This window comes from Micromonospora sp. CA-269861 (genome assembly GCF_050948505.1).
GTDB lineage: Bacteria > Actinomycetota > Actinomycetes > Mycobacteriales > Micromonosporaceae > Micromonospora.
This window is the reverse complement of record NZ_CP192014.1, coordinates 796,345-853,022: the sequence shown is the minus strand read 5'-3', so window position 1 is coordinate 853,022 and position 56,678 is coordinate 796,345. Positions and strand designations below refer to the sequence as shown.

Annotated in this window: 52 protein-coding genes, 1 tRNA gene and 1 pseudogene (2 of these 54 only partly in view); 15 read left to right on the top strand and 39 right to left on the bottom strand. The window is 70.9% G+C overall.

Annotated features, from left to right (window positions below):
- Positions 1-1,737, bottom strand: a pseudogene (locus ACQP0U_RS03990) (nitrate- and nitrite sensing domain-containing protein); it reaches 1,901 nt to the left of the window's first position.
- Positions 1,738-2,239: 502 nt separating this feature from the next.
- On the opposite strand from ACQP0U_RS03990, the gene ACQP0U_RS03985 reads away from it, so the two are divergent.
- Complete coding sequence (locus ACQP0U_RS03985; protein WP_433315856.1) at positions 2,240-2,533, top strand: hypothetical protein; 294 nt, start codon at positions 2,240-2,242, stop codon at positions 2,531-2,533.
- Positions 2,534-2,535: 2 nt separating this feature from the next.
- Here the strand turns inward: ACQP0U_RS03985 and ACQP0U_RS03980 are convergent, their stop codons facing one another.
- Entirely contained in the window at positions 2,536-3,609 is a 1,074-nt protein-coding gene (locus ACQP0U_RS03980) for an adenosine deaminase (protein ID WP_433315854.1), read from the bottom strand.
- 97 nt (positions 3,610-3,706) lie between these two features.
- On the opposite strand from ACQP0U_RS03980, the gene ACQP0U_RS03975 reads away from it, so the two are divergent.
- Complete coding sequence (locus ACQP0U_RS03975) at positions 3,707-4,561, top strand: putative RNA methyltransferase (RefSeq protein ID WP_433320601.1); 855 nt, start codon at positions 3,707-3,709, stop codon at positions 4,559-4,561.
- A gap of 2 nt (positions 4,562-4,563) precedes the next feature.
- Here the strand turns inward: ACQP0U_RS03975 and ACQP0U_RS03970 are convergent, their stop codons facing one another.
- The 13 genes from ACQP0U_RS03970 to ACQP0U_RS03910 form a co-directional block, all read right to left on the bottom strand.
- Positions 4,564-5,244, bottom strand: coding sequence for a DUF4272 domain-containing protein (locus ACQP0U_RS03970; protein ID WP_433315852.1), 681 nt, complete (start codon positions 5,242-5,244; stop codon positions 4,564-4,566).
- A 110-nt stretch (positions 5,245-5,354) separates the two neighbouring features.
- A complete protein-coding gene (locus ACQP0U_RS03965) occupies positions 5,355-6,638 on the bottom strand; it encodes a thymidine phosphorylase (protein WP_433315850.1) in 1,284 nt (427 codons plus the stop codon).
- A gap of 80 nt (positions 6,639-6,718) precedes the next feature.
- Positions 6,719-7,423: a cytidine deaminase gene (locus ACQP0U_RS03960; protein WP_433315849.1), complete on the bottom strand. Its 705-nt coding sequence runs from the start codon at positions 7,421-7,423 to the stop codon at positions 6,719-6,721.
- A gap of 85 nt (positions 7,424-7,508) precedes the next feature.
- On the bottom strand, positions 7,509-8,789 hold the full coding sequence (locus tag ACQP0U_RS03955) for an ABC transporter permease (RefSeq protein ID WP_433315847.1): 1,281 nt from the start codon (positions 8,787-8,789) through the stop codon (positions 7,509-7,511).
- 3 nt (positions 8,790-8,792) lie between these two features.
- The gene (locus ACQP0U_RS03950) at positions 8,793-10,166 is read right to left on the bottom strand and encodes an ABC transporter permease (RefSeq protein ID WP_433315845.1); all 1,374 of its coding nucleotides are present in this window, start codon (positions 10,164-10,166) and stop codon (positions 8,793-8,795) included.
- 76 nt (positions 10,167-10,242) lie between these two features.
- Positions 10,243-11,307, bottom strand: a complete 1,065-nt coding sequence (locus tag ACQP0U_RS03945) for an ABC transporter ATP-binding protein (protein ID WP_433315843.1) — start codon at positions 11,305-11,307, stop codon at positions 10,243-10,245.
- Entirely contained in the window at positions 11,204-11,785 is a 582-nt protein-coding gene (locus tag ACQP0U_RS03940) for an ATP-binding cassette domain-containing protein (RefSeq protein WP_433315841.1), read from the bottom strand. The genes ACQP0U_RS03945 and ACQP0U_RS03940 overlap by 104 nt, the downstream gene beginning before the upstream one ends.
- Positions 11,786-12,047: 262 nt before the next feature.
- Positions 12,048-13,115 carry a BMP family lipoprotein gene (locus ACQP0U_RS03935; protein WP_433320598.1) on the bottom strand — a complete coding sequence of 356 codons (1,068 nt, stop codon included), beginning with the start codon at positions 13,113-13,115 and terminating at the stop codon, positions 12,048-12,050.
- Positions 13,116-13,392: 277 nt separating this feature from the next.
- Positions 13,393-13,734, bottom strand: coding sequence for a hypothetical protein (locus ACQP0U_RS03930; protein WP_433315839.1), 342 nt, complete (start codon positions 13,732-13,734; stop codon positions 13,393-13,395).
- Positions 13,735-13,833: 99 nt separating this feature from the next.
- Positions 13,834-14,556, bottom strand: coding sequence for a glycosyltransferase family 2 protein (locus ACQP0U_RS03925; protein WP_433315837.1), 723 nt, complete (start codon positions 14,554-14,556; stop codon positions 13,834-13,836).
- A gap of 171 nt (positions 14,557-14,727) precedes the next feature.
- Positions 14,728-15,603: a sugar ABC transporter permease gene (locus ACQP0U_RS03920; protein ID WP_433320595.1), complete on the bottom strand. Its 876-nt coding sequence runs from the start codon at positions 15,601-15,603 to the stop codon at positions 14,728-14,730.
- 14 nt (positions 15,604-15,617) lie between these two features.
- Entirely contained in the window at positions 15,618-17,270 is a 1,653-nt protein-coding gene (locus ACQP0U_RS03915; RefSeq protein ID WP_433315835.1) for an ABC transporter permease subunit, read from the bottom strand.
- A complete protein-coding gene (locus ACQP0U_RS03910; RefSeq protein ID WP_433315833.1) occupies positions 17,270-18,514 on the bottom strand; it encodes a sugar ABC transporter substrate-binding protein in 1,245 nt (414 codons plus the stop codon). Before ACQP0U_RS03910 ends, ACQP0U_RS03915 begins: the two co-directional genes overlap by 1 nt.
- Before the next feature lie 197 nt (positions 18,515-18,711).
- Between ACQP0U_RS03910 and ACQP0U_RS03905 the strand changes: the two genes are divergently transcribed.
- Positions 18,712-19,758: a LacI family DNA-binding transcriptional regulator gene (locus tag ACQP0U_RS03905; protein ID WP_433315831.1), complete on the top strand. Its 1,047-nt coding sequence runs from the start codon at positions 18,712-18,714 to the stop codon at positions 19,756-19,758.
- Between the two features lie 32 nt (positions 19,759-19,790).
- Complete coding sequence (locus tag ACQP0U_RS03900; RefSeq protein WP_433315829.1) at positions 19,791-21,425, top strand: glycoside hydrolase family 13 protein; 1,635 nt, start codon at positions 19,791-19,793, stop codon at positions 21,423-21,425.
- Positions 21,426-21,579: 154 nt separating this feature from the next.
- On the opposite strand, the gene ACQP0U_RS03895 is transcribed toward ACQP0U_RS03900, so the two are convergent.
- From ACQP0U_RS03895 to ACQP0U_RS03870, 6 genes are all read right to left on the bottom strand, one after another.
- On the bottom strand, positions 21,580-22,017 hold the full coding sequence (locus ACQP0U_RS03895; protein ID WP_030486628.1) for a hypothetical protein: 438 nt from the start codon (positions 22,015-22,017) through the stop codon (positions 21,580-21,582).
- A gap of 81 nt (positions 22,018-22,098) precedes the next feature.
- Positions 22,099-22,485 carry a GntR family transcriptional regulator gene (locus ACQP0U_RS03890; RefSeq protein WP_433315827.1) on the bottom strand — a complete coding sequence of 129 codons (387 nt, stop codon included), beginning with the start codon at positions 22,483-22,485 and terminating at the stop codon, positions 22,099-22,101.
- Positions 22,485-23,411, bottom strand: a complete 927-nt coding sequence (locus tag ACQP0U_RS03885; RefSeq protein ID WP_433315825.1) for a YihY/virulence factor BrkB family protein — start codon at positions 23,409-23,411, stop codon at positions 22,485-22,487. The genes ACQP0U_RS03890 and ACQP0U_RS03885 overlap by 1 nt, the downstream gene beginning before the upstream one ends.
- A gap of 108 nt (positions 23,412-23,519) precedes the next feature.
- Positions 23,520-24,101, bottom strand: a complete 582-nt coding sequence (locus ACQP0U_RS03880) for a 2'-5' RNA ligase family protein (protein WP_433315823.1) — start codon at positions 24,099-24,101, stop codon at positions 23,520-23,522.
- Positions 24,102-24,114: 13 nt separating this feature from the next.
- The gene (gene trpS, locus ACQP0U_RS03875) at positions 24,115-25,140 is read right to left on the bottom strand and encodes a tryptophan--tRNA ligase (RefSeq protein WP_433315822.1); all 1,026 of its coding nucleotides are present in this window, start codon (positions 25,138-25,140) and stop codon (positions 24,115-24,117) included.
- 33 nt (positions 25,141-25,173) lie between these two features.
- Complete coding sequence (locus tag ACQP0U_RS03870) at positions 25,174-26,346, bottom strand: hemolysin family protein (RefSeq protein ID WP_433315820.1); 1,173 nt, start codon at positions 26,344-26,346, stop codon at positions 25,174-25,176.
- A gap of 250 nt (positions 26,347-26,596) precedes the next feature.
- On the opposite strand from ACQP0U_RS03870, the gene galE reads away from it, so the two are divergent.
- Together galE and galK are read left to right on the top strand one after the other, a co-directional pair.
- The gene (gene galE / locus ACQP0U_RS03865; RefSeq protein ID WP_433320592.1) at positions 26,597-27,526 is read left to right on the top strand and encodes a UDP-glucose 4-epimerase GalE; all 930 of its coding nucleotides are present in this window, start codon (positions 26,597-26,599) and stop codon (positions 27,524-27,526) included.
- 55 nt (positions 27,527-27,581) lie between these two features.
- Entirely contained in the window at positions 27,582-28,775 is a 1,194-nt protein-coding gene (gene galK / locus ACQP0U_RS03860; protein WP_433315819.1) for a galactokinase, read from the top strand.
- A gap of 191 nt (positions 28,776-28,966) precedes the next feature.
- Here galK and ACQP0U_RS03855 read toward each other — a convergent pair whose 3' ends face one another.
- From ACQP0U_RS03855 to ACQP0U_RS03820, 8 genes are all read right to left on the bottom strand, one after another.
- Positions 28,967-30,280 (bottom strand): sulfate adenylyltransferase subunit 1, encoded by a 1,314-nt coding sequence (locus tag ACQP0U_RS03855; RefSeq protein WP_433320589.1) that lies wholly within the window; start codon positions 30,278-30,280, stop codon positions 28,967-28,969.
- 14 nt (positions 30,281-30,294) lie between these two features.
- Positions 30,295-31,206 carry a sulfate adenylyltransferase subunit CysD gene (cysD, locus tag ACQP0U_RS03850; RefSeq protein WP_396780296.1) on the bottom strand — a complete coding sequence of 304 codons (912 nt, stop codon included), beginning with the start codon at positions 31,204-31,206 and terminating at the stop codon, positions 30,295-30,297.
- A 75-nt stretch (positions 31,207-31,281) separates the two neighbouring features.
- Complete coding sequence (locus ACQP0U_RS03845) at positions 31,282-32,112, bottom strand: inositol monophosphatase family protein (RefSeq protein ID WP_433315816.1); 831 nt, start codon at positions 32,110-32,112, stop codon at positions 31,282-31,284.
- Between the two features lie 132 nt (positions 32,113-32,244).
- Entirely contained in the window at positions 32,245-32,835 is a 591-nt protein-coding gene (pth, locus tag ACQP0U_RS03840) for an aminoacyl-tRNA hydrolase (RefSeq protein ID WP_433315814.1), read from the bottom strand.
- Between the two features lie 94 nt (positions 32,836-32,929).
- Positions 32,930-33,628 (bottom strand): 50S ribosomal protein L25/general stress protein Ctc, encoded by a 699-nt coding sequence (locus ACQP0U_RS03835; RefSeq protein ID WP_433315812.1) that lies wholly within the window; start codon positions 33,626-33,628, stop codon positions 32,930-32,932.
- A 342-nt stretch (positions 33,629-33,970) separates the two neighbouring features.
- Positions 33,971-34,951 carry a ribose-phosphate diphosphokinase gene (locus ACQP0U_RS03830; RefSeq protein WP_030329105.1) on the bottom strand — a complete coding sequence of 327 codons (981 nt, stop codon included), beginning with the start codon at positions 34,949-34,951 and terminating at the stop codon, positions 33,971-33,973.
- A gap of 58 nt (positions 34,952-35,009) precedes the next feature.
- Positions 35,010-36,500, bottom strand: a complete 1,491-nt coding sequence (gene glmU, locus ACQP0U_RS03825) for a bifunctional UDP-N-acetylglucosamine diphosphorylase/glucosamine-1-phosphate N-acetyltransferase GlmU (protein ID WP_433320586.1) — start codon at positions 36,498-36,500, stop codon at positions 35,010-35,012.
- A gap of 167 nt (positions 36,501-36,667) precedes the next feature.
- A tRNA-Gln gene (locus ACQP0U_RS03820) sits at positions 36,668-36,739 on the bottom strand.
- Between the two features lie 312 nt (positions 36,740-37,051).
- Between ACQP0U_RS03820 and ACQP0U_RS03815 the strand changes: the two genes are divergently transcribed.
- Positions 37,052-38,017: an acyl-CoA desaturase gene (locus ACQP0U_RS03815; RefSeq protein WP_433315811.1), complete on the top strand. Its 966-nt coding sequence runs from the start codon at positions 37,052-37,054 to the stop codon at positions 38,015-38,017.
- Between the two features lie 223 nt (positions 38,018-38,240).
- A complete protein-coding gene (locus tag ACQP0U_RS03810; protein WP_433315810.1) occupies positions 38,241-38,939 on the top strand; it encodes a TetR family transcriptional regulator in 699 nt (232 codons plus the stop codon).
- 6 nt (positions 38,940-38,945) lie between these two features.
- Here ACQP0U_RS03810 and ACQP0U_RS03805 read toward each other — a convergent pair whose 3' ends face one another.
- The 6 genes from ACQP0U_RS03805 to ACQP0U_RS03780 all read right to left on the bottom strand — a co-directional run bounded on the left by ACQP0U_RS03805 (position 38,946) and on the right by ACQP0U_RS03780 (position 44,901).
- Positions 38,946-39,422: a DUF4383 domain-containing protein gene (locus ACQP0U_RS03805; protein WP_433315808.1), complete on the bottom strand. Its 477-nt coding sequence runs from the start codon at positions 39,420-39,422 to the stop codon at positions 38,946-38,948.
- 200 nt (positions 39,423-39,622) lie between these two features.
- Entirely contained in the window at positions 39,623-40,078 is a 456-nt protein-coding gene (locus ACQP0U_RS03800) for a DUF4383 domain-containing protein (RefSeq protein WP_433315806.1), read from the bottom strand.
- A gap of 100 nt (positions 40,079-40,178) precedes the next feature.
- The gene (locus ACQP0U_RS03795) at positions 40,179-41,984 is read right to left on the bottom strand and encodes an ABC-F family ATP-binding cassette domain-containing protein (RefSeq protein ID WP_433315804.1); all 1,806 of its coding nucleotides are present in this window, start codon (positions 41,982-41,984) and stop codon (positions 40,179-40,181) included.
- Between the two features lie 120 nt (positions 41,985-42,104).
- Positions 42,105-43,052 (bottom strand): 4-(cytidine 5'-diphospho)-2-C-methyl-D-erythritol kinase, encoded by a 948-nt coding sequence (locus ACQP0U_RS03790; RefSeq protein ID WP_433315802.1) that lies wholly within the window; start codon positions 43,050-43,052, stop codon positions 42,105-42,107.
- A gap of 86 nt (positions 43,053-43,138) precedes the next feature.
- Positions 43,139-44,008, bottom strand: coding sequence for a 16S rRNA (adenine(1518)-N(6)/adenine(1519)-N(6))-dimethyltransferase RsmA (rsmA, locus tag ACQP0U_RS03785; RefSeq protein ID WP_433315800.1), 870 nt, complete (start codon positions 44,006-44,008; stop codon positions 43,139-43,141).
- The gene (locus tag ACQP0U_RS03780; protein WP_433315799.1) at positions 44,002-44,901 is read right to left on the bottom strand and encodes a TatD family hydrolase; all 900 of its coding nucleotides are present in this window, start codon (positions 44,899-44,901) and stop codon (positions 44,002-44,004) included. The genes rsmA and ACQP0U_RS03780 overlap by 7 nt, the downstream gene beginning before the upstream one ends.
- Before the next feature lie 128 nt (positions 44,902-45,029).
- Here ACQP0U_RS03780 and ACQP0U_RS03775 point away from each other — a divergent pair, with 128 nt between their 5' ends.
- Positions 45,030-46,277, top strand: a complete 1,248-nt coding sequence (locus tag ACQP0U_RS03775; RefSeq protein ID WP_433315797.1) for a hypothetical protein — start codon at positions 45,030-45,032, stop codon at positions 46,275-46,277.
- Between the two features lie 45 nt (positions 46,278-46,322).
- On the opposite strand, the gene metG is transcribed toward ACQP0U_RS03775, so the two are convergent.
- On the bottom strand, positions 46,323-48,125 hold the full coding sequence (metG, locus tag ACQP0U_RS03770; RefSeq protein ID WP_433315795.1) for a methionine--tRNA ligase: 1,803 nt from the start codon (positions 48,123-48,125) through the stop codon (positions 46,323-46,325).
- 148 nt (positions 48,126-48,273) lie between these two features.
- On the opposite strand from metG, the gene ACQP0U_RS03765 reads away from it, so the two are divergent.
- A complete protein-coding gene (locus ACQP0U_RS03765) occupies positions 48,274-49,335 on the top strand; it encodes a hypothetical protein (RefSeq protein WP_433315793.1) in 1,062 nt (353 codons plus the stop codon).
- 31 nt (positions 49,336-49,366) lie between these two features.
- Here the strand turns inward: ACQP0U_RS03765 and rsmI are convergent, their stop codons facing one another.
- Positions 49,367-50,206 (bottom strand): 16S rRNA (cytidine(1402)-2'-O)-methyltransferase, encoded by an 840-nt coding sequence (gene rsmI, locus ACQP0U_RS03760; RefSeq protein ID WP_433315792.1) that lies wholly within the window; start codon positions 50,204-50,206, stop codon positions 49,367-49,369.
- Positions 50,207-50,347: 141 nt separating this feature from the next.
- Here rsmI and ACQP0U_RS03755 point away from each other — a divergent pair, with 141 nt between their 5' ends.
- From ACQP0U_RS03755 to ACQP0U_RS03745, 3 genes are all read left to right on the top strand, one after another.
- Positions 50,348-52,009, top strand: coding sequence for a dolichyl-phosphate-mannose--protein mannosyltransferase (locus ACQP0U_RS03755; protein WP_433320583.1), 1,662 nt, complete (start codon positions 50,348-50,350; stop codon positions 52,007-52,009).
- A gap of 364 nt (positions 52,010-52,373) precedes the next feature.
- On the top strand, positions 52,374-53,657 hold the full coding sequence (locus tag ACQP0U_RS03750) for a VWA domain-containing protein (RefSeq protein ID WP_433315790.1): 1,284 nt from the start codon (positions 52,374-52,376) through the stop codon (positions 53,655-53,657).
- Positions 53,657-54,439 carry a peptidase gene (locus ACQP0U_RS03745; RefSeq protein ID WP_433315788.1) on the top strand — a complete coding sequence of 261 codons (783 nt, stop codon included), beginning with the start codon at positions 53,657-53,659 and terminating at the stop codon, positions 54,437-54,439. Before ACQP0U_RS03750 ends, ACQP0U_RS03745 begins: the two co-directional genes overlap by 1 nt.
- Positions 54,440-54,485: 46 nt before the next feature.
- Here ACQP0U_RS03745 and ACQP0U_RS03740 read toward each other — a convergent pair whose 3' ends face one another.
- Positions 54,486-54,755 (bottom strand): hypothetical protein, encoded by a 270-nt coding sequence (locus tag ACQP0U_RS03740; RefSeq protein ID WP_355427731.1) that lies wholly within the window; start codon positions 54,753-54,755, stop codon positions 54,486-54,488.
- Positions 54,756-54,953: 198 nt separating this feature from the next.
- On the opposite strand from ACQP0U_RS03740, the gene ACQP0U_RS03735 reads away from it, so the two are divergent.
- The gene (locus ACQP0U_RS03735; protein WP_433315786.1) at positions 54,954-55,610 is read left to right on the top strand and encodes a 4'-phosphopantetheinyl transferase family protein; all 657 of its coding nucleotides are present in this window, start codon (positions 54,954-54,956) and stop codon (positions 55,608-55,610) included.
- 203 nt (positions 55,611-55,813) lie between these two features.
- On the top strand, positions 55,814-56,581 hold the full coding sequence (locus ACQP0U_RS03730; RefSeq protein ID WP_433315784.1) for a DUF4352 domain-containing protein: 768 nt from the start codon (positions 55,814-55,816) through the stop codon (positions 56,579-56,581).
- 65 nt (positions 56,582-56,646) lie between these two features.
- On the opposite strand, the gene ACQP0U_RS03725 is transcribed toward ACQP0U_RS03730, so the two are convergent.
- Positions 56,647-56,678, bottom strand: the end of a protein-coding gene (locus ACQP0U_RS03725; protein WP_433315782.1) for a hypothetical protein. Its footprint extends 985 nt past the window's final position; only the last 32 of its 1,017 coding nucleotides appear in the window; its start codon lies off the right edge, out of view — the gene reads right to left on this strand; it ends in the stop codon at positions 56,647-56,649.

Sequence of the window (56,678 nt, the reverse complement as noted above, 5' to 3'; positions counted from 1 at the left end):
AGCCTCGACCATGACCTGCGAGTCGGGCGGTGAGAACGCGGTGGCGTTGTCGAACAACTCCGCGACGAGGTGCACCAGGTCGTTGACAGCGTGTGCGGCGACCTCGATGTCGCGGTCGATGACCCCGAACTCGATGCGGGTGTAGTGCTCGACCTCGGACTGCGCGGCGCGCAGCACGTCGATGAGAGCGGCCGGCTCACGCTGCACACGGGTGGAGTCGGCACCGGCGAGCACCAGCAGGTTCTCGTCGTTACGGCGCATCCGGGTGGCCAGGTGGTCGAGCTGGAACAGCTCGGCCAGACGGTCCGGGTCCTCCTCGCCGCGCTCCAGCCGGTCGAGGTGCCCGATGAGGCGGTCGACCAGGATCTGCGAACGGCGGGCCAGGTTGACGAACATGGTCGCGACAGAGGCGCGCAGTGCGGCCTGCTCGGCGGCCGTACGGACGGCTTCCAGGTGGACGGCGTTGAACGCCTCGGTCACCTGGCCGAACTCGTCCTTGCTGCGTACCGGCAGCGGTTCGGCGATCTGGTTGGCCAACTGCACCGGGGAGAGCTGCCCGACGACCTGCGGGTCGCGCAGGCGGGCCACCGCCTGCGGCAGGCCGTACTGGGCGACGGAGAGCGCGCCCTGCCGCAGCTCACGGAGTGAGCGGGCCATCGAGCGGGCGACCAGGTAGGCGAAGAGGATGGCCAGCAGCAACATGCTGAGCAGCAGACCGGTCTCCAGGAAGACCTGACGCTGGACGTCCGAGCGCAGGGTGTCGGCCTGGTTGACCACTTCGCCGTCGAGCTTCGTCTCGACGGTGCGGATCAGCTTGGCGTTGGCCGTCATGGCGGCTTCCCACTGGTCCGGGCCGAATGGCGCACCACGCATGTCGCCTGTGGTGTTGCCGTCGATCCAGCCTGTGTAGTTCTGTGCCTGCCGGCGGTCGCCGCCCGCGACGGTCTGGTCGTGGAACTTCGCGTCGTCCGGGGTGGCGACGGCCTTGAAGCTCTGCAGAGCCTGCTGCTGGCCGGTGTCACTGGCGACGTAGTCCCTGCGCAGTGCCGGAGTCAGGCGCTTTCCGCCCTTGACGCCCAGCGCGCGGTGCACGACGACCCGCCGTACGGCGAGGAACTCCTTCTCCCGGGCGACCGCCGCGGCGGCGCGCATCCGGTCGCTCAGTTGGTTGTTACCGGCGAGCTGCGTGGACGAGTCCCGGATGGCGAGCAGGTCACTGATCAGACCCTCGTACGCCTGCACGGTCTCGGTGAGCGCGAGCTTTCCGTTGAACACCTGGCTGCGGACGCCCGACAGGTCCTGCAGGTTCTGGTCGATGCTGTCGAGCAGACTCTCCAGGCTGCCCGGCAGGTCCTCAACCTCGGCCCGCTGCTGCCGGTAGGGGACCGCATCCTGATCCACCCGGGAGTTCACCCGGTTGTAGGCCTCCTGGTACTGCGCCGTCGGCTGCGTCCCGTCCGCGCCCAGCAGCAGCACGGCGGCGGTCCGCTCGTCCTGCAGGCTGTCGACAAGGACACCCGAATAGCTCGACAGGTTCGCCAGGTCGCCAGCTCGGTTGGCATTGTTGAGCGTCTCCACGTGGTCGACAAGACCACTGGTGCCCACGACGACCGTGGCGATGGTCGGCACGATCATGATGAGACCGAGCTTGGACCAGATCGGCATGTCCCGGAGCCGGCTGGCCGGCCGGCGCAGCCGCGACAGGAAGGAGCCCGCCGTCTTTGGCCGTTTGCTCACGTCACCGCCCTCGCGATTACAGCTTCAACGCGTTGCCCCGGGCAACGCCCAGCGACCGACCCGGCGGGTCGGACCCCCGAGATTCCATCACGCCGGTCGACAAGAAGAAAGCCCAGGTTGTCCCCAACCGAAGGTGTGATGAGATGTTGATGCGATTTGATAGCAGTCTGTCTGGCCGGAGTAACTGAAGGTAATGAATCATCCGCACCGAGTTGTCCTGCTGGCCGGCCCTTCTGGGTCCGGAAAGTCGTACATAGCGCAGCAAACCGGCTTGCCGGTGCTCTGCTTGGACGACTTCTACAAAGACGGCGATGACCCTACGTTGCCGAGACGAAACGGCCAGGTGGATTGGGAATCGCCGCAGTCCTGGGACGCCCCGAGTGCGGTGGAAATCATTGCCCGACTTGCCCGCGAGGGTCGAGCCGATGTGCCGGTTTATGCAATCGGTGCCGATCGACGGGTAGCCACCCGGCCATTTGATGTCGCCGGATCGCCACTTTTCGTGGCCGAAGGGATCTTCGCCGCCGAGATCGTCGAGGAGTGCCGTCGCCGTGGCCTGCTCGCCGGGGCGTACGCGCTGCGCCGCCCGCGCGGAGCGACATTCCTGCGCCGGCTCGCCCGTGACCTGTCCGAGCAGCGCAAGGCACCCCGGGTGCTGATTCGACGCGGGGTGGCGCTCCTGCGGGCCGAGCCCGCGGTGCTGCGTCGGCAGATGGGCCTGGGCGCGGAGGCGGCCCGGGCCCGACAGGTGCTGCGCCGGGTGGCCGGCCTGCTCGCCGGCCACCCACACGGCTGAGCTCAGGCCAGCAACTTCGCGTACGCCGGCTTGATCACCTCGTCAATGATCCGCAGTCGCTCGTCGAACGGGATGAAGGCGCTCTTCATCGCGTTGATGGTGAACCACTGCAACTCTTTCCAGCCGTAGCCGAACGTCTCCACCAGCAGCGACATCTCCCGCGACATCGAGGTGCCGCTCATCAGCCGGTTGTCGGTGTTGACCGTCACCCGGAAGCGCAGGTCCCGCAGCAGGCCGATCGGGTGGTCCGCGATCGAGTCCACCGCGCCGGTCTGCACGTTCGACGAGGGGCACAGCTCCAGGGGGATCCGCTTGTCCCGGACGTACGCGGCCAGCCGGCCGAGCGAGCCGTCCGGGGCGATGTCGTCGACGATCCGCACCCCGTGGCCGAGGCGGTCCGCTCCGCACCACTGGATCGCCTGCCAGATCGACGGCAGACCGAACGCCTCGCCGGCGTGGATGGTGAAGTGGAAGTTCTCCCGCTGGAGGTACTCGAAGGCGTCCAGGTGCCGGGTGGGCGGGAAGCCCGCCTCGGCGCCGGCGATGTCGAAGCCGACCACCCCGGCGTCCCGGTGCCGCACGGCCAGCTCGGCGATCTCCTGTGAGCGGGCGGCGTGCCGCATCGCGGTGAGCAGGGTGCCCACCCGGATGGTCAGGCCCGCCTCGACCGCCTGGGCGGTGCCCTCGGCGAACCCGGCCAGCACCGCCTCGACCACCTCGTCCAGGCTCAGGTCCCGTTCCAGGTGCTGCTCCGGGGCGAAGCGCACCTCGGCGTAGACCACGCCGTCGGCGGCCAGGTCCAGGGCACACTCGCGGGCCACCCGACGCAGCGCGGGCGCGGTCTGCATGACCGCCACGGTGTGCGCGAACGTCTCGAGGTAGCGCTCCAGGGAACCGGAGTCCGCAGCGTCCGCGAACCAGCGTCCGAGCGCTTCGGGGTCGGTGGTGGGCAGTTCGTGGCCCACCTCGGCAGCCAGGTCGACGATCGTCGCCGCTCGCAGCCCGCCGTCGAGGTGGTCGTGCAGCAGCGCCTTCGGGACCTTGACGATGTCCTCGTACCGGATTGTTGCGACCATGCTCAGACCCTAGTCAGCCAGCTCAGGCCTGCCGAGCCAGGCCACTAGGCTCGACGGCATGGACGCGTTCCGGGGGTTGGACAAGCTGCTGCCTGGCATGGACCCCCGGGTCCTCGACCGGCTGCGCTGCCCGGTCTGCGGCGAGTCGCTGGCCGAGACGACCGCAGGCACCGCCCGGGCGTTGCGCTGCCCGCGCGGGCACAGCTTCGACATCGCACGGCAGGGGTACGTCAACCTGCTCGCCGGACGCGCACCGCACGTCGGCGACAGCGCCGAGATGGTGGCCGCCCGGGCGGACTTCCTCGCCGCCGGGCACTACGACCTCATCTCGGCCGCCCTCGCCGACGCCGCGACGCGGGCCTTGTCGGACGTCGAGGCGTACCCAGTGGTGGTGGATGCCGGTGCCGGCACGGGCCGGTACCTCGGCGCGGTGCTGGCGGCGCTGCCGGACGCCGTGGGTCTGGCCCTGGACGTGTCCAAGCCGGCGCTGCGGCGCGCGGCACGGGCGCATCCCCGGGCCGCCGCGGCGCTCGCCGACACCTGGCAGCGGCTGCCGCTCGCGGACGCCTCGACCGCCGTGCTGCTGAACGTCTTCGCCCCGCGAAACGGTCCGGAGTTCCACCGGGTGCTCGATCCGGCCGGAACGCTGCTGGTGGTCACGCCCGACACCGACCACCTCACCCAGTTGGTGGACGCCCTCGACCTGCTGCGGGTGGACCCGGACAAGGCCGACCGGGTAACCGGCAGCCTGGGCGGGCACTTCACGCTTGTCAGCTCGGCCGTGCACCGGGCGGAGCTGGCCCTGAGCCGGGCGGAGGTCGCCACCCTTGTCGGGATGGGCCCGAGCGCCTGGCACACCGACCCGGACGCGCTCGCCGCCCGGCTGGCCGCAGTGCCCGAGCCGGCCCGGGTCACCGTGGCGGTCCGACTCGACGTCCTGCGACCGCGCTGACCTCAGGTGGAGAGGTCGACCTCTTCCCAGCCCGGCGGCTCGTCGTGGTACGGCCCGCGCAGGATCACCGCCCACTCCAGGGCCCAGCGCCGCTGCCCGATCGCGTTCGCGTCGACCAGGCCCGGCGCCCGTCGGCCGCCGCGCTCGGTCTCCAGGTACGCCCAGTCCAGGCAGTAGTGCAGGTCGAGCAGGGCTGCCGCGTCGACCGGGTGCTGCGGCGCCGTGAGGATCCGGGAACGCCAGTGCGGGAAGGTCTCCCCCTCGGCGATGTGCGGCAGCCGCTCGACCAGCCGCTCGTCGACGGCCAGCGTGGGGTCGAGCTGCTTGCTCAGCCCGAGCACCCAGGCCAGCGCGAAGAGCGCGTCGTGATGCAGCACGAACGACCTGTGGTCGCCCTTGCCGCCCATCACGAACTGCCACTCGGGCGGGGTGACCATGTCGACCAGGTGCGAGCCGAGCAGCCAGCTCATCGCCGCCTGTGGGGGCATCCCGAAGCAGCGGGCCAGGATCAGGTGCAGCACGGCGATCCGCGCCTCGATCTCGGCGGTCGGGCGCAGGTCGATCTGGTCACCCGGCTCCCAGACGAGGGGAAACTGGGCCGGCGGCAACGGCAGGCCGAGCCGGGACAGCTCGTCCAGGCTCGCCTCGCGCACCTCACGTGGGTCGGGGGCAGCAACGGTCACGGCGGATCTTCCTGTCTGCTCGCGCCGGCGCAAGGCCGGTTGTCCCCCCTTGGCCTGCGACAATAGCGCTCCCAGGTGACCGGCACCACGCCAGGGCGACGCTGGATCGATCAGCCGATGCGCTCGATGACCAACGACGTCGCCGCCGGAGCCGTCGACGCGATCCGTACCGCGTCGGCGGCCTCGGTCAGCGCGGCCGGAATCCGCGCCGCGTCCTCGGCACGCAGCTCGTAGAGCGGGTCACCGGCCCGCACCTCGTCACCCGGCCGTTTGTGCAACACCACACCGGCCGGCACGCTGACCGGGTCCTCCTTGCGCGCCCGACCCGCGCCGAGCCGCCACGCCGCAACCCCCATGGCGTACGCGTCGATGGCCGCGACGTACCCGTCCCGCTCGGCGCGGACCACCTCCACCTCGGCGGCCGTTGGCATCGGCGCGTCCGGGTCGCCGCCCTGCGCCCGGATCATCGCCCGCCAGGAGTCCATGGCCCGGCCGTCACGCAGCGCCGCCGCCGGGTCGGCGTCCGGCAGGCCGGCGGCGTCGAGCATCTCCCGGGCCAGTGCGAGGGTCAGCTCCACCACGTCGGCGGGTCCACCACCGGCCAGCACCTCGACCGACTCGGTCACCTCGACGGCGTTGCCGATCGCCAGGCCGAGTGGGGTGGACATGTCGGTGAGCAGGGCGACCGTCCGCACACCGTGCGCACCGCCCAGCTCGACCATGGTGCGCGCCAACTCGCGGGCCTGGTCGACGGACTTCATGAAGGCGCCCGAGCCGACCTTGACGTCGAGGACCAGCGCACCGGTCCCCTCCGCGATCTTCTTGCTCATGATCGAGCTGGCGATCAGCGGGATCGCCTCCACGGTGCCCGTCACGTCGCGCAACGCGTACAGCTTGCGGTCGGCGGGGGCGAGCCCGGCACCTGCCGCGCAGATCACCGCGCCGACGTCGTCCAGTTGGGCGATGAACTCGTCGTTGCTCACCGTGGCCCGCCAGCCCGGGATGGACTCCAACTTGTCAAGCGTGCCGCCGGTGTGCCCGAGACCCCGGCCGCTCAGCTGCGGTACGGCCGCGCCACAGGCCGCCACCAGCGGAGTGAGCGGCAGAGTGATCTTGTCGCCGACACCGCCGGTGGAGTGCTTGTCGACAGTCGGTCGGCGTACCGCGGACAGGTCCAGCCGCTCACCGCTGGCGATCATCGCGGCGGTCCACCGGGCGATCTCCGGCCCGGTCATGCCGTTGAGCAGGATCGCCATCGCCAGCGCTGACATCTGCTCGTCGGCGACGACCCCCCGGGTGTACGCGTCGACCACCCAGTCGATCTGCGCGTCCGACAGCACACCCCCATCCCGCTTGAGCCGAATAACGTCAACAGCAGCGAACCCACTACTCATCAGAAGATCTTTCCTAGTCGATGGGAGAAACCGTGCCCGACGGACGGCGGGTGCCCACGGCTCTCAGCCGCAACCACACATCAAGACCAGCGCAGCGGAATCTCCGCCGGTGGCTCACCCTCGCCGGCCCAGAAGATGGTGCCGGTGGCGTCCACCACGACCACCCGGGGGGTCCGGGCCAGGCCCCAGGTGACCGCCTCGGCCGGGTCGGCCCAGCTCGGCGCCTCCTCCAACACTCCGGTCTCGGCACCGGCGTCGTCTCCGGCCGACCGCTCCCAGTACGCCGTCCAGACCTGCTGACCGGCGGACATGTCCGGGTGCACGAAGACGGTGCCGCGCCCGCGCCAGGCAGCGAGCCGCTCCGGGACCACCGGCACCGGCGTCTCCCCGGTGACGGCCTCCAGGTCCTCCACGCCGAAAGCGTGCGGCAGCAGCTCGGCCATCCGCAGTGGCCGGGTCTTGCTCTCGATCAGGCACTCCGGCCCGCCGTGCTCCCAGAGCAGTTGCCGGCAGCGGCCGCACGGCATCAACGGCTCGCCGGTGGCGTCGACGCAGGAGAGCGCGACGAGCCGACCGCCACCTGTGGCGTGCAGGCTGGACACGACACCGCACTCCGCGCAGAGCGTCACCCCGTACGCGGCGTTCTCCACGTTGCAGCCGACCACCACGCGGCCGTCGTCGACCAGCGCGGCCGCGCCGACCGGGAACGTCGAGTACGGCGCGTACGCGTGCCGCATCGCGTCGGTGGCGGCGGCGCGCAGCCGCGCCCAGTCAATGTCGGTCATGCCATCATTCTGCCGAAGGAGCCCAGGTCAGAAGCGGGCAGGGGCCGGGTCCCCGGCCCCTGCGCGCACACCGGCGGCTCCGACGTCAGCCCTTGATGTACGGCTTGCCGTCGGCGGCCGGTGCCCGGACCCGGCCGACCAGCCCGGCGACGGCCAGGATGGTCGCCAGGTAGGGCAGCATGGCCAGGAACTGGCTGGGGATCGAGCTGCTGATCGCGCCCAGGTAGGTGGCGAGCTGGTCGGCGAAACCGAAGAAGAGCGCGGCGAGCAGCGCGCCGGTCGGGTTCCACCGGCCGAAGATCAGCGCGGCCAGGGCGATGAAGCCCTTACCGCCGATCATGTTCTTGGTGAACGAGTAGAGCGCCAGCGTGTAGGACGCCCCGCCGATCCCGGCGACCACGCCGGCCAGCAGCACGTTGCGGTAGCGCACCCGCAGCACCTTGACGCCGAGTGTGTCGGCCGCGATCGGGTGCTCGCCGACCGAGCGGGTCCGCAGACCCCACCGGGTGCGGAACAGCCCGATGTGGATCACCAGCACCAGGAGCAGCCCGACGTAGAGGAAGATGTTGCCGCGGAACAACGCCGGCCCGAGCACCGGGATGTCCTTCAGCAGCGGGATCTCCCAGTTGCTGAAGCGGGGAGCGCTGTTGTACTTCGCGGCGTCGGTCTGCATCAGCCGCTCGTAGAGGAAGCCGGTGACGCCGACCGCCAGCAGGTTCAGCACGATGCCCATGACGACCTGGTCGACCAGGTAGCGGATGGCGAAGACGGCGAGCAGCAGCGAGATGAACGCGCCACCGAGAGCGGCGGCGACCAGACCCACCCAGACGCTGCCGGAGATGCTGCCGAACAGGGCGCCGCTGAACGCGCCCATCAGCAGCTGGCCCTCGATGGCGACGTTGACCACGCCGGAGCGTTCGCAGAGCACACCGGCGAGCGCGCCGAAGATCAGCGGCAGGGCCAGGATGAAGGTGCCGCGGATGATGTTGACCAGGGGCATGAAGTTCTGCCCGGTCGGCGCGGCGGAGACCTGCCAGCAGAGGAACGACAGCACGAAACCGACGAGCCCGACGCCGAGCACGGTGAGGAACCACCGCTTCGGCACCCCGGCGAGCAGCGCCGCGCCGGCGGCGATCGTGATGATCCCGAACAGGATCGCCCCGATCGTGCCGTTGATCTCCAGTGCGGCGCCGGCCGCGTCGTCGCTGAGCGTGAACCGTGCCTGCTGGTCGGTGGCGAGCGCGCCGAAGAGCACCGCGGACAGCAGGCCGAGCCCCAGCAGCGTGAGGCCGACCTTGCGGCTACGGGTCCAGAAGCCCTCGTCGACCGGGGCGACGGCGATGTCGGGGACAGCCATGGTGGACATGAGTTACCAGCCCTTCGCCAGGCTCGTCTGCAACCGGGCGGCGCGTGCGGCCCGGAGCTGGAAGATCGCCTTCACCAGGGCCGGCGCGGCGATGAAGATGACGATCAGCGCTTGGAGCACTGTCACCAGCTCCAGTGAGATCCCGGAGTACGACTGCATCCGGTTACCGCCGGCCTGAAGTGCCCCGAACAGCAGCGCGGCGAGCAGCACCCCCCAGGGCTTCACCCGCCCCAGCAGCGCCACCAGGATGCCGTCGAAGCCGATCTGCGCCACCACCAGCGGGGTCAACGCGCTGGCGGTGGAGCCGAGCACCATGTTCGAGCCGCCGAGGCCGGCCAGGATGCCGGCGAAGACCATGATCAGGATGTACGTCCGGGTGACGCTGATGCCTGCGGTTCGGGCGGCGTCCGGGTTCGCGCCGACCGCGCGCAGCTCGAAGCCGAGCGTCGAGCGGTTGAGCAGCCAGGCGACCGCCCAGGTGGCCAGCACCGCGAGCAGGATGCCGGCGTGCACCCGGAGGTTGTCGCCGAGCAGTCGGGGCAGTTGGGCGGAGCTGTCCACCGCCTTGCTGATCGCGTCGGTACGGGTCGGATCCTGCACGCCGTTCTGCACGATCAACCAGGTGAGGAAGTACGTGGCGACGTAGTTGAGCATGATCGTGTTGATCACCTCGTGCGCGCCGGCGCGGGCCTTGAGGATGCCGGGGATGAAACCCCAGATCGCACCACCCAGCGCGCCGGCCAGCACCGCCACCAACAGGTGCAGGCCGGGCGGCAGCGGCAGCAGGAAGCCGGCCAGCGCCGCCATGATCACGCCGATGGTGGCCTGGCCCTGGGCGCCGATGTTGAACAGGCCGCCCCGGAAGGCCAGCGCCACCGACAGGCCGGTGAAGACCAGCGGCGCCGCGTAGGTGAGCGTCTCCGAGATCGGCGCGAGCACGGCCTGCCAGCCGTTCGCGCCGTCCAGCCAGCCGGAGAACGCCTCGGGGTCGAAGATCGAGCCCTTGAACAGGTTCGCGTACGCCTCGCTGACGAGCGTCCAACTGGAGTTGATCGCGTCGGACGGGCGGGACGTGATGTACGAGTAGGTGGAGAGCACTGCCGGATCAGAAATGATCATCAGCACCGCGCCGACCACGATCGCCAGCACCAGAGACAGCAGGGTCACCGTGAAGGTGTTGGCCGCCCAGAGGTTGTCCAGGAACAACCGCCCCAGGCTCGGCTTCGACTCCGGCTCCGGGTCCGGCTTCGCCACCGAGCGGTCCGGCTCGGTGGCCACCTCGGCCCGTTCGGTGTTGCCGAGCGCGTTCTGCGCGGCCTGCGCCTCGCTCGCCGGCTCCTTGTCCGGCGAGCCGGACTGCGGATTGGGGTTGGTCATGCCGTCACTCCGCTTCGCTGCATGACGCCATGAGGCACCAAACCCCGACAACGATGATTCACTCGCTGGCGCTCGCTCATGCCTCGTCCTCGCTCGCGGAGCCTGCGTCGGTCGCCGGGCTCCCGTCTGCCACGCCGGGCTTTTCGGCGGCTGGTGCCTCGGCGGCGTCGGCGTCGTGGGCCGCGTCCGGGCTGATGCCGGCCATCAGCAGGCCGATCTCCTCACGCGGGGTGTCCGGGCCGACGATGCCGATGATCCGACCGCGGTACATCACCGCGATCCGGTCGGCCAACCCGATCACCTCGTCGAGTTCGCTGGAGACCACCATGACGGCGGTGCCGATGTCCCGTTCGCGGATGATCTGGCTGTGGATGAACTCGATCGACCCGACGTCGACGCCACGGGTCGGCTGGGCGGCGATGAAGAGCTTCAGCGGCCGGGACAGCTCCCGGGCCACGATCACCTTCTGCTGGTTGCCGCCGGAGAGGGTGCCCACCGCCGCGTCGGCCGATGAGGTACGGACGTCGAACTGCTCGATCCGCTCCTTCGCCGAGGCGGCGATCGCGTCCGGCTTCAGCGCGAGCCCGGCAGCGAACGGCGACCTGTCGTAGATGTCCAGCACCAGGTTCTCCGCGACGCTGAACTCCTTGACCAGGCCGTCCACGCTGCGGTCCTCGGGCACGTAGCCGACGCCCGCCCGGAGCACCTTCTTGGGCTTCCAGCCGTCGATCCGGTCGCCGGCCAGGCTGACAGTGCCGGCGAGCACCGGGCGCAGGCCCATGATCGCCTCGATCAGCTCGGTCTGACCGTTGCCCTGCACGCCCGCCACGCCGAGCACCTCGCCCGCGCGTACGGTCAGGTCGATGCCGTCGACCGCGCGGATCTGCCGGTCGTCGTCGACGACCAGCCCGGCCACCTCCAACACCGGGTCGCCCGGCGTGGCCGGGGACTTGTCCACGGTGAGCCGGACGTTGCGCCCGACCATCAGGGCGGCCAGCTCGTCCCGGCTGGCCTCCGGCGAGGCGGTGCCGACGGTCTTACCGCGTCGGATCACGGTGATCCGGTCGGCGATGGCCTTGACCTCGCCGAGCTTGTGGGTGATGAAGACGATCGACTTGCCGGCCGCCTTGAGCGACCGCATGACCGTCAGCAGTTCCTCGGTCTCCTGGGGGGGTGAGCACCGCGGTCGGCTCGTCCAGGATGAGCAGGTCGACGTCGCGGGTGAGCGCCTTGACGATCTCGACCCGCTGCTGGACGCCGACCGGCAGGTCCTCGATCACCGCGTCCGGGTCGACCCGCAGGTTGTAGCGCTCGGACACCTCGGTGACCTCGCGCCGGGCCCGACGCCGGTCGAGGAAACCGGCGATGCCGCCCCTGACCTGCTCGGCGCCGAGCATGATGTTTTCGGCGACGGTGAAGACCGGCACCAGCATGAAGTGCTGGTGCACCATGCCGATCCCGGCTCCGATCGCGTCGGACGGGCCCTTCAGCTTCAGCGGCTCCCCGTCGACCAGGATCTCGCCCTCGTCGGGCTGGTAGAGCCCGTAGAGCACGTTCATCAGGGTCGACTTGCCCGCGCCGTTCTCGCCGAGGAGGGCGTGAATCTCTCCAGGCTCCACCGTCAGGTCGATGTGATCGTTGGCGACCAGATCACCGAACCGCTTGGTGATGCCGCGCAGTTCGAGTCTCAGCGCAACCTCCTGGAGTGCGAGCGATGGTGCAGCCTAGCTGCTGTGGAACCGGCCGGACCGGACCGGCCGCCGTGGTGCGCGATCGGCCGCTCCGACCCCGCGGGGCACCCGCAGAGCCGGAGCGGCCGATCGGTCGTACCTGTCCCCCGCCGACCCTCCCGATGATCTCACCGGAGGGGCCGGCCGGTTGTCACTTGGTCGGCTGGGCCTTCGAGGTGACCGTGATGGTGCCGGCGGCGATGTCCGCCTTGATCTTGTCGACCTCGGCCTTCAGCTCGGCCGGAACCTTGCTGTCGAAGTCGTGGTACGGGGCGATCGAGACACCGGTGTTGGCCAGGGTGCCGACGAAGCCCGGCTTGGCCGGCAGCTTGTCGCCGGCGGCGGCCTTGATCACGGCCTCCTTGACGGCTTCCGGGATGTTCTTGACGACCGTGGTGATGATCGCCGAGCAGTCCGGGGTGCTCTCGCAGCCGTCGACGTCCACCCAGATGGTGCTGTACTTGCCGCCCGACGCCTTGGCGGCGGCGGTGGTGCCGAGGCCGGAGCCGCCGGCGACCGGCATGATGATGTCCGCGCCCTGGGCGACCAGCGCGTCGGAGACCTTCTTGCCCTCGTCCTGCTTGGCGAAGTCGTTGGTGAAGGAGCCCTTCTGGGTCTCCTTGTTCCAACCCAGCGCCTGGACGTTCTTCTTCTTGGTGGTGTTGTAGTACGTCACGCCGTCGACGAAGCCGTCCATGAAGATGGTCACCGGCGGGATCGGCAGGCCGCCGTAGGTGGCCACCTTGCCGCTCTTGCTCATGCCGGCGGCCAGGTAACCGGCCTGGAACGCGGCCTGGGCGGTGTCGAACTGCATCGGGTAGACGTTGGCGTCACCCGGGTTCGCGTCGACGATGCCGAACTCCTGGTTCGGGTTCGCCTTGGCGATCTTCGAGGTGGCGTTGGCCATCAGGCCACCGACCGCCAGGATGAAGTCGCACTTCTGGTTGACGTACTGCGTCAGGTTCGGCTCGTAGTCGGCCTCGGCCTTCGACGCGACGAACTTGATGTCGATGTTGTCGTTGGCGGCCTTGGCCTCCTGCAGACCCTTCCAGGCCGAGGTGTTGAACGACTTGTCGTCGATGCCGCCGACGTCGGTCACCATGCAGGCGCTGAACTTCTTGGCGCCACTGCCGGCGTTGTTGTCATCCTTGGGGGCCTCGCCACAAGCGGCGGCGGTGAGCGCGAGCCCACCCACCGCGAAGATCGAGGCGATCCGCATCCCACGCACCGAGCGCAAGACGTCTCCTTCCCATTGCACACCGCGCCTAGTGCGGTGGCAGCCCATCAGCCGACCTGCGGTATGCCGCCGGCTGTCCCACGTTACGGACGGGAGCGTACGCCCGCGCCCACCCACCGGCCGACAATCGTGCACGACTGTTGAGCGCCTGTTACCCGGGTGTAACCCTTGCGTGGGGCAAGTCACTCTTCGTGCTGGTAACCGAGCGCCAGGGCGTCCGCAAAGTCCGTTTTCTGGAGGCGCTTTCCTTCCCCGGACGTTACCGCCAAAAGACCGCTACCGCCGCGTTGACCAGGGTCAGGCCGACGATCGCGAGGAAATGACCGCGGTTGACCACGTCCCGCTTCCGGGAGAAGAAGACCATGACGAAGATCAGCAGCGCGATCACCAACTTCGTCACAAGTTTTGCCGGCGCCGGCTCGTCGCCGTCGCGCAGCGGCGCGGCCAGGCCCAGCCCGGTCAGCAACTGGATCACCGAGCCCCACAGCATCGCCGGGTTGATCCGCGGCGGGCCGCTGACGTACTGGGCGATCGAGCCGCCGAGCAGCAGGGCGAACCCGATCAGATGGACGTAGAGGAGGATGAGTCTGAGAGCTTCCACGGTCGCCATACTTCCCTATGAACGACGGATCGTAGTAGTGGGAACCACCGACGGATGTGGATCAGCCGGTTCCCGACGCTTCGTGGAGGCCAGTGGACGTCATCGGTCAGCGAGCGTCCTGACGGGGATGCCGCCGGGACGACGCCGGGCTCGTTCCCGGCCCAGGATCCACAACGCCTCCACCCCGTCCCGCCAGGTGATCTTCTTGCCCTCGGCACGGCCCCGCGCCCGGTAGGTGATCGGCACGTCGTAGGGGCGGATCCGCCGTCGCAGCAGTTTTCCCGTCACCTCGGCCTCCATGCCGAACCCGCGGGACCGGATGTCCAGCGATCGGTACAGCTCCACCGGCATCAGTTTGAAGCAGGTCTCCAGGTCGCCGATGTAGGAGTTGAACAGGACGTTCGCCGCCGTGGTGATCCCGCGGTTTCCCACCACGTACCAGAAGCTGTGGGCGCTGTGGCTACCGAAGGTGCGGTTGCCGTAGACGACTGTCGCGTGCCCCTCCAGCACCGGCGCCAACAGCTGCGGAATGTCCTGCGGGTCGTACTCCAGGTCGGCGTCGAGGATCACCATGTACTCGCCCCGGGCACTGTCCACCGCCGTCTTGATCGCCGCGCCCTTGCCCGCGTTACGCGGGTGCGTCACGACCCGCAGCCGCGCGTCGACCAGCCGACCGAGGATCTCCGCGGTCTCGTCAGTACTACCGTCATCGACCACCACGATCTCGATCTCGCACGGGTACTGCACGGCGAGGGCCTGCCGCAGAGCCTCGGCGACGCGTTCCGCTTCGTTGTAGACCGCCATCAAGATCGACAGTTGCACGAGACTCCCCCGGGACGGCACCGGACGGCGGTTGACAGGCGGCCGGCGGGCCACCAGCGGCTGGTGAAGCAGGCGCGCCACACGTTCGCTGGCCCGCTCTCGCTGAGCAGCGTCGGCGCGGTGCCGAAGCACCCTACCCCGCGCGCCGTCGAAGATCGACCGCCCCCGCTCTCAACCCTTGACGGCTCCGGAGGTCAGCCCGGAGACGATGTAGCGCTGAAGAAACTGGAAGACCAGCACCGTCGGGATCGCGGTCAGCAGGGTGCCGGCCGCGAAGATGCCGAAGTTGTTGTTGCGCTCGTTGCCCTCCAACAGGCCGTACATCCCCACCGCCAGCGTCTTGGAGTCGGTACTGGTCAGGAAGACGTTGGCCATCAGGAACTCGTTGATGGTGCCGATGAAGGCCAACAGCCCGGCGACCGCCAGGATCGGCGCCACCAGCGGCAGCATGATCCGGAAGAAGACCTGGGCGTGCGAGGCGCCGTCCATGGTGGCCGACTCGTCCAGCTCCCTGGGCAGCGTGTCGAAGAAACCCTTCATCAACCAGGTGTTCACCCCGAGCGCCCCACCGAGGTAGAGCAGCAGCAGGCCCCAGGGAGTGTTGAAGCCGATCGACGGCCACAGATCGGTGATCGTGCCGAAGATCAGGTAGATCGCCACGATCGCCAGGAACTGCGGGAACATCTGGATCAGGAGCAGCGAGAGCAGCCCCACGCGGCGGCCCCGGAACCGCATCCGGGAGAACGCGTACGCGGCGAGCGCCGAGAGGAACACCGACGCGAACGACGCCACCCCGGCGATCAGCAGCGAGTTGAGGAACCACCGCCCGAAGGCCGTTCGCTCGAACAACCCGCCGAAGTTGCCCAGGGACACCCCGCCGGTCGGCACCAGCTCGGTGGTGGACAGGGTGCCGAGCGGGTTGAGCGCGGCGGAGAGCACGAACACGATCGGGAACAGGCTGAACAGCACGCCGAGCACGGCGACCAGATGCCGCCAGCCGACCTGGGTGAACCAGCGGCCACGCCGCCTCGCGCTCACGCGATCCACCTTTCTGTTCGCGCTCACGCGTACACCTCTTCCTGTCTGCGGGTCCGCCGGAAGCTGATCGCGGAGACCACCGCGACGATGGCGAAGATGAACAGTGAGATCGCGGCGGCGAAGCCGACCTGCGCGCCCTGCCCGCCGAAGGCCAGCCGATAGGTGTACGTGATGAGCAGGTCGGTAGCACCGTTGGCCGGGTTGTCGGCGGGGAAGGGCGCACCCTCGGTGGTCAGGTAGATCGCGTTGAAGTTGTTGAAGTTGAACGCGAACGACGAGATCAGCAGCGGGGAGAGCGCGACCAGCAGCAGCGGCAGGGTGACCGCGCGGAAGGACTGCCAGGGCGAGGCCCCGTCGACCGAGGTGGCCTCGGTCAGCTCGCGTGGGATGGCCTGCAAGGCGCCGGTGGCGACCAGGAACATGTACGGGTAGCCGAGCCAGAGCTGCACCAGGATGACAGCGAAGCGGGCCGTCCACGCCTGGCCGAACCAGTCCACATTCACCCCGAGCAGGTTGTTGATCAGTCCGAAGTCGGCGTTGAACATGTCCCGCCAGGCCAGCAGCATCGCGAACGACGGCATGGCGTACGGCAGGACGAGCACCACCCGGTAGAGATTGGTGCCGCGCATCCGGGGCGAGTGCAGGACCAGTGCCATCAGCATGCCGAGCAGGAACGTTCCGCCTGTGGAGCCGATGGCGAAGGCGAAGTTCCAGATGAGACTGCCGAGGAACGGGCCGGAGATGTTCTCGTCGGTGAGCACGCGGGTGAAGTTGGCCAGCCCGACGTTGACCTTCCAGCCCTGGGCCAGCCGTTCACCGTCGGCCGCGACGAAGGCGCCCGCCTCGTCGTCGGCGGTCCAGGTCTGCCCGGTCTCGGCGTCCCGGACGCAGTCGCAGCCGGCCTCGTACGCCCGCACCGCCTTGCCCTCGTACGCGCGGGACAGACCGCTGGAGCGCAGCGCGCCCCCGGGGGTGGGCACCACCAGGTCGGTGATCTCCTTGCTGCGGGAACTGGCCTGGCCGACGTTCAGCACCGTGTACCCGTCGGCGGCGGTGACCCTGCCACCGTTGGCGACCGTGACGTCGGCGCTGTCGAGTCGGCGTAGCCCGTCGGTGTCGCCGACGGAGACCGCGCCGGTGCCCGGGTCGGTGACCAGGAAGACCAGCGCGCCGGTTGCCGGGTCGCCCTTCGTGGCGATGGACAGGGAGTACTCGGCGGACCCGGGTACCTGGGTGACCGACGAGGACCCGATGGCGACGATCGCGTCGTCCTTGCTGCCCCGGTGCCCGTCCCCGAAGTTGGTGAAGGCGGTGCTGGCGGTGTGGAGCACCGGGAAGACCTGGAAGGCGATCAGGAACAGGGTTCCCGGGACCAGGTACTTGGCCGGGATGTGCCGACGGGTGAGGTACAGGTAGAACAGCCCGGCGGTGGACGCCGCCAGCAGTGCCAGGCCGGCCCACATGCCGGCGGCGATGAGCGGGAACGCCGCCCAGACCGCGACACCGGCGGTCAGGCCGAGCAGGAGCACCTTGCCGGCGAGCCCGGTCACTGTGATCGGCGCGTCGTCGCGGGTGGCGCGCGTGCGCGACCGACGTGCGCGCGGAAGGTGGGAGCCGGCGGGCTCCCGGCCCGGAGCCTGCGTGGCAGACCCCGGGCCGGACAGCGGCGTACTCATTACTTGATCTGGCCGGAGATGGTCTTGCCGGCCGCGGTGATGGTGCTGGTCGGGTCTGCCCCACCGATGACGGCGGCCTCGGCCTTGCCGAACGGGTCCCAGATCGCGGCCATCGCCGGGATGGCCGGGAGCACCTGCCCGTTCCTGCCCGCCTCCTGGAACTTGGCCAGGTCCGGGTCGGTGCCCTTGACCTGGTCGAGGGCGGCGGTCAGCGCCGGCGGCCGGGGCTCGGCGTTGTACAGCGCGACGGCCAACTCGGGCGTGGTGGTGTAGTTGGCCACGAACTCCTGGGCCAACGCCTTGTTCTTGCCCTTCGCGGCGACGTAGAACGCCTGCACGCCGACGAACGGCTGGGCCTCCCTGCCGCCGGCGAAGCCGGGGATCGCCGAGATGTCGTACTTGATGTTCGCCTTCTTCACGTCGGCCACGGCCCACGGTCCGGAGACCAGGTACGCGCACTTCTTGCCGGTGAAGGTGGCGATCGAGTTGGTGTCCGCGATGGAGCGCTTGAGCACACCCGCGCCCTTCTCGCCCAGCGCGCCGATCTTCTTGAAGGCCTCGACCGACTCGGGCTTGCCCACGCCCAGGTCCTTCGGGTCGTAGTCCCCGTTGGCGCCGGTTCCGAAGAGGTATCCGCCGGCCGAGGTGTACAGCGGGTAGATGTGGTACGCGTCGCCGTTCTGGCCGACCTGGAGGCAGAGCGTCTCGGTGGTCTTCTTCGACGCCTTGAGCGTCCTGCCGTTGGCGACCAGGTCCTCGATGGTCTTCGGCGCCTTCGGGGCCAGGTCGGTGTTGCGGATCAGCGCCAGGTTCTCCTGCGCGTACGGCACGCCGTAGAGCTGACCGTTGAAGGTGACCGCCTTGATGGCTGTCGCGTTGAACGCGCTCTTCTGCTCGGCGGCGAGCTGCACCGGGTCGATGGCGCCGTTCTGCACCAGGTTGCCGATCCAGTCGTGTGCGCCGACTACCACGTCCGGGCCACTGCCCTGCTGCGACGCGGTGACGAAGTTGGTCTGCAGGTCCTTGCTGACGGCCTGGACCTCGACGGTGACGCCGTTCTCCTGGCCGAACTTCTCGGCGAACGGCTTGAGGGCGGCGGTCCGCTTGTCGTCCGCCCAGATCACCAGTTTGCCGGCGGCCTTGGGGGTGTCCTTCGCGGCCGGCTCGTCGCTGTCGCCACCGCAGCCCGAGGCGGCGAGCGCCAGGGTGAAGAGGGCGACCACACCCGCGGTACGGATGCGCATCGGTGCTCCTGTCGTCATGGCGGGTCCGCCGGGGGAAGGCGGCCGGCCAGTGGAAACCTCTGGAAGTTCTTGCCAACCGGCGCATGGACGTGCGCCGCTGCTCTCGTATGTTGCGGGGACGTTAGCAAGACGTTGCAGATTATGGAAGGGCTTGCAGAGCACCCCGCAAGAACTTGCCGGTGGGCTAAAGTGCCGCCATGCGCGCTCGACTGTCCGACATCGCCCAGCAGGCCGAAGTCAGCGAGGCCACGGTGTCGCGGGTGCTCAACGACCGCCCCGGCGTGGCCGCGGAGACCCGGCAGGCCGTCCTCACCGCCCTCGACGTGCTCGGGTACGAGCGCCCGGCCCGGCTGCGTAAGCGCAGCGCCGGACTGGTCGGCCTGGTGGTGCCGGAGCTGGACAACCCGATCTTCCCCGCCTTCGCCCAGGTCATCGAGTCCACCCTGGCGCAGAGCGGGTTCACTCCGGTGCTCTGCACCCAGACCGCCGGCGGCGTGACCGAGGACGAGTACGTAGAGATGCTGCTGGACCGGCAGGTCTCCGGGATCGTCTTCGTCTCCGGTCTGCACGCCGACACCGCCGCCAACCACGACCGCTACCGGGCGCTGCTCGCCCGGCCGATGCCGGTCGTGATGATCAACGGGTACGTGCCCGGCATCGGCGCGCCCTTCGTCTCCTGCGACGACCGGGAGGCGGCCGAGCTGGCCGTCGCCCACCTGGTCGCGCTCGGGCACCGGCGGATCGGCCTGATCACCGGCCCGGACCGGTTCGTACCGGTGCAGCGCAAGGTGGCCGGCTGGCGCTCCGCGATGACCCGGCTGGCCGGCGTCGCCGAAGCCGACCTGGGCCCACTGGCCGAGCTGTCACTGTTCGGAGTGGAGGGTGGTGAGGCGGCGGCCGGCCGACTGCTGGACCGAGGCGTCACCGGCGTGGTCTGCGGCTCCGACCTGATGGCGCTCGGCGCGATCCGGGCCGCCCGCCAGCGCGGCCTCAACGTGCCCGACGGCGTCTCCGTGGTCGGCTATGACGACTCTCCGCTGATGGCCTTCACCGACCCGCCACTGACCACCATGCGGCAGCCGGTCACCGCGATGGCGGTGGCCGCCGTCCGCGCCCTGGTGGACGAGATCAACGGGCACGGCGCCCCGCACTCGGAGTACCTGTTCCGCCCGGAGCTGGTGGTGCGCGGCTCCACCGCTGTCGCGCCGAGTTCCGCGCGCCTCTCTTACGCAAGATCTGCTTGACTCTTGCAACGGCGGGCCGGCATATTGCTCGAATGATCAGCTCCGCCACCCCGCCGCACGCCACCAACGACGACTGGTGGCGCTCCGCGGTCGTCTATCAGGTGTACGTCCGCAGCTTCGCCGACAGCGACGGCGACGGCACCGGCGACCTCCAGGGCATCCGGCAGCGCCTGCCGTACCTGCGCGACCTCGGGGTGGACGCTCTCTGGCTGACCCCCTTCTACACCTCGCCGATGATCGACGGCGGGTACGACGTGGCCGACTACCGGGACGTCGACCCGATGTTCGGCACCCTCGACGACTTCGACGCGATGATCACCGATGCGCACGCCCTCGGCCTGCGGATCATCGTCGACCTGGTGCCCAACCACACCTCCAGCGCCCACCACTGGTTCACCGCCGCGCTCGCCGCCGGCCCCGGCTCACCGGAACGGGCCCGCTACCTCTTCGCCGACGGCCAGGGCACCAACGGCGAGCTGCCCCCGAACGACTGGGAGAGCATCTTCGGCGGCCCCGCCTGGACCCGGATCGCGGACGGTCAGTGGTATCTGCACCTGTTCGACAGGTCGCAGCCGGACCTGAACTGGCGCCACCCGGAGGTCCGCTCCGAGTTCGAGGACGTGCTGCGGTTCTGGCTGGACCGGGGCGTGGACGGATTCCGCGTCGACGTGGCGCACGGCATGATCAAGGCGGAAGGGCTGCCGGACGTCGGCTTCAGCTCGTCGACCACGGGTCAGCGCCAGGTCGAACTGCTCGGCAAGGGCCGCCTGCCGTACTTCGACCAGGACGAGGTGCACGAGATCTACCGGGCCTGGCGGCCCATCCTGGACAGCTACCCGGGCGGTCGGATGGCGGTCGCCGAGGCGTGGGCCGAGACGCCGCAGCGCCTGGCCCGCTACATCGGCCCGGACGAGTTGCACCAGGCGTTCAGCTTCGACTTCCTCGACGCCACCTGGTCGGCCGACTCGTTCCGCAAGGTGATCGACACGGCGTTGGCCGAGGCGACGGTGGTCGGGGCCCCGACCACCTGGGTGCTGTCCAACCACGACAAGCAGCGGCACGTCACCCGGTACGGCGACGGTGTCGAAGGGCTGCGCCGAGCCCGCGCCGCCAGCCTGCTGATGCTCGCCCTCCCCGGCTGCGCCTACCTCTTCCAGGGCGAGGAACTGGGCCTGCCGGAGGTCCTCGACCTCCCCGACGAACTGCGCCAGGATCCGGCGTTCCTGCGCACCGGCGAGAGCCGCGACGGCTGCCGGGTGCCCATCCCGTGGAGCGGTGAGTCGGCCCCGTACGGGTTCGGGCCGGCCGGCAGCGAGCTGAGCTGGCTACCCGCCCCGGCGGTCTGGCGGACGCTGTCCGTCGCGGCGCAGACCGACGTGCCCGGCTCCACCCTGGAGCTGTACCGGGCCGCGCTGCGGATTCGTCACGACCATCCCGCACTCGCCTCCGACGCCGACGAGGTCACCTGGCGGGAGAGCGGGCCGGGCCTGCTGGCCTTCTCCCGCACCGCCGGCGAAACCGTGCTGACCTGCGTGGTCAACCTCAGCGGCGCACCGGTCCTGATCGACGGGTACGGTCAGCCGCTCGTCGCCAGCGACGAGCTCACCGAGCAGGGCTCCGGTCATCTGCTGCCAATTGACGCGGCAGCCTGGTTGGAACGGCGCTGAACGGGTAACTCGTTCTCGACCTGGTCGTTCGTCGTGCCCCGCGCCGACGGGCGACTGGGCTACCGGCCCCTTGTGGTGGGGGGTGAGGTGCCACCGGCGCCGCGCGGAGTCCGCTCCGCGTGGCGCCGGTGTCCGTGCCCACCCGCCCAGGTCGTCACTTCGCGGTGAGCAACGCCGCGATCCGGGTGAAGCCGGCACGCACCTCGGCCTCGTCCGGCGGTTCGACGGGCTCACCGTGGCCGGCCTCGTCGGCTGCCGCGTCCAACTCCTCGTCGATCACGTCCTCGAAGTCCCCGTACAGGTCGGCACCCTCCACCTGACGGGCCTCGTCCTCGGCGGCGACCTGAGCGGCGGCGATCTCACTGCGGATCTCGTCGGCGGACAGCGCCGGCAGCAACGGCTCCACCACCGCCATCAGCTGTTCCTCGGCCACCACCGCCTCGGCCAGGGCCAACGCGTGCGGTCGCTCGTACGGCCCGCAGACCACCGGCTCCCACTCGTCGAGATCACCGAGCGGACCGAAGGTGATGATCCACGGTAGGCCGAGGAGCGGTGAGTCCGCCGGCAGGTCCAGTGTCATGAGTGCGCCCACCGGCTCATCATGGTCCGCGAACGCGAGCGTCGACGCGGTTCTCCTCAGTTATCGCCCGTCCGACTGTCGATCGGCGACCGGTCAGCCGGGGCGGACAGCGTCCAGGGCGGCGCGGACCAGGGCGAGCGCGGTGGCCGGCGGCACGCCGAGCCGGGCCGCCTCCGCCGCGTAGCCGGCCGCCACCCGCTGCAACCGGTCGACGGCGTCGTCCCGCCCGGGGGCGACGAAGGTGCCGTTGCGCCCCCGGGTCTCCAGCAGCCCGGCCGTCTCCAGCTCCCGGTAGGCACGGGCCACCGTGTTCGCGGCCAGCCGCAGGTCAGCGGCGAGCTGCCGGACGGTGGGCAGTCGGCTGCCCACCGGCAACCGGCCGTCGCCGACCAGTTCGGCGATCTGCCCACGGACCTGCTCGTACGGGGGCACCGACGAGTCCGGGTCGACCGAGATCAGCACCTGCGCGCCTTCCGTCATCAGCCCGCACCGCCCGGTGTACCGGGATCGATGCCCTCGTCGACATCCTTCGGTGCCGCGGGCGTCTCCGCCAGGTCCACCACTCGGCCGTTGGTGCTGGTCGCGAGGAGCGCCGCGCCGAACAGCACCAACTGGTTGAGCAGGTAGAGGTAGAGCAGCAGACCGACGGCGCCGGCCACCACGGTGTACGCCGGGTTCCGCTCGGTACGCACCACGTAGTACCGCCCGACGGTGTTCAGCAGCGTGATACCGATCGCCACCAGCAGCACCACCGGGCGCAGCCGGGAGCGGCTCATCCGCAGCCGGGGCACGGCGAGCAGCAACGCGGTGGCGAGCACGGTGTTGACCAGCACGCTGAGCACCGCGCTGATCGTGGTCAGACCTACTGAGCCGGTGCTACGCAGCAGGAAGCGCAGCAGCGACTCCAGCGCGTCCACCGCCGCGACCGAGACGCCGAGCAGCACGAAGACGCCGATCATCACGCCCAGGTCGACGAGCCGCCGCATCACCAGGTTGCCCGGCTGCTGGTTGAGCGCGTACATCAGCCGCTGCGAGGACCGGATGGCCTCCACCCAGCCGATCCCGGTGAAGACCAGGATGACCAGGCCGACCACACCCACTGTGCCGCTGGAGTTGGCGATCTGCTCCGCGTCCAGGAACGGCAGGTTCTCCTTGAGGAAGTCGGCCGCCGCCGCGCTGACCTCGTCGTTGTCCTCCAGGATCGCGCCGAAGATGGAGAACGCGACCAGGGCGAGGGCGAACACCGCGAAGAAGCCGTAGTAGGCGATCGCGGCGGCCAACCGCCCGGCCAGCACCTCGCCGTACAGCACGCCGGCCCGCCACACATGATCGAAAAGCCCCGACCGGTGGCGCGCAGCGCTCACCCAGCGGTCGATACCCGCCTCGATCCGGCCGATCACGTTCACGCGATCATCCTCGCCGATCTCCCACCGCTGTAGTGGCAACCGGCTCCCGATGCTCGCCGGCCGGCGCGTCGCCGACGCTCAGTCTGCCGGCGCTCCGGTGTCGGCGCGTCAGTTGCCGAGGCAGAAGTCCCGACGCGGCTGCCACCTGGCCTGCCCGCTGTGCGAGAAGAGGGTGAACGCGTCGACCTCGAACATCGCGGAGAAGTCGGCCAGATCCTCGTACACCCTGTCCAGTGCCTCCGGCGCCACGTCCTGAGCCACTGTGACGTGCGGATGGTACGGGAAGCGGAGCTCGCGGTGCAGGCCCGGCGACGCGGCGATGGCCGCGGCCAGCAACTCGCACTCACTGATCCCGGCGGCCACCGCGACGAACACCACCTGGGTGACCGGACGGAACGTGCCGGTGCCCCGCAGGTGCAGCGTGAACGGCAGGTGCGCGGCGGCGACGCTGGCCAGGTGCCGCTCGACCGCGGGCAGGTTGGCCGTCGGAATCTCGGTGGGACCGAGCAACGTCACGTGCGCGGGCACCGCCAGCGGATCGCCGGCCTCGACCCGCCGCCGGGTGAGCTGGGCACCCCACGGTTCGGGGATGTCCACCGCGATGCCGATCTGGATGGTGTCGCCGGTCGGCGGCACCCCGCCACTGCGATCCACGCTCCGCGCCGCCCCTCCGGCCACCGACCCGTCCACCTGTACCGCGGAGCTACTCGCCGCGCACGGGCGGGAAGAACCCGACCCGCTCGTACGCGGACCGCAGGGTCGTCGCGGCCACCGCACGGGCCTTCTCCGCGCCGGCGGCGAGCAGCTTGTCCAGTTGGGCTGGATCGTCGAGGTAGGCGCGGGTGCGCTCCTGGATCGGACGGACGAAGTCCGTCACCACCTCGGCCAGCTCCTTCTTCAGATCGCCGTAGCCGCGGCCCGCGTACGCGGCCACCAGCTCGTCGATGCCGCGGCCGCTGAGCGCCGAGTGGATGGTCAACAGGTTGGACACACCCGGCTTGGTCTCGGCGTCGAAGACGATCTCCCGACCGGTGTCGGTCACCGCCGAACGGATCTTCTTCGCGGACCGGGCCGGATCTTCGAGCAGGTCGATGATGCCGGCCGGCGAGGACGACGACTTCGACATCTTCGCGGTCGGGTCCTGCAGGTCGGTGATCTTGGCAGTGTCCTTGACGATGTGCGGCGCGGGCACCGTGAACGTCGCGCCGAACAGCGAGTTGAACCGCTGGGCCAGATCCCGGGAGAGCTCCAGGTGCTGGCGCTGGTCCTCGCCGACAGGCACCGCGTTGGCCTGGTAGAGCAGGATGTCGGCGGCCTGCAGGACCGGGTAGGTGAAGAGCCCGACGCTGGCCCGCTCGTTGCCCTGCTTCTGCGACTTGTCCTTGAACTGGGTCATCCGGCTGGCCTCGCCGAAGCCGGTGATGCAGCCGAGCACCCAGGCCAACTGCGGGTGCTCGGGCACCTGCGACTGGACGAACAGGGTGCTGCGTTCCGGGTCGAGCCCGACTGCGAAGAGCTGGGCCGCTGCCACCCGGGTCCGCTGGCGCAGCAGCGCCGGGTCGTGTCCGGCGGTGATGGCGTGCAGGTCCACCACGCAGTAGAACGCGTCGTGCGTGTCCTGCAGCGCCACCCAGTGCCGCACCGCGCCCAGATAGTTGCCGAGGTGGAACGAGTCGGCTGTCGGCTGGATGCCGGAGAAGACGCGGGGCCGGGCGGGAACGTCGGACATGGCGATAATTCTGTCAGCAAGCAACCCGGTCCGTCATGACGGGCCGGCGGGTCGGCTCCGGCCCGCCGGTGCCGGGGTGCTGACCTCGCGTGGTTCGCCCGGGCCGACCCGGCGCGTCGGCCCGACCGCGACCCGGCGGTGCTGCCCCGTCACCGCCTCGCGGGCCGGTTGGGACCCGCTCGCGGAGGCCGGCCCGGCGTCGTACTCGCGGCGCTGGTCGGTGCCCTGCTCGCGGCGCTGCTCGTTGCTGCCGCGCGCCGCGGAGACGGCGAGTCGGGCCACCCGGCGGCCGTCCAGCGTGAGCACCCGCAGCAGCCAGCCGGCCGGCAGCTCGGCCGGATCGGCCGCGCCGACGTCGGCCGGTTCAGCAGGCACCGGCACCTCGTCACCGGTCACCGGGAGCCGGCCCAGCGCGGCCATGACGAACCCGCCCACCGTCTCGTACGGTCCGGCGGGAAGCGGCACCCCGGTCCGCTCGGCGAAGTCGGCGAGGTTGAGACGGCCGTCCACCACGGCGGGCAGGCCAGCGCGCACCGGGTCCGGGGCGGCGTCGTACTCGTCGTGGATCTCGCCGATCAACTCCTCGATGAGATCCTCCAGCGTGACGATCCCGGCCGTGCCGCCGTACTCGTCGACCACCACCGCGAGGTGCTGGCCCTCCCGGCGCATCTCGGTCAGCGCGGCGAGCACCCGTTTGCTGCCGGGGAGCCGCTTCACCTCCCGGGCCAACTCGCCGACGGTGACGCACGGGTCGGCGTCCGGGCGCAGCAGCACGTCGCGGAGGTGCACGAAGCCGACCACGTCGTCGTGGGTGCCGTCGGTGACCGGGTAGCGGGTGTGCGTCTCGGCGCGGACCAGTCGGGCGGCTTCGACGATGGTCAGCCCCGCCGGGAGGAAGACCACCTCGGTGCGCGGCATCATCACCTCGCGGATCAGACTGGCACCGGCCACCAGGACCTCGTCGATGATCCGCCGCTCGTCCGGGTCGAGCACCGTGTTGGCCGCGACCAGGTCCCGCAGATCGGCCTCGGAGATGCGCTCCCGGCCGGCCGCCGGACCGGTCCCGAGCAGATCGGTGACGAGTCGGGTGGCCCCGTCCGCAGCGCGGACCAGGACCCGGGCGACGGCCCGGGCGAGCGGGCCGGGGTCGCGGCGGGGGTGCACCCGCGCGCGTCGCCGGAGCCCGGTACGGGCCACTTCCCGCATGACAGAGATGGTAGACACCGTGGGCCCACCGCACCGGGGATCACGCGGAGCGGCGCACAGATGTTCGGCTCTGTTTAATCATGAGAGTTTATGATGGAATGGGGTTGCCGGTGGCAACGGCGAGGGCACCGGCCACCGCCCTAGTGTGATCACCGAAGGGCCACGTCCCGGGCGGGCCAGGCAGGGAGGCAACGACGTGAAACTGCTCGTCACCGGGGGCGCCGGCTTCATCGGGAGCGTGGTGACCCGGATGCTGCTCGACGCGGGGCACCAGGTGGTCATCCTGGACGACCTTCGCACCGGCCACCGCGAGGCCCTCGCCCCGGACGCCACCCACGTCGAGGCGTCCATCCACGACGCCGCCCGCGTCATCACCACGGACGCCGGTTTCGACGGGGTGCTGCACTTCGCCGCCCTGATCGCCGCCGGCGAGTCGATGGTCAAGCCGGAGCTGTACTGGCAGACGAACACCGTCGGCACGCTCGCCCTGATCGACGCGGTCCGGACAGCCGGGGTGCCCCGGATGGTCTTCTCCTCCACCGCCGCCGTCTACGGCAACCCCACCGAGCTGCCGATCACCGAGAACGCGGTCAAGGCGCCCACCAACACGTACGGCGCCACCAAGCTCGCCGTCGACATGGCACTCACCTCCGAGGCGATCGCGCACGGGCTGGCCGCCGTGTCGCTGCGGTACTTCAACGTGGCCGGCGCTCACCTCGACGGCGACATCACGCTCGGCGAGCGACACGACCCGGAGACGCACCTGATCCCGATCGCGCTGGACGTCGCCGCCGGCCGGCGGGAGAAACTCCAGCTCTTCGGGGACGACTACCCCACCGTGGACGGCACCTGCGTCCGCGACTACATCCACGTCGCCGACCTGGCCCGCGCGCATCTGCTGGCGCTGGGGGCGGCCACCAGCGGACAGCACCGGATCTACAACCTGGGCAACGGCAACGGCTTCACCAACCGCCAGGTCGTCGACGTGGTCCGCGAGGTCACCGGGCACCAACTGCCCGTCGAGGTCGCCCCGCGCCGCGAGGGCGACCCGGCCGAGCTGGTCGCATCGTCCGCGCTGGCCCGCGACGAGCTGGGCTGGGTGCCGCAGAAGCCGACCCTGCACGACATGGTCGGAGATGCCTGGGCGTTCTACCGCACGCACATCCTGGGGCACCTGTGAGCGCGAGGAGTGAGCCGGGTTTGCGAGCCCGCAGTCGCGAACAAAGGAGGCACCGGTGAGCGCGAGGAGTGGAGGCACCGTGACCCACCCGAGTGGTGACGTCGCCGAGCGGGCTGCGGCCGGCTTCTCCGCGCAGTTCGGCGGGCAGGCTTCCGGCCGCTGGGCGGCCCCGGGCCGGGTCAACCTGATCGGCGAGCACACCGACTACAACGAGGGCTTCGTGCTGCCGTTCGCCCTGCCGATGCGTACCGTCGTCGCGGCCGACCGGCAGGACGGGGAGCACTGGACGGTCTGGTCCGAACTCTCCGGCGAGGCGATCACCTTCGGCGCGGACGACGTCGCCGAGCCGGGTCGGGTCACCGGCTGGGGCGCGTACGTCGCGGGTGTGGTCTGGGCGCTGCGCGAGGCAGGTCACCAGGTGCCGGGGGCCCGGCTGGCGATCGCCTCCGACGTGCCGCTGGGTTCCGGGCTGTCCTCCTCGGCCGCGCTGGAGTCGGCCGTGCTGGCCGCCCTGCTCGACCTCGGCGGGTTGGCGCTTGCCCCGGCACTGCAGCCCCGGCTGGCGCAGCGGGCCGAGAACGTCTACGTGGGCGCGCCCACCGGCATCATGGACCAGTCCGCCTCGATCCGTTGCCGTGCCGGGCACGCCCTCTTTCTGGACTGCCGCGACGAGTCGGTCGAGCACATTCCGTTCGACCTGGGCGCCGCCGGGCTGGCTGTGCTGGTCATCGACAGCCGGGCGCCGCACCGACACGCCGACGGGGAGTACGCCTCCCGCCGTCGCTCCTGCGAGGCGGGGGCCAGTGCGCTCGGCGTTGCCGCACTGCGGGACGTGGGCATCGACCAGCTCGACGCCGCGTTGGCTCACCTCGACGACGAGGAGACCCGGCGACGGGTCCGGCACGTGGTGACCGAGGACCAGCGCGTCCTGGACACTGTGGCGCTGCTCCGCGCCGCCCGGGTCCGCGACATCGGCCCGCTGCTGACGGCCTCCCACGTCTCGATGCGTGACGACTTCGAGATCACTGTGCCGGAGGTCGACACCGCCGTCGAGGCGGCGTTGGCGGCCGGTGCGCTGGGCGCGCGGATGACCGGCGGCGGCTTCGGCGGGTGCGTGCTGGCGCTGGTCGAGGCCGACCGCGCCGACGCGGTAGCCGCCGCCGTGACCGACGCGTACGCGCAACGAGGTTTCACCGCCCCCGGCACGGTGACGGTCCTCCCCTCCCCCGGCGCCGCCCGCCTGCTCTAACCCCACCCCAGGCCCACCCACGGCCGGAGGATCGTGCTTGTTCATGGAAGTAGTGGCCTCACCAGACAGGTGAGGCCACTACTTCCTGGATCGAGCGCGATCTTGCTGTGGCCGGCCGCGGGGTTGACGGGCCGGCGCCAGGCGGGAGAGCAAGCCGGCGGCGAGCGGGCGAGCGGGACGGGTGGGTTGGGTTAGCTGGCTTCGACGATCATGGCGGCGCCTACCGTGCGGTTGGTCGCCTCGTCGATGATGACGAAGCCGCCGGTGGTGCGGTTGCGGCGGTACTCGTCGGCCAGCAGCGGCACCGTCGTGCGCAGTCGCACCCGGCCGATCTCGTTGAGCCGCAGTTCGTCGGCTGACTCGTCGCGGTGCAGCGAGTTGATGTCCAGCCGGTAGTGCAGCCCGCGCACGATCGCCCGAGCGGACCGGGTGGTGTGCTTGATCGCGTACCGGCCGCCGACCCGCAGGGGGGCCGTCTCGTCCATCCAGCAGACCATCGCCTCGATGTCCTGGGCCACCGCCGGCGCGTTGTTCGGCCGGCAGATCAGGTCACCCCGGGAGATGTCGATCTCGTCGGCGAGCCGTACCGTCACCGACATCGGCGGGAACGCCTCCGGAACCGGTCCGTCGGCGGTCTCCACGGCGGCGATCCGGCTGGTGAAGCCGGAGGGCAGCACCATCACCTCGTCACCAGGCTTGAGGACGCCGGAGGCGACCTGGCCGGCGTACCCGCGGTAGTCGGTGACAGTGGTGGACTGCGGACGGATCACGTACTGCACCGGGAACCGGACGTCGACCAGGTTGCGGTCGCTCGCGATGTGCACCCGCTCCAGGTGGTGCAGCAGCGACGGGCCCTCGTACCAGGGCATGTTGTCCGACCTGGTGACGATGTTGTCGCCGCGCAGCGCGGAGATCGGCACCACTGTCAGGTCCGGTGCGTCGAGCTTCGCCGCGAACGCGGTGAACTCGTCCGCGATCCGCTCGTAGACCTCCTGCGACCAGTCGACAAGGTCCATCTTGTTGACGCAGAGGACCAGGTGCGGCACCCGCAGCAGGGAGCAGAGGAACGCGTGCCGGCGGGACTGCTCGACGAGGCCCTTGCGCGCGTCCACCAGGATCAACGCCAGGTCCGCTGTCGATGCCCCGGTGACCATGTTGCGGGTGTACTGGATGTGCCCCGGGGTGTCGGCGATGATGAACTTGCGCCGGGGGGTGGCGAAGTACCGGTACGCCACGTCGATGGTGATGCCCTGCTCCCGCTCGGCACGCAGACCGTCGGTGAGCAACGCCAGGTTGGTGTATTCGTCACCGCGGGCCGCGCTGACCGCCTCCACGGCGGCCAACTGGTCGGTGAAGAGCGACTTGGTGTCGTAGAGCAGCCGCCCGATCAGCGTCGACTTTCCGTCGTCCACACTGCCGGCGGTGGCGAACCGCAGCAGGTCCATCGGCCGGGCCTCCGGCCCGGCCCCGGTAACAGCCCGCGCCTCCGCGCTCGCGGCGGCCATGATCTCGGTGCTCATCAGAAGTAGCCCTCCCGCTTGCGGTCCTCCATGGCGGCCTCACTGACCCGGTCGTCACCACGGGTGGCGCCGCGCTCGGTGATCCGGGTGGCCGCCACCTCCTCGATGACCTTCTCCACGGTGTCCGCGTCGGAACGGACCGCGGCGGTGCAGGAGGCGTCGCCGACCGTGCGGTAGCGCACCTGCGCCTTGAACCGCTCCTCGCCAGCACGGGGGCGGAAGAACTCGTTGACGGCGTAGAACATGCCGTCCCGCTCGATCACCTCGCGCTCGTGCGCGTAGTAGATCGACGGCAGCGGGATGCGTTCCCGGGCGATGTAGTGCCACACGTCCAGCTCGGTCCAGTTGGACAGCGGGAAGACCCGGATCGACTCGCCCGGGTGGTGCCGGCCGTTGTACAGCGACCACAGTTCGGGTCGCTGGTTCTTCGGGTCCCACTGACCGAACTCGTCGCGGAAGCTGAACACCCGTTCCTTGGCCCGGGCCTTCTCCTCGTCCCGGCGGGCGCCACCGAACAGCGCGTCGAAGCGGTGCTTCTCCACCGCGTCCAGCAGCACGGGTGTCTGGATCCGGTTGCGCATGCCGTCAGCGGACTCCCGGACCATGCCGCTGGCCAGGGCCTCCGGCACGCTCGCCACCACGAGCTGCAACCCCAGCTCGGCGACCCGTTGGTCGCGGTATTCCAGGACCTCGGGGAAGTTGTGCCCGGTGTCGACGTGCATGACCGGGAAGGGGATGTTGGCCGGGGCGAACGCCTTCTGCGCGAGCCGCAGCATGACGATCGAGTCCTTGCCACCGGAGAAGAGCAGCACCGGGCGTTCCATCTCGGCGACCACCTCGCGCATCACGAAGATGCTCTCGGCTTCCAGGGCGTCCAGGTGGGAGACCTGGTACGCCGCGGGGGTGGTCATGACACCGGCTCGATTCGCTCGCTCATCCGAATTCCAGACCTTTCCGGTCGGGCATGTCAAGAAAGTTCGCTCAGGTTACCCGGAATGTTTCTGCAACGCTGCAAGCAACCGGGTGGCGAGATCCTTGCGACAGACCAGTAGGTCGGGCAGGCGCGGATCCGCCTCGTTGTATTTCAGCGCAGAACCGTCGATCCGGGAAGCGTGCAGTCCGGTGGCCGTCGCCACAGCGACCGGGGCCGCCGAGTCCCACTCGTACTGCCCACCTGCGTGGATGTACGCGTCCACCTCGCCGGTGACGACTGCGGCGATTTTCGCTCCGGCCGAGCCCATCGGCACCAGGTGCGCCCCGACGTCCTCGGCGAGATCAGTCAGGAAGACCGGCGGCCGGCTCCGGCTCGCGGCCAGGCGGATCTTCCGCTCGCCGGCCGTCGCGGCCTCCACCGTCATCGGCGGGTACGCCGGCGGGTAGTCCGTGCCGAGCACCCGGTGCTGCGCCGGCAACCCCACCGCCCCGGCGACCAGACCGTGCGGACTCGGCGCGTTGCGGGCCCAGAGCGCCACGTGCACCGCCCAGTCCGAGCGGCCCTCCTCGGAGAACTCCCGGGTGCCGTCCAACGGGTCGACGATCCACACCCGGTCGGCGTTCAACCGCGACACCGCCCCGGTGTTCACCTCCGCGGCCCAGGCCAACCGCGAACCCTCGTCCTCCTCGGAGAGCACCCCGTCACCCGGACGCCACTTCGCCAACTCCGTGCGGATCAGGTCGTGCGACACCTTGTCCCCGGCCGACTTGAGCGCGCCGGCGTCGGCGAAACCCATCTCGGTGCGCAGGTCGAGGAGCGCCTGCCCGGCCCGGGACGCCAACCATCGGGCGAACGCGCCGTCGATCATCGGAGGACTGCTCATCTGCCCGCTCCCGTCGCCTCACCGCGCTGCCCGCACGGGCCGATCCGCCGCGACTCGCGTCGCCGGTCGCGGCACGCCGAAAGGCGCAGACTACCGGCCCGGCGTTTCCGATCCGGGTACGCCCCGCCCGGCTCAGCTGCCGTGGTAGAGGTTCTGCGTCGGCTCAACGCCCTTGACGATCACCGACTCCACCACGTCGGCAGCCCGGTCCACCAGGAAATCCAGCTCCTTGCGCTCGGCCGCGCCAAAATCCGACAGCACGTAATCCGCCGGATCCTGCCGCCCCGGCGGTCGGCCGACGCCGAACCGCACCCGGGCGTAGTCCTTCGTCCCCAGCGACTTCGACATCGAGCGCAGGCCGTTGTGCCCACCCTCGCCGCCGCCGAACTTAATCCGCACCTGGCCGAACTCGATGTCCAGTTCGTCGTGCACCGCGATCACCTGCGTCGTCGGCACCTTGTAGAACTGCGCCAGCGCCGCGACCGGCCCGCCGGAGAGGTTCATGTACGTCAGTGGCTTCACCAGCACCAGCTTCGGCCCACCGAACCCCAGCCGCGCCTCGGCCACCTCGGCCACCGCCCGCTTGTGCCTGCCGAAACGCGCACTCACCCGCCCGGCCAGCAGTTCGGCCACCATGAACCCGACGTTGTGCCGGTTGCCGGCGTACTCCCGGCCCGGGTTGCCCAGGCCGACCACCAGCCACGGCCCCGCCTCGTCCGTCACGACCCGTCCCTTCCGACGCCCATTCCACCGACTCCCGATATGCCGACAGGCGCCCCCGAACATCCGGGGACGCCTGTCGCACAGTACGAACCGATCAGGCCTCGGTGCGCGCCTCGGTCGTCTCGTCGCCCTCGGCGGCCGGGGCGGCGTCCGCGCCCTCGGAGCCCTCGGTGGTCTCGCCGACCTCGGCCTCGGCCTCGTCGGTGGCAACCTCGATCTCGGGCAGCGTCGCCTCGAGCTGCTCGGCGGTCGGGGCGGCCGTCACCGACGCGACGGTCAGGTCCGAGTCGGCGGCCAGCTCGACGCCGGCCGGCAGCGTGACGTCGCCGGCGGTCACCTGGGTGCCCGCCTCCAGGCCCTCGATCGACGCCTCGAGGTGGTCCGGGACCTTGGTGGCGTCCGCGGTCACCGAGAGGGTGTCGTGGTCGTGCACGATCAGGGTGTCCCGTGCGGCCTCGCCGGTCAGCTGGACCGGGACCTCGACGGTGACCTTCTCGCCCCGGCGGACCAGGATCAGGTCGACGTGCTCGAAGGTGTCGCGGATCGGGTCACGCTGGATCGCCTTCGGCAGCGCCAGCACCTGGGTGCCGTCGGTGATGTCGATCGCGAAGAGCTGGTTGGCACCGCCCTTGCGGATCGCGGCGGCGAACTCCCGCGACGGCAGCGCGATGTGCTTGGGCTTCTCGCCGTGGCCGTACAGCACGGCGGGCACCTTGCCGGCCCGGCGGGTACGGCGGGCACCACCCTTGCCGAACTCGGTACGGGGCTCGGCGCTGATCTTTACCTCGGACACGGGGAAACTCCTGATGCTTTTCGCTGCGGCGGCTTGTCGTCTAACGGTGCTGGGGCGAGGGGCTCGCTGGGGCTCATGCGTCATGAACGACTGCCCGGAGCACCGCGTCGATGACGGTGCCTCCGTGCGGCGCTTTTCAGCGGCCCGCCGGGCACCCTCGCCGTGGCAACCGCACCAGTCTACCCGAGCTGTTTCCAGGGTTTCCGGCAGTCCCCGATCACGGCTCAAGACCGGCGCGTCGGTGGTCCTCCCACCAGCGTGCCGGCCCCGTTTCCGCCAGTTTGCCAGCCCCGTCCCCACCGGCGCGCCGAGTGGCGGAAACGGGGCTCAGCTCCGCTCAGCTCAGCTCAGGCCACCGAAGAGGGTGGTCACCGAGCCGTCGTCGAAGACCTCCCGGATCGCCCGCGCCAGCAGCGGCGCGATCGACAGCACGGTGAGCTTGTCCAACTGCTTCTCCGGCGGGAGCGGCAGGGTGTTCGTCACCACGATCTCGCTGATCGAGCTGTTCTTCAGCCGCTCGGTGGCCGGGTCGGAGAGCAGCGCGTGGGTGGACGCGACGACGATCTCCGCCGCGCCCGACTCCTTGAGGATGTCGGCGGCCTTGGCGATCGTGCCCCCGGTGTCGATCATGTCGTCGACGATCAGGCAGACACGGCCCTCCACCTCGCCGACCACCCGGTTGGCCACTACCTGGTTCGGCTTCATCGGGTCACGGGTCTTGTGGATGAACGCCAGCGGGCAGCCGCCCAGCCGGTCGGTCCACCGCTCGGCCACCCGCACCCGGCCCGAGTCCGGTGCCACCACTGTCATCGGCCGGCCGGCGTACTTGTGCTCCACGTACTCGGCCAGGATGTCCATCGCGAAGAGGTGGTCCACCGGGCCGTCGAAGAAGCCCTGGATCTGCGCGGTGTGCAGGTCGACGGTGAGGATGCGGTTCGCGCCGGCGGTCTTCAGCAGGTCCGCCACCAGTCGGGCCGAGATCGGCTCCCGACCGCGGTGCTTCTTGTCCTGGCGGGCGTACGGGTAAAACGGCAGCACCACGGTGATCCGCTTGGCCGACCCCCGCTTCAGCGCGTCCACCATGATCAGGGTCTCCATGACCCAGGTGTTCACCCCGTGCGTGACGGACTGCACCACGAAGGCGTCCGAACCACGCACCGAGTCCTTGAACCGTACGAAGATCTCACCGTTGGCGAACTCGTACGCGTCGGCGGGGGTCGGCGCCACGCCGAGCACCTCGCCGATCTCCTTGGCCAACTCCGGAAAGCCACGTCCGGAAAAGAGCATCAGGCTTTTGCGGTTTTCGGCGACGATGCTGCCCATGGGCCCGTCTGCTCCCGTTTTGTCGGCGGTACCCGACCCGGTGGTGGTGGGTCAGGGACTATTCGGTTGCAGTATCTCCCGGGCCGGATGCGCCGCCCACCGTCTCGCCCGCCCCGTGGATTGCCTCACTGTGGCTTGCGGCACCAGTCGTACCGGACGCACCCTTCGCGTCGCCGGCCCCGGCGTCCCGGGCCCGCTGCGCCGCCTCCGCCGCGGCGGTGCCGGCGCGCCGCTTGACGACCCAGCCCTCGATGTTGCGCTGGCGGGCCCGAGCGACGCCCATCGCACCCGCCGGCACGTCGTCGACGATCACCGAACCAGCCGCCGTGTACGCCCCGTCCCCCACCTCGACCGGTGCCACGAACATGTTGTCCGCACCGGTCCGCGCGTGGCTGCCGATCACCGTGCGGTGCTTGTTGACGCCGTCGTAGTTCACGAAGACCGACGCGGCACCGATGTTCGTCTGCTCGCCGATCGTCGCGTCGCCGACGTACGTCAGGTGCGGCACCTTCGAGCCGGCGCCGATCTGCGAGTTCTTCACCTCGACGAACGTGCCGACCTTCGCCTTCTCGGCCAGCTGGGCGGCCGGCCGCAGGTACGCGTACGGCCCCACTGTCGCGCCCGCGCCCACCTCGGCGCCGACGGCGTGGCTGCGGATCACCGACGCGGCGGGGCCGACGAGCGTGTCGATCAGGGTGACGTCCGGCCCGATCAGCGCGCCCGCGCCGACCACCGTGCCGCCGCGAAGCTGGGTGTTCTGGTCGACCACCGCGTCCCGGTCCAGCGCGACAGTCACGTCGATCCAGGTGGTCACGGGGTCGAGCAGGCTCACCCCGGTGCGCATCCACGCCTCGTTGATCCGGTCGCGCAGCAGCCGGCGCAGCGTGGCCAGCTCCACCCGGTCGTTGCAGCCCAACGTCTCGACGTGGTCCACGGCGACGTGCACCGCCACCGGCTCACCGGCCGCGCGGAGCAGGCCGAAGACGTCGGTCAGGTACTCCTCGCCCTGGTCGTTGTCGGTGGAGAGCTTGCCCAGCGCCTCGCGCAGCCGCACCGCGTCGAAGGCGTAGATGCCGGCGTTGATCTCCCGGATCGCGCGCTGCGTCGCGTCGGCGTCGCGCTCCTCGACGATCTGCCTCAGGTGGCCGTCGGCGTCCCGGACGATCCGCCCGAGGCCGGTCGGGTCGGGCACCTCGGCGGCCAGCACGGTGGCCGCCGCGGCGGCCTCCTCGTGCGCGGTCACCAGCGCGCCCACCGTCTCGGGTCGCAGCAGGGGCACGTCCCCGTTGATCACGACGACCGTGCCGGCACCGTCGGGTACGGCGTCCAGCGCGATCCGCACGGCGTGCCCGGTGCCGAGCTGCTCGGCCTGGAGCACCGGCGTGGCGTCCGGGGCGACCTCGGACAGGTGTGCCCGGACCTGGTCGGCGCCGTGCCCCACCACGACGACGGTGCGGTCCGCGCCCAGCGGGGCGGCGGCGCTCAGCACGTGGCCGAGGAGCGTCCGACCGAGCAGGGGGTGCAGCACCTTGGGCAGCGTCGACTTCATCCGCTTGCCCTCACCGGCGGCAAGTACGACGACGGTACGGAGGTGGGGCTGGGGCACGACGTGGCTCCCGTCGGGACGGCGGACACTCTCGCGGCCATGCTAGCCGCGGGGCCCGGCACGTTCCCCTCTTACCCCCACCGGGCCCGAAAACGGACGTAGGTGGGCAGCTCGGCCGCCAGGGTTCGAACCTGAAATACGGGTACCAAAGACCCGGGTGTTGCCAATTACACCACGGCCGATCAGCGACGCGGAGACGCCGCGCGAGGGATGGAGATCCCGCCGCTACACCTTAGCGCCCCTACCGTCGGACGCCAGCGCTCATCCCGCCGCATTGCCGGCTGTCGACGCCGTCGGCACCGCTGGGTGGGCGGCCACCGCCCCGGCCGTTCGTTTCCCGGATCGGCCACGGACTCACCGCCTGGATGGCTGACCTGCGACTATGAGCGGTTACGCGAAGGCGATTCGAAACTTCCCCGTGCGATCTACGGTGCCGTAAGTTACGGTGACGTAGGCGTAGCTTCGTGATCGTTACCATCCCCCTGCGAGGTCCCATGTCCACTGCTCTGCTCGATCCCAACACCGCCGGCCCCGGCCCCAAACCACTCACCGACGGCAGCCAGTCCCCCGGCATCCTGGCCGCCCTCTGGGCATTCGTGGTGATCCCCTTCGTCGCCCTGCTGGTCGCCGTTCCGGTGGCGTGGGGCGGCTGGCTGGGCTGGACCGACGTGATCATCGGCCTGGTCTGGTACGTCGTCTCCGGGCTCGGCATCACCGTCGGCTTCCACCGCTACTTCACGCACGGCTCGTTCAAGGCCAAGCGGTGGCTGCGGGTGACTCTGGCAGTCGCGGGTTCACTGGCGGTGCAGGGCGAGATCATTCAGTGGGTTGCCGACCACCGGCGCCACCACGCCTTCTCCGACCTGGAGGGTGACCCGCACTCGCCGTGGCGCTTCGGGACCAGCTTCTGGGCGTTGACCAGGGGCCTGTTCCACGCACACGTGGGCTGGCTGTTCCGCCGGGAGCTGTCCAACCGCGAGCGGTTCGCACCGGACCTCATCGCGGACCGGGACATCAGCCGGGTCGACCGGCTCTTTCCCGCGCTGGTAGCCATCTCGCTGCTCGGCCCGGCACTGATCGGCGGCCTGGTGACCTGGTCCTGGCAGGGTGCGCTGACCGCGTTCTTCTGGGCCGGGCTGGTCCGGATCGGTCTTCTGCACCACGTCACCTGGGCGATCAACTCGGTGTGCCACGTCTACGGCGAGCGTCCGTTCGCGATGCGCCAGGGCGACCGCGCGTCGAACTTCTGGCCGCTGGCGATCCTGTCGTTCGGCGAGAGCTGGCACAACCTGCACCACGCCGACCCGACCAGCGCCCGGCACGGCGTGCTGCGCGGTCAGGTGGACATCTCCGCCCGGGTGATCTGGCTGTTCGAGAAGGCCGGAGCGGCGACGCAGGTGCGCTGGCCAAAGCCCGAGCGGCTCGCCGCCAAGCTCGTGAAGCCTGTCGCACCCCACTGAAACCGGGCGGTGCACGGGGATGCCGCCTGGCAGGATGGCCAGATGATCGAGCCATGCGGGGGGCCGGGCGGCTCGGCGGACGGGGGGCCGAGCCCGATCCGGGTACGGTCGAACGGCGCGGCAGGGTGGTCGGACCACCCGACAGTGAGGCGACGACGTGAACGGGCACAGCGGAGGAACCATTCCACGGCAGGGCGTCACCGAGCGCCAGCAAGGTGGCGACATGCCTGAGGTCAGCGACGACGCGGGGGCAGACGTCGGCCGCCGACGGGCAACGCCGACGGCGGCACCGAAAGCCAAAGCCCCCTCCCGGGTCCGCATGTCGGCGGCCCAACGCCGGGAGCAGTTGATCGCGACCGGCCGGCAACTCTTCGCCGAGCGTGGTTTCGACGCCACCTCCATCGAGGAGGTGGCGGCCCGCGCCAAGGTCTCCAAGCCGGTGGTGTACGAGCACTTCGGTGGCAAGGAAGGGCTCTACGCGGTGGTGGTGGACCGGGAGGTCCGGGCCCTGCTGGACCGGATCACCACGGCGTTGACCGCCGGGCATCCGCGGGAACTGCTGGAACAGGCGGCGCTCGCCCTGCTGACCTACATCGAGGAGGAGGCCAGCGGTTTCCGGGTGCTGGTCCGCGAGTCGCCGCTGATGTCCGGCACTGCCAACTTCAGCAGCGTCATGAACGACGTGGCGCACCAGGTCGAGCACATCCTGGGCGCCGAGTTCAAGAGCCGGGGGTACGACCCGAAGCTCGCCGAGCTGTACTCGCAGGCGCTTGTCGGCATGGTGGCGCTGACCGGCCGCTGGTGGTTGGAGGTGCGCAAGCCGCGCAAGGAGACGGTGGCGGCGCACCTCGTCAACCTGGCCTGGAACGGGCTGTCGCACCTGGAGGCCAAGCCGACGCTGATCACCGCGCGGCGGCACTGACTCCGATCAGCGGCGGTGCACGTCGGCCACCGGGTGCTTGCGGTGCTCCAACTCCGCCTCGGCGGATTCCGGTGGGCCGACCTTGTCGTAGAGGCCGGTGCCGAGCAGGATCAGGCCGAACAGCATCGACACGACAACTGTCGACATCGAGAAGTTGAGGAAGTTCGCCCCGGTCTGCAGCACCGACATCATCAGGATGCTGGTCACCAGGAACACCACGCCGGCGGTGAGGTTCATGTAGTGGCCGAGGTTGGTGCGCCGCGAGGCCCCGATGATCAGGACGACCCCGAAGACCACCGAGGCAAGCGAGAAGGCCAGGTTGGTCCGGAGCCCGAGTGCCCAGGTGCTGCTGCGGGCGAAGAGCGGATCGCCGAGCGTCTCGGCGACGCCCCAGACGCCGAAGACCAGGATGTAGACACCGATCAGCCCGGAGAGGACCCGGTAGAGCGGCCGTGCCGGATGGTTGACCGGAAAGTGCGGCATGCCCAGACCCCCTGATGTGACCGTTTCAGGGGAATTGTCGCCCAAGGCCCAGCCAACTGTCCGAAGAACCCCGAAGCCGAAAGGGTCCGCCGAGAGGCAGGACCAGGTCAGGTTTTCGCCGGAGCCCGAGCTGCGCAGGGATCAAGCCTGACCGCCCGGAGCAGCTCGGGCTCCGGCGAAAACCACACCGCAACCAAGGATCAGAGAACGAGGCGAGCCTTGTGGAACGCCTCCGCCTCGTCGTCCGTGCCGACCTTGCCGTACATGCCGACCATGAGCAGCACCAGGGCGGCGGTCATCACCACGACCACTGTGGTGATGCTGAAGTTGAAGAAGTTGGCGTCGGTCCGGATGAACGCGAGACCGGCCAGGCTGACCACCATCAGGCTGTACGCGAGCCACTGGTTGATCGCCACGTCGATGTTGCGGCCGAGCGCGGTGCCGACCAGCACGACGATCCCGAGCAGCACGCTGAGCAGCGAGAAGCCGAGGTTGGTGCCCTGACCGAGGACCCGGGTGTCGTCCTGGGCGAGGATCTCGTTGCCGGTGCTCGCGATGATGCCGAGCACACCGAAGACGACCAGGTACAGACCGGTCAGCCCGCCGATCGCCCGGTAGATCGGCCGCGCGGGGTGGTTGACGGGGGTGTGGGCCATGTCTGTGTCTCCAACGCCGTGGGGTACGTGTCGCTGACGATTGTCTCGCACGTGGTGGTGTGACGCCGCACACGGGGCCCGGGCCGGCGTGCCCGGCCGGTCAGCTCTCGGGCAGGTCCTCGGCGAGCGTCATCCAGCTCTCCTCGATCCGCTCCCGCTCGGCGCGCAGATCCTTGAGCTGGGTGTCCAACTCGGCGACCCGGGCGTAGTCGGTGGCGTCCGCCGCGAGCTGGTCGAGCAGCGTGGTCTCGCGCTGGTCGAGCTTGCCGAGTTGCCGCTCCAGCCGGCTCAGCTCCTTGCGGGCCTGGCGGACCTCGGCGGCGGACATGCCGCCTCCCGAGGGCGCAGCGGGCGCGGAGGTCGAGGTGACGCCCGCCCGAGGAGAGCCGGCCCGCTCGGCGGTCCGCGCGAGGTACTCGTCCACACCGCCCGGCAGGTGCACGAGCCGACCGTCGCCGAACATCCCGTACGCGGTGTCGGTGACCCGCTCGATCAGGTACCGGTCGTGGCTGGCCACGATGATCGTGCCGGGCCACGAGTCGAGCAGGTCCTCGAGCGAGGCGAGGGTGTCCGTGTCCAGGTCGTTGGTGGGCTCGTCGAAGAGCAGCACGTTCGGCTCACCGGCCAGCAGCCGCAGCATCTGCAACCGGCGGCGTTCCCCACCGGAGAGGTCGCTGACCGGGGTCCAGAGGCGGCGGTCGTCGAAGCCGAACACCTCGGCGAGTTGCGCGGCGGAGACCTCCCGGTCGCCGAGCTGAACGCGGCGGGCGACCTCCTCCACCGCTTCCAGCACCCGCAGGTGCCCGGGCAGTTCGGTGAGCTCCTGGGAGAGGAACGCGGGCCGCACGGTGGAGCCGGTGCCGAGGCGGCCACCGTCGGGGCGGGTGATGCCGGCGAGCATCCGCAGCAGCGTGGTCTTGCCGGCGCCGTTGGCACCGAGGATGGCGATCCGGTCGCCGGGGCCGACCAGCCAGGTGACGTCGCGCAGGATCTCCTTCGGGCCGGCGTGCAGCTCGACGTTCTCCAGGTCGTACACCTGCTTGCCCAGCCGGGAGGTGGCCATGCGCTGCAACGACATGGTGTCGCGCGCCGGCGGCACGTCGGCGATCAAGGCGTTCGCGGCGTCGATGCGGAACTGCGGCTTGGACGTCCGGGCGGGCGGGCCACGGCGCAGCCAGGCGATCTCCTTGCGGAGGAGGTTCTGCCGGCGGGCCTCGGTGGCGGCGGCGACCCGCTCGCGCTCGGCGCGGGCGAGCGTCCAGGCGGCGAAGCCACCCTCGTAGGCGCGGACGGTCTGGTCGGCGACCTCCCAGGTGGTGGTGCAGACCGCGTCCAGGAACCACCTGTCGTGGGTGACCACGACCAGGGCGCCCTTGCGGCCGACCAGGTGCCGGGCCAGCCAGTCGACACCGCCGACGTCCAGGTGGTTGGTGGGCTCGTCGAGGATGAGCAGATCGGAGTCGCGGACGAGCAGCGCGGCGAGCGCCACCCGGCGGCGTTCGCCACCGGACATCGGGCCGACCGGCTGGTCGAGGCCGAGGTGCGGCATGCCGAGGCCGTCGAGGATGCCCCGCACCCCCGCGTCGCCGGCCCACTCGTGCTCGGCACCCATGCCCTCGTCGAGCCAGGCGGTGCCGAGCACCACGTCCCGGACGGTGGCCCCGGGGTCGAGGGTGAGCTGCTGCGGCAGCCAGAGCGTGCGCAGGTCACGGCGGTGGGTCACCCGGCCGTCGTCGGGGTCCTCCTGCTTGGTGAGCAGCCGCAGCAGGGTGGACTTGCCGGCGCCGTTGAGGCCGACCACGCCGATCCGGTCGGCGTCGTCCAGGCCGAGCGAGACGTCCGTGAGCAGCCGCCCGGCAGCGCCGTACCCCTTGGACACCCGGTCCAGATTGACGATGTTCGCCACATTCCACCCTTCATGATCAAGGCGTCCCGGTGCCGGCGGGCACCTGGACGCCTGTCCCAAGGGTACGCGGACGCCCCGAACGCCCGCGCCGCGTGCCAGCTAGCCCGGTGGGACGCGTTGTCAGCCGACGCGGGCGCCGGCGACCGGACCGTGCGCGACACGCGCCTCCCGGCAGACGCCCGCGGCGGTCAGCTCGGCGGCGATCCGCTCCGCGTCAGCCCCGTCGGCGGCGAGAAACACGCAGGTCGGCCCGGAGCCGGAGACGATGCCGGTGAGCGCTCCGGCCGCCTCGCCGGCCTTGAGCGTGTCGGCCAGCGCCGGGCGCATGGCCAGCGCGGCGTCCTGGAGGTCGTTGCCGAGCGTACGGGCGAGCACCCGGGGGTCACGCTGGCGCAGCGCGCCCAGCAGGGCGTCGGTGCTGCCCAGCGGAGCGCCGGCGGCACCGGAGTCGCGGAGCCGATCCAACTCCCGGTACGCGGCCGGGGTGGAAAGGCCGACGTCGGCGATCGCCACCACCCAGTGCCAGGAGGTCGGACGGGCCAGCACAGGGCTGATCGCCTCGCCCCGGCCGGTGCCCAGCGCGGTGCCGCCATAGATCAGGAACGGCACGTCGGAGCCGAGGTCGGCGGCGATGCCTGCCAACTCGTCGCGGGACAGCCCGGTGCCCCAGAGCGCGTCGCAGGCCACCAGCGCGGCGGCCGCGTCGGCGCTGCCACCGGCCAACCCACCGGCGAGCGGGATCTGCTTACGCAGGTGCAGTCGGGCGTGCGGCAGCACCCCCGCGTACCCGGCGAGGGCGTGCGCGGCCCGGATCACCAGGTTGGTGTCGTCCAGGGCCAGCTCGCCGGTGCCCTCACCCTCCATCGTCAGCGCGAGGGTGTCGCCCCGACGGGCCGTCAGCTCGTCGTAGATCGAGATGGCGTGGTAGATCGTGTTCAGCTCGTGGTAGCCGTCCCGGCGCAACGGGCCCACCCCGAGGTGCAGGTTGACCTTCGCGGGGACCCGCACCCGCACCGGGCCGATGGCCCCACGTCGCTCGTCGTCGTCCGGTCGCCAGGCCTCGGTCACGGGGTGATGTCCCGCAGGTGCAGGCGGATGTCGAACGGCTTGGCCACGATCAGCTCCTCGGCGTCCTGGGCGGGCACGGCGTCAGCCTACTTCGCGGCCGGCGTACCGACCGGAGCCGACGCGGCGATGGCGGCGAACTGCTCGACGGTCAGCGACTCCCCACGGGCGCCGGGGTCGACGCCGGCGGCGGTGAGCGCGGCGGCGGCCCGGTCCGCGCCGCCGGCCCAGCCGGCCAGGGCGGCGCGCAGCGTCTTGCGGCGCTGCGCGAACGCCGCGTCCACCACGGCGAAGACCCGCTCCCGGGGTACGTCGGCGCGGGGCGGCTCGTGGCAGGTGAAGGCGACCAGGCCGGAGTCGACGTTGGGGACCGGCCAGAACACGTTCGGCGGTACCTTGCCGGCGCCCCGGGCCTGGGCGTACCAGGCGAGCTTCACCGACGGGATGCCGTACACCTTGGAGCCGGGACCGGCGACGAGCCGGTCGGCGACCTCCTTCTGCACCATCACCAGGCCGTGTCGCAGGGTGGGCAGCACGGCGAGCAGGTGCAGCACCACTGGCACGGCGACGTTGTAGGGCAGGTTCGCCACCAGCGCGGTCGGCGGCGGGTCGGCCAGCTCGGCGGCGGCGACGCGCAGCGCGTCCGCGCGGTGCACGGTGAGCCGGGCGGCGTCCGCCCCGGCGTGCCGCGCGACCGTCTCCGGCAGCGCGCCGGCCAGCACCGGGTCGATCTCCACGGCGTGCACGTGCCCCGCGACCGGCAGCAACCCCAGGGTCAGCGAGCCCAGGCCAGGGCCCACCTCCAAAGCCACGTCGTCAGGTGTCAGGCCGGCGGCGGTGACGATCCGACGCACTGTGTTCGGGTCGTGCACGAAGTTCTGGCCCAGCTTCTTGGTGGGCGCGACGCCCAGCCGGGCGGCGAGTTCCCGGATCTCCGCCGGGCCGAGGAGGCTCACCACGGGCCGAAGGCCCGGTCGCCGGTGGCGGAGATGGCCGCGCACAGCTCGTCCAGGTCGCTGCCGGTGGTCGCGGCGAGCGCGCGGACGGTGACCGGAATCAGGTACGACGCGTTCGGCCGGCCGCGGTACGGCATCGGGGTGAGGTACGGGGCGTCGGTCTCCACAAGCATCTGGTCCACCGGGGTGAGCGCGGCGGCCTCGCGCAGCGCTGTCGCGCTGCCGAAGGTGACGGTGCCGGCGAAGCTGAGCAGATAGCCGCGGCGGACGCACTCGCGGGCGAAGGCGGCGTCGCCGGAGAAGCAGTGCAGCACCACCCGGTCGGGAGCGCCCTCGTCGTCGAGGATCCGCAGCACGTCGGCGTGCGCGTCGCGGTCGTGGATGACCAACGTCTTGCCGTACCGCTTCGCGATGGCGATGTGTGCGCGGAAGCTCTCCTCCTGCGCGGCCCGCCCCTCGTCGCCGGTCCGGAAGAAGTCCATTCCGGTCTCGCCGATCCCCCGGACCCGGTCGCGGGCGGCGAGTGACTCGATCTCCCGCAGGGCCTCGTCGAGGTCGCTCAGCCGGGGCGCCTCGTTGGGGTGCAGCGCCACGGTGGCCAGCACGGCGGGGTAGCTGTCGGCGGTGTCCGCGCCCCACCGGGAGGAGGCGACGTCCACCCCCACCTGAACCAGCCGGTCGACGCCGACCTTCGTGGCCAACGCGATGGCCACGGCGACCGGGTCGTCGGCCGGCCCGCCGCCGGGCACGCCGGCCTCGCTGACCGTGATGTCCAGGTGGGTGTGGCTGTCCAGCACCGCCCGGGGCAGCGGCTCGGGGGCGGGCGGAAACTCTCCGGCCCGCCGGGCGGCACGCTCGCGGCGGGATTCAGTGGGCTCGCTCATCAGCGACAGCATCACACACCGGGCCTGTCCATCTGCCCGCCACCCGACGTTCACCTCGACTACGTCGCGCGACTCTACCGTCGCCACCGAGCGGACGCGACAGCGTACGGACCTCATCCACCGAGCAGGGAGGTGACGGCATGAGCGTCACCCCCCAGGCCGGTGGCACCGCCAGCGAACGGACCGGGCTGCACGTGGCGTTCGGCGGCGGCGTGTACCCGGCCGAGGAGATCGCGCGGGGCGCCGCGTACGAGTTGTTCAGCGCCGACGAGGTGGCCGGCTTCGAGTGGGCGCCCCGCCCGGGTAGCGCGCTGCCGTGGCGCCGCTTCGTGCACGTCACCGAGGTGACCGCGGTGCACGGGACGACCGAGCCGGCCGACGAGCCGGAGACGCCGCTGCTGATGCCCGCCCATCGCGAGCGGGGTTGGGCGTACCTGCACCAGCTCAGCCAGCAGCCGGCAGCGGCGGGTGACCCGATGCTGGCGATGGCGCGCGCGTCGGCGGTGGTCCGCCGGGGCACCCGGATGATGAAGGTGCTCTCGGCCCAACAGGTCGCCGGCTACCTACGGGGTTGGCTGCCGCACGGCTTCTGCTACCGGGAGCACGATGTGGCGCACCTGCGTACGCCGGCGACGACGACTGTGCTGCGTACCGATGGTGACGCCGGCCGGGACGGCCCGGACGTGGCGTACGCGCTGCGCTGGCGCGCGTCCGACCCGGGCGACTACGACGTGCCGGTGGGCCCGGCACACCTCGGCCTGACCGCGCTGCCCTCCCGGGACCGGCTCGGTGCCCCGGTGCTCGGCACCGGCTTCGTGCCCAGCAATGGTCAGCTCATCCCGGAGTTCGTCACCCGGGACTTCGCCGATCTGCCGATGCCGGCGAACGCCGCCCTCATCGCCTACCCGGCGGAGGGGCTGGAGGTGGTGCTGTACACCTACCAGGCCGAGCAGCGCGGGTGGCTGCGGATGGTGGGCCCGCAGTGGCGGCACCTGCTGGCCGCGGTGCCGGGGCTCTCCCCGGACCAGGAGTACGTGCCGAACGCCGACGCGCCCCGCTCCACCCAACTGGTCGGCATGTACGGCGACAGCGAGTACGAGGCTGTCGCCGACCTGCCCGGCGGGTTCCGGGTGCTGGCGATGACCCGGGCGGCCCGTTACCCGGTGGAGGCGGTGGCCCGCCGGGTCCGGTTCGCCCAGTGGCGGGGCGTGCCGTGCCTGGTGCTGCGGGAGGAGGCCGGCTGGCTGCGGGTGCGCCTGCGCTACCCGAACCCGGACACCGTGGTCACGACCGGCGCGCAGTGTCAGGAACGTGGCGTCTACGAGGCCTGGGCACCGGGCGCCGAGGTAACCGACGACCAGGTGATGGACACCAGGTACGCGATGTGACGTCGCGCGGCGGCAGGAGCACCCGCCGCCGCGCGCGTCAGGCGTTCAGTCGGCCAGCCGGGCCAGTTCCTCGTCGACGATCGACGGGTCGAGCTTGCGGAACACCGGCTTCGGCACGGCCAGCGGGCGGCCCGCCTCGATCGCCACCGACTCCCAGCGCGCGCCGACTGTGTAGTCCCCGGTGAGCACCGGGTACGCCGGACCGCCGTCCAGGTCGTCGACCTGCTCGATCACCGGCATCGGCGCGTGTACGCCGGTGCCCCCGAGCAGCTCGTGCACCTGCTGCGCGGAGTGCGGCAGGAACGGGGTGAGCAGCGTGTTGGCATCGCTGATCACCTGGAGGGCGACGTGCAGGATGGTGCCCATCCGGGGCTTGTCCGCCTCGTCCTTGAGCTTCCAGGGCGCCTGCTCGGAGAGGTACTTGTTGGCCTCGGCGACCACCTTCATGGCCTCGCCGATCGCCTGCTTCTGCCGGTGCCTGCCGATCAGGTCGCCGACAGTGGTGAACCCGGTCCGGGCGACAGCGAGCAGGGCCTCGTCGGCCTCGGTGAGCCCGGCCGGGTCGACCGGCGGGATCGCCCCGAAGTTCTTCGCGGCCATCGAGACGGACCTGTTGACCAGGTTGCCCCAGCCGGCGACCAACTCGTCGTTGTTGCGGCGGAGGAACTCGGCCCAGGTGAAGTCGGTGTCGTTGCTCTCCGGGCCGGCGGCGGCGATGAAGTAGCGCAGCGCGTCGGCGTCGTAGCGCTCCAGGAAGTCGCGCACGTAGATGACCACCTTGCGGGACGACGAGAACTTGCGCCCCTCCATGGTCAGGTACTCGCTGGAGACCACCTCGGTGGGCAGGTTGAGCCGACCCAGCTCGCCCGGCTCACCGTCGCGGGAGCCCTCGCCGGAGTATCCGGAGAGCAGCGCCGGCCAGATCACCGAGTGGAAGACGATGTTGTCCTTGCCCATGAAGTAGTAGGACCGGGCGTCCTTTCCCTCACCGTCGGCGGACCACCACCTGCGCCACGCCTCCGGGTCGCCGGTGCGGCGGGCCCACTCGATCGAGGCGGACAGGTAGCCGATCACCGCGTCGAACCAGACGTAGATCCGCTTGTCCGGCCGGTCGCGCCAGCCGTCCAGCGGGATCGGCACGCCCCACTCCAGGTCACGGGTGATCGCCCGGGGCTGGAGGTCGTCGAGCAGGTTGCGGGAGAACCGCAGCACGTTGGGCCGCCACCCCTCGCGGGTGTCCAGCCACTGCCGCAGCACCTCGGCCAGGGCCGGCAGGTCCAGGAAGAAGTGCTCGGTCTCGACGAACTTCGGGGTCTCCCCGTTGATCCGCGACTTCGGGTCGATCAGGTCGATCGGGTCGAGCTGGTTGCCGCAGTTGTCGCACTGGTCGCCGCGGGCGCTGTCGTACCCGCAGATCGGGCAGGTGCCCTCGATGTAGCGGTCGGGCAGGGTGCGCCCGGTGGACGGGGAGATCGCGCCCATGGTGGTCTTCGGCACGATGTAGCCGTTGCGGTACATCCCCTCGAACAGCTCCTGCACCACCGCGTAGTGGTTGCGGGTGGTGGTGCGGGTGAACAGGTCGTAGGAGAGACCGAGGCCGTGCAGGTCCTCGACGATCACCCTGTTGTACCTGTCGGCCAGCTCGCGCGGGGTCACCCCGTCGGCGTCGGCCTGCACCTGGATCGGGGTGCCGTGCTCGTCGGTGCCCGAGACCATGAGCACGTCGTGGCCGGCCATCCGCATGTACCGGGCGAAGACGTCGGAGGGAACGCCGAAACCGGAGACGTGGCCGATGTGGCGGGGGCCGTTGGCGTACGGCCAGGCCACTGCCGCGAGAACGTGACTCATGAGCAGCAAGCCTAGTGACCCGTCCGGGGGGTCCGCGAACCAATGGGGGTGCCCGACCGGCGGACCGGATCGACCACCTCGCCCGTTGGTCCGATTTGTCGTCGACACGCGGCTCAGCTGCCCGTTTCGCCTCCCGCAGCGGTGTGCAATGAACGTCGTGACGGGCAGAGGAGCGGCGCGGGACCACGAGGACCGTCCCACCGGGCCGGCGGTCGACGACGACCGGGGGCCCGAGGCCGCCGCGCCCCGGGTCGCCGGGGTCGCGCCGCAGCCCCGGCTGGTGCCCGGCGCCGACCCGGGTGCGCAGCGGCCCACCCCGGCGGGGAGATCCGCTACCCCGGCCCGACCCACACCGGCGGCGCCGTCGCCCACCCCGGCCCGTCCGACCCCGGCGGCACCCGTACCCAGCCCGGCTCGACCCGGGTCGTCGGGGCCGCCGGCCGGCTCGACGCCTGCCGGCTCGGAGTCCGTCGAGGTGGAGCCGACGACCGGCGCGCCGGTGGACGCGGTGCCGCGTCGGGTGCCGGTCCGGCAGCAGGGTCGCCGGCACCGGGGCCACCAGCCCGACGGCGACACGCCGGACGACGACGGCGGCGCGTTCTGGGCACCGATCGAGCAGGTGCACTGGGACGGCACCCCGATCCGCAAGGACCCGGCGCCGGAGCGGTTCCGCGGCTTCCGGCTGGTGCGGCGCCGGGCGGCCAGCCGCACGCCCCGACCGCCGGACCCCCTGCCCGGGCTCGCCGCGCTTGTGGTGCTGAGCCTGGCCGCGACCTTCTTCGCCTGGGTCAGCGCCGGCCCGTTCTGGCTCGCGGTCGGGCATGCCCGGACGGGCACGGTGGTGATCGACGAGTGCTCCGGCGGCGGTCTCACCCAGCGCTGCCGGGGGATCTTCACGGCCGAGGACGGGCGGTTCATCGCCCATGGTGTCCGGGTCAGCGGCGTGCCCGTCGAGGAGAGCGCGGCAGGTACCCCGCTGGCGGCGCGGATGACCGGCCCGGACAGCGGCACCGCGTACGCGGACGTCGGCGTTGGCCGACACCTGCGGTGGCTGCCCGGTCTGCTGGCGGTGCTCGGCTGCGCCGCCGGCATCGTCCGGTGGACCGGATCGGCGCGGCTACCCGGTCGCCGGCACCGCCGCTGGGCGGTGGCCGCCGCAATCGCCGGACCCACCTTGATCACCGTCGGCTTCCTGGCCGCCGCCTGGTGACCCCCCGGTCCGGCGAACCCGACCACCCTGGTCAGCTGTGCACGATCGTGTAGACGTCCCGGCGGCGCAGCGCGTACTCGGTGGCGACGTCGGTGATGGCGTCCCGACGGGACCGGCCGGCGGCCTCCCGCTCGGCGACGGCGGCGCGCAGGGTGTCGTCGTCAGGGCGTTCGGCGGCGGTCACCGGTGCTCCGGCCACCACCAGGGTGATCTCTCCGCGCGGGTCCCCCTCGGTGGCCCACCGGGCCAGCTCGCCGAGGGGGCGACGGAGGACCTCCTCGTAGGTCTTGGTGAGTTCGCGGCAGAGCGCGGCCGGCCGGTCCGCCCCGAACGTGTCGGCCAGGTCGCTGAGCATCGCGCCGATCCGGTGCGGCGCCTCGAAGAAGACCAGGGTGCGCTCCTCGGCGGCGAGCGCACGCAGCCGGGCGCGGCGGCCACTGCCGGTGCGGGGCAGGAAGCCCTCGAAGCAGAACCGGTCGCAGGGCAGCCCGGAGACGGCCAGCGCGGTGGTGACAGCGCTCGGCCCGGGGGCGACGGTGACCGGTGCCCCGACATCCAACGCGGCACGGACCAGCCGGTAACCGGGGTCGGAGACGCTCGGCATCCCGCCGTCGGTGACCAGCGCCACCACGTACCCGCCAAGGATGGCCTCGACCAGCTCGGGGGTGCGCCGCTCCTCGTTGCCCTCGAAGTAGGAGACGATTCGACCGCCGACGGTGAGATCGAGATCGCGCGCCAGCCGGGTGAGTCGGCGGGTGTCCTCAGCGGCGACCACGTCGGCGCTGATCAGCACCTCCCGGAGGCGGGCCGAGGCGTCGGCGGGGTTGCCGAGCGGAGCACCGAGCAGAATCAGGCGCCCAACTTCGGACATTTCACCCACAGATTCGTCTCCTTCATTGACTGGGAATACCGGTATCGGGGACGACGGACGCCACCGGACACCTTGGCAGCCTACGATCGCCGGGTGACGAGTGCGTCGACAGCGCAGAGCCCGAGCGCCGACCCGGACAAGATGATCCAGGTGACGGGCGAGCCCAGTGCCACCCAGGAGCCGACGGCACCGAGCGCCGAGGGCGGCGGGGTGGCCGCCGCGGTCCGGCGACGGTTCGCCACCGTCGACACCCAGGTGGACCGGTTCTCCTGGCTGGCCACGGCGGTGGTGGTGGCCATCGCGGCGATCGTGCGCTTCGTCGGGCTGTCCAGCCCGAAGGGCAAGATCTTCGACGAGACGTACTACGCCAAGGACGCCTACGGGCTGATCTCCCGTGGCGTGGAGTGGAACTACAAGGACAACGTCCCGTCGTACGTGGTGCACCCTCCGCTGGGCAAGTGGTTGATCGGCGTCGGCGAGTGGGCCTTCGGCTATCAGGACGCGGATTCCAAGGTGTCCGTCCCCGGGCACCTGATGACCACCGCGCCGGAGTTCGGCTGGCGATTCTCGGCGGCCGTGATCGGCACACTGTCGGTGCTGCTGCTGGTCCGCATCGGTCGGCGGATGTTCCGCTCGACGGTGCTCGGCTGCGCGGCCGGCCTGCTGCTCGCCCTGGACGGCTTCCACCTGGTGCTGTCCCGTGCGGCCCTGCTCGACATCTTCCTGCTCTTCTTCGTGCTTGCCGCGTTCGGCGCACTGGTGCTCGATCGGGACGCCCGCCGCCGACGCTGGGCACGGGCTCTGGACGACGGGCTCGATCCGAGCCAGCCGGGCCGTGCCGGCCGACCGCCGACCGGTTGGCGCACCTGGCCGTGGTGGCGGCTGGCGGCCGGGGTGCTGATCGGCTGCGCCTGCGCGGTGAAGTGGAGCGCGCTGTACTTCGTGCCGGCCTTCGCGCTGCTGGTGATCCTCTGGGAGGTCGGCGTCCGCCGCTCGGCGGGGGTCCGCCGGCCCTGGCGGGACACGCTTGTCGACGAGCTGCCCTGGCTGGTGCTCGCCGGTGTGCTCATGGTGGGCACCTACCTCGCCACCTGGTCGGGCTGGCTGCTCACCGACGACGGCTACTACCGGCTCGCGTCGGCCTATCCGAGCGCCCCGCTCAGCGACCGGCCGGTGATCGGCCCGCTGATCAACCTCTTCGAGTACCACCGCGCGGCGTACGGCTTCCACGCCCAGCTCGACGACGCGCACAAGTACCAGTCGTGGCCCTGGCAGTGGTTGCTGCTGGGCCGGCCGGTGGCGTTCCACTACGCCAGCAACGGCGTCTGCGGCGCGCCGACCTGCGCCTCCGAGATCCTGCTGCTCGGCACCCCGCTGCTCTGGTGGTCGTTCCTGCCCGCCCTGGTGGCGCTGGTCTGGCTGGGGGTGGCCCGTCGGGACTGGCGGGCCGGCGCGATCCTGCTCACCGTGGCCGCCGGGCTGCTGCCGTGGTTCTGGTTCGCCCTCGACGGCCGGACGATGTTCTCGTTCTACGCCGCGCCGGCGGTGCCGTTCCTGGTGCTGGCCGTGGTCTACGTGCTGGGGGCGATGATCGCGCCCGCCGGGGGTGACGTCGGTACGGTGGCCCCGTTGGTGCCGGGTGACCCGAGTTATGAACGCCGGCTGGTGGGCAGCATCGCGGCGGGGGCGTACGTGCTGCTGGTCGGGCTCTGCTTCGCGTACTTCTATCCGATCTTCGTCGGCCGGGTGATCCCGTACTCGGACTGGCTGTCCCGGATGTGGCTCGACGGTCGGTGGATATAAGAGTCGACGGGCGACGCGCCGCACAGCGCGACGGAAGAAGGGCCCGCACGCCGAAGCGTGCGGGCCCTTCTCACAGAGACGCGCGCCCCGATCGCCTGCCACGGGGGAAGCGGGCGATTGGGGCGCGCATGAAGAGCTTAACCACCGCGCACCACCGGCACAACGGGTCGACTTGGGTCAGATTTCCGACGGATGCTGGCCGGGCCGACACCTCCCCTCGGACAGTTGACCGAGGGTGACCCGGCGTGGACCCTGAGCGCGGGCGCGGCCGGTCAGCGGTGGTCCCCGACTGGGCCGGAGTGGTCAGTTCCGCACCCCCGCACCCAAACGATCATCCAAAGTGGATCTCACTACACTGCGGATCGTGATCAACTTCAGACGATCGACGGCGGTCCTTCTCGGACTGCTGGCGACCACCGCGCTGGCCGGGCCCGCCCCGGCGCAGGCCGACGAGGAGCCGGCGCCCGAGCCACCCCGGGTCGAGCTGGTGCTCGACGTCAGCGGGTCGATGCGCGCGGCCGACATCGACGGACGCACCCGGATCGCGGTTGCCCAGCAGGCCTTCAACGAGGTGGTGGACGCGCTACCCGAGGAGACACAGCTCGGCATCCGGGTGCTCGGCGCGACCTACCGCGGCAAGGACAAGAAGGTCGGTTGCCAGGACACCCAGCAGATCGTCCCGGTCGGCCCGGTGGACCGGTCCGCCGCGAAGGCGGCGGTGGCGACACTTCGGCCGACCGGGTTCACGCCGGTCGGGCTGGCGCTGCGCTCGGCCGCGCAGGACCTGGGCGCCGGGGCCACCACCCGGCGGATCGTGCTGATCACCGATGGCGAGGACACCTGCGCTCCGCCGGACCCGTGCGAGGTGGCCCGGGAGTTGGCCGCCCAGGGCACCAGCCTTGTCGTCGACACCCTCGGCCTGGCCCCCGACGAGAAGGTCCGCCGGCAACTGCTCTGCATCGCCAGCGCGACAGGTGGGACCTACACCGCCGCGCAGAGCGCCGAGGAGCTGACCGACCGGATCAAACAGCTCGTCGAGCGGGCCGGCGACACGCACACCCGGGCACCGACAGTGGTCGGCGGCACGAACGCGTGCGACTCCGCGCCACTGCTCGCTCCGGGCGTCTACGCCGACCGGGAGGCGTTCTCCGAGCACCGCTACTACCGGGTGCCGATCCGCCCCGGGCAGGAGCTGCGGGCTTCGGTGAGCATGGCCCTGGACCGACCCGTCAACCGGGACTACGGGGTGCTGCTGCGGGCCACCGCGGCCGACGGCAGGGAACTCGTCCGGGGCGCGGACGCCGGCAGCGGACGGGCCGACGTGCTCTCCGCAGGTCTGCGCTGGTCGGCCACCGCCGACGATGAGGATGCCGCCGAGACCGAGGAGAGCTCCGCGCCGGTCGTCGAGCCCACCACCGTCTGCCTGGTGGTGAGCAACTCGTTCGCCCCGCGTCCCGGCACCGCGGCGACCCCGGGCATGCCCGTGGAGTTGACCATCGACGTGGTCGCCGCCGCGCCCGCGCCGGACGGACCGGACCTCGGCCGGGGCTGGGTACTGCTCGCCCTGCTCACCGTCGCCGGGCTGATCACCGGTCTGCTCGCCGGCCTGCTCACCCGCTGGTGGGTCGCCACCTGGAGGGAGAACTGATGCGTACCGCACTGTTCCGGTCGCTGGCGGCGCTGCTCGCCGTCGGCGGGGCCGCTCTGGTCCCCGCAGCGGCCGCCGCCGCACCGACCCCCTCCCCGGGTGCCACGCCGGTGAACCGCGCCGGCACGTCGTTCCTCACCGCCACCCCGATCACCGCCGGACAACCGGTACGGGTGGATGCCTCGATCGGCGACCACCTCTACTGGTCGTTCCCGGCGACGGCCGGCCAGGTGCACGAGATCAACGCCACTGTCACCTTCCCCAAGGGGCGCAGCGGCGCCTCCACCTGGACGGTGGACGTCTTCGACGGGCTCCGCCGACGCCAGGCGTGCACGGCGGGGGCACAGACCCCGACCGTGGACGCCAAGGCGTCGAACGTGGTGCTGGGCTGCACGCTGCGCGAGGTGCGGCCGTGGGCGGAGCCCTGGTCGGCCGATCCACTGCCCGGCACGTACGTCATCCGGCTCTCCGTGATCGACCTGCCGGAGCCGGATCTGGGTGCGCCGATCGACGTCGACCTGCTGGTCGGCACCGTCGCCGATCGGGGTGCCTCCGCTGACGACGGCGAACTGGCCGCGCCGCTTGTGCCGAACACCAAGGCCGGCACGGTGCTCAACGCCGTACCCCCGGTGGACGCGGAGGCCGCCGACGAGGGCGACTCGCTGACGGACTGGTTGCCGGATCTCGGTTCGCGCTGGGTCTGGACCGGCATCGGCGGCGTTCTCGCCGCTGTGGCAGGCGTGTTCGGCTTCGCGGTGACGCGACGGCCTCGACGTCGCTGAACGCCCCCTCTGGTGGCCCCGCCCAGCGGGCGGGGCCACCAGAGGCTCAGCTACGCCGGGAGCCGCGCGGCAACCAGCCGATGAACCGGTCCTGGAGCGACATCACCGGGGCCGCGCGCAGATCCTCGGTGGCAGCGGCGAGGCAGGAGCCCAGATAGACGCTGAGCATGGCGCGATCACCCCCGTACTCCGCCAGCAGCCGGGTGCGCTTCGTCGCGCACGGCCACTCGTCACCGCAGGAGCCGCAGCTCCAGCAGGGGGTCTTCGGGGCGTGCTCGTCCGCCCGCACCCCCGGCCGTTCCGCACCGTCGGTCATCGCACGTCCTTCCAGATGTCCACGGGACTGGCGGCTGCCGTGCCGGCCAGCGTTGATGGTGGTCCCCCCGGAGCCATCAGGGAGGGCGTTGCACGTCCCTCCGGTGTTACATCTTTGCGGTACCTTGAGCGGTCGTGGGAGTCGGAAAGTTGACGGTTGACCCGATGCGCCATTCCTACCGGCCAGTAGGTCGCCGGAATGCGTGACCTGCTGCCATCGACGGTAGCGGTCGCCGTCGCCGGGCCGGAGGACTGGACGGGCGAGTTGCTCCCCGCTGAGCAGGCATGTCTCGGCGAGCGGGCCGTGCAGACCCGTCGGCGGGACTTTGCCGCCGGGAGGATTTGCGCTCGCAGGGCAATGCGCGACCTCGGTCTGCCGCCGACCGCCGTGCCCGCCGCCGCCGACCGTGCGCCGGTCTGGCCGGCCGGGGTGGTCGGGACAATCACCCACACCGCCGGCTACTGCGCCGCCGCGGCGGCGCACACCACCGACATCAGGTCCGTCGGGATGGACGCCGAGCAGCACCGCGAGGTCAATCCGGGAGTACGCGGACTCGTGCTGCTGCCCGAGGAGGAGGCCGCCTGCGCGCGGCTTCCCAGCGGCATTCGCTGGCCGGTCGTCCTGTTCAGTGCGAAGGAGACCGTCTACAAGGTGTGGTACCCGGTCGTCGGCAGTTGGTTGGACTTCCACGACGCCCGACTCGACCTTGATCCGGACGCCGGCACGTTCACCGCCCGGATCGCACCGGCCCGGGTGGACGCGGCGGGGGTCGACGACCCACCGGCACTGATCGCCGGCCGCTTCGTGATCGCCGACGGGCTGGTCCGTACCGCCGCCGTGCTTCCGCTGCGCTGACCTCGACTGGTTACTGACAGCAATGAATGAGATACCGATCCATATCGGCGTTCGGTAACCGACCGAACACTGTCCACCCTGGCCAGTGTGGTGGCGCGTTGCCATTGATGGGAAGCCCTCAGGCGTGGCAGCAGGCGGCCCCGCCACCCACGGTAACGTCGACGAGTTCTCGCACCGCACGTACCGATGCGTCAAGGAGTACGGTGACCCACCCCCAACCCCCCGTCGGGCCGCAGGACCCCCAGCAGCCGAACCCGCAGCCGCAGACCCGTCCGTACGCGGCGACACCGCAGCCACCGTTCTCGGGGTCTGCGTACGCGGCGGCCGGCGGGCACACGGACGCCGGCGGCGGATATCGGGCACCCGGTGGTCCGGGTTACCCGATCATCGCACCACCACCCATGCAGACAGACCGTTCCAAGAAGTCGGCAGTAGTCGTCGCGGTCGCCACCGCGGTTTTCACCCTGCTCACCTGCGCCGGCGGCATCGTGGCGGTCGTCATCGCCACCAACCGCGCCTCGACCACAGTGAGCGAGGCACGGGCCACTCCGTCAATGCCACAGCCGGTGAGCAGCGACACCCGCGGAATGTCGCCCGGCGACACCCTGGTCGTCAACGGTCAGGCCGGCACCGTCGAGATCACCGTGACGAAGTTCAGCAGCGCCACCAAACCCTGCAAGTCCCACGGATTGAAGCCCGGCGAGGGCATGTACGTGATCGCCGACGTGACGGTGGCCGTCACCAAGGGCACCGCGTCGACGAACCCCCTCTTCTTCCAGTGGGTCGCCGCCGACGGCACCAAGACCACAGCGATCGGTGGGGCCTTCTCCGGCTGCGGCAAACCGATGCCGGCCGACGACCTGACCGCCGGCACCAGGCGCACCGGCAGTGTGGTGTTCGACGTGCACGACACCTCGGGCGCGTTGGAGTACCAGGACCAGTTCCAGACCGCCGGTTCCTGGAAGCCGTGACGCGCTGACGCGACGTGGGGCCGGCCCCGTCCGGGCCGGCCCCACGCGGTGGGAGATTCGGTGGGTCAGCAGCCCGTCCAGCGCACCGGAGTCACCC

Excerpts from the sequence above, each read along its gene's own strand:
- ACQP0U_RS03910 (WP_433315833.1), bottom strand. The coding sequence starts at position 18,514 with ATGCGCATCCGTACCGCGGGTGTGGTCGCCCTCTTCACCCTGGCGCTC.
- galE (WP_433320592.1), top strand. The coding sequence starts at position 26,597 with ATGCTGCTCGACGCGGGGCACCAGGTGGTCATCCTGGACGACCTTCGC.
- glmU (WP_433320586.1), bottom strand. The coding sequence starts at position 36,500 with ATGAAGTCGACGCTGCCCAAGGTGCTGCACCCCCTGCTCGGTCGGACG.
- ACQP0U_RS03980 (WP_433315854.1), bottom strand. The coding sequence starts at position 3,609 with ATGGTCGCAACAATCCGGTACGAGGACATCGTCAAGGTCCCGAAGGCG.
- ACQP0U_RS03845 (WP_433315816.1), bottom strand. The coding sequence starts at position 32,112 with ATGAGCAGTCCTCCGATGATCGACGGCGCGTTCGCCCGATGGTTGGCG.
- ACQP0U_RS03815 (WP_433315811.1), top strand. The coding sequence starts at position 37,052 with ATGTCCACTGCTCTGCTCGATCCCAACACCGCCGGCCCCGGCCCCAAA.
- ACQP0U_RS03900 (WP_433315829.1), top strand. The coding sequence starts at position 19,791 with ATGATCAGCTCCGCCACCCCGCCGCACGCCACCAACGACGACTGGTGG.
- ACQP0U_RS03950 (WP_433315845.1), bottom strand. The coding sequence starts at position 10,166 with ATGACCAACCCCAATCCGCAGTCCGGCTCGCCGGACAAGGAGCCGGCG.
- ACQP0U_RS03765 (WP_433315793.1), top strand. The coding sequence starts at position 48,274 with ATGAACGTCGTGACGGGCAGAGGAGCGGCGCGGGACCACGAGGACCGT.
- ACQP0U_RS03830 (WP_030329105.1), bottom strand. The coding sequence starts at position 34,951 with ATGGGCAGCATCGTCGCCGAAAACCGCAAAAGCCTGATGCTCTTTTCC.
- ACQP0U_RS03800 (WP_433315806.1), bottom strand. The coding sequence starts at position 40,078 with ATGGCCCACACCCCCGTCAACCACCCCGCGCGGCCGATCTACCGGGCG.
- ACQP0U_RS03935 (WP_433320598.1), bottom strand. The coding sequence starts at position 13,115 with ATGCGGATCGCCTCGATCTTCGCGGTGGGTGGGCTCGCGCTCACCGCC.
- ACQP0U_RS03975 (WP_433320601.1), top strand. The coding sequence starts at position 3,707 with ATGGACCCCCGGGTCCTCGACCGGCTGCGCTGCCCGGTCTGCGGCGAG.
- ACQP0U_RS03855 (WP_433320589.1), bottom strand. The coding sequence starts at position 30,280 with ATGGCCGCCGCGAGCGCGGAGGCGCGGGCTGTTACCGGGGCCGGGCCG.
- ACQP0U_RS03945 (WP_433315843.1), bottom strand. The coding sequence starts at position 11,307 with ATGCGGTCGCTCAAGGCGGCCGGCAAGTCGATCGTCTTCATCACCCAC.
- ACQP0U_RS03905 (WP_433315831.1), top strand. The coding sequence starts at position 18,712 with ATGCGCGCTCGACTGTCCGACATCGCCCAGCAGGCCGAAGTCAGCGAG.
- ACQP0U_RS03780 (WP_433315799.1), bottom strand. The coding sequence starts at position 44,901 with ATGCTGTCGCTGATGAGCGAGCCCACTGAATCCCGCCGCGAGCGTGCC.
- ACQP0U_RS03775 (WP_433315797.1), top strand. The coding sequence starts at position 45,030 with ATGAGCGTCACCCCCCAGGCCGGTGGCACCGCCAGCGAACGGACCGGG.
- ACQP0U_RS03745 (WP_433315788.1), top strand. The coding sequence starts at position 53,657 with ATGCGTACCGCACTGTTCCGGTCGCTGGCGGCGCTGCTCGCCGTCGGC.
- rsmI (WP_433315792.1), bottom strand. The coding sequence starts at position 50,206 with ATGTCCGAAGTTGGGCGCCTGATTCTGCTCGGTGCTCCGCTCGGCAAC.
- ACQP0U_RS03890 (WP_433315827.1), bottom strand. The coding sequence starts at position 22,485 with ATGACGGAAGGCGCGCAGGTGCTGATCTCGGTCGACCCGGACTCGTCG.
- cysD (WP_396780296.1), bottom strand. The coding sequence starts at position 31,206 with ATGACCACCCCCGCGGCGTACCAGGTCTCCCACCTGGACGCCCTGGAA.
- ACQP0U_RS03810 (WP_433315810.1), top strand. The coding sequence starts at position 38,241 with ATGCCTGAGGTCAGCGACGACGCGGGGGCAGACGTCGGCCGCCGACGG.
- metG (WP_433315795.1), bottom strand. The coding sequence starts at position 48,125 with ATGAGTCACGTTCTCGCGGCAGTGGCCTGGCCGTACGCCAACGGCCCC.
- ACQP0U_RS03960 (WP_433315849.1), bottom strand. The coding sequence starts at position 7,423 with ATGACCGACATTGACTGGGCGCGGCTGCGCGCCGCCGCCACCGACGCG.
- ACQP0U_RS03740 (WP_355427731.1), bottom strand. The coding sequence starts at position 54,755 with ATGACCGACGGTGCGGAACGGCCGGGGGTGCGGGCGGACGAGCACGCC.
- ACQP0U_RS03915 (WP_433315835.1), bottom strand. The coding sequence starts at position 17,270 with ATGAGTACGCCGCTGTCCGGCCCGGGGTCTGCCACGCAGGCTCCGGGC.
- ACQP0U_RS03755 (WP_433320583.1), top strand. The coding sequence starts at position 50,348 with ATGATCCAGGTGACGGGCGAGCCCAGTGCCACCCAGGAGCCGACGGCA.
- ACQP0U_RS03955 (WP_433315847.1), bottom strand. The coding sequence starts at position 8,789 with ATGTCCACCATGGCTGTCCCCGACATCGCCGTCGCCCCGGTCGACGAG.
- ACQP0U_RS03805 (WP_433315808.1), bottom strand. The coding sequence starts at position 39,422 with ATGCCGCACTTTCCGGTCAACCATCCGGCACGGCCGCTCTACCGGGTC.
- ACQP0U_RS03735 (WP_433315786.1), top strand. The coding sequence starts at position 54,954 with ATGCGTGACCTGCTGCCATCGACGGTAGCGGTCGCCGTCGCCGGGCCG.
- trpS (WP_433315822.1), bottom strand. The coding sequence starts at position 25,140 with ATGTCCGACGTTCCCGCCCGGCCCCGCGTCTTCTCCGGCATCCAGCCG.
- ACQP0U_RS03965 (WP_433315850.1), bottom strand. The coding sequence starts at position 6,638 with ATGAGTAGTGGGTTCGCTGCTGTTGACGTTATTCGGCTCAAGCGGGAT.
- ACQP0U_RS03870 (WP_433315820.1), bottom strand. The coding sequence starts at position 26,346 with ATGCGGGAAGTGGCCCGTACCGGGCTCCGGCGACGCGCGCGGGTGCAC.